General features: G+C 68.9%; 48 protein-coding genes and 1 riboswitch (2 of these 49 running past the window's edge). Of the genes, 12 read left to right on the top strand and 36 right to left on the bottom strand.

The window, feature by feature from the left end; all coding sequences use genetic code 11:
• Together LEL84_RS02955 and LEL84_RS02950 are read right to left on the bottom strand one after the other, a co-directional pair.
• Positions 1-468 carry the 5' portion of a DUF475 domain-containing protein gene (locus tag LEL84_RS02955; protein ID WP_226513286.1) on the bottom strand. The gene continues 684 nt to the left of window position 1, outside the view, so the window shows 468 of its 1,152 coding nt (coding positions 1-468); its start codon is at positions 466-468; the stop codon falls past the left edge of the window.
• Positions 465-746: a hypothetical protein gene (locus tag LEL84_RS02950; RefSeq protein WP_065632033.1), complete on the bottom strand. Its 282-nt coding sequence runs from the start codon at positions 744-746 to the stop codon at positions 465-467. The genes LEL84_RS02955 and LEL84_RS02950 overlap by 4 nt, the downstream gene beginning before the upstream one ends.
• Positions 747-1,063: 317 nt before the next feature.
• Here LEL84_RS02950 and LEL84_RS02945 point away from each other — a divergent pair, with 317 nt between their 5' ends.
• On the top strand, positions 1,064-1,408 hold the full coding sequence (locus LEL84_RS02945) for an RNA polymerase-binding protein RbpA (protein WP_058250448.1): 345 nt from the start codon (positions 1,064-1,066) through the stop codon (positions 1,406-1,408).
• Between the two features lie 76 nt (positions 1,409-1,484).
• On the opposite strand, the gene LEL84_RS02940 is transcribed toward LEL84_RS02945, so the two are convergent.
• The 6 genes from LEL84_RS02940 to cobN all read right to left on the bottom strand — a co-directional run bounded on the left by LEL84_RS02940 (position 1,485) and on the right by cobN (position 11,534).
• Positions 1,485-2,303, bottom strand: coding sequence for a polyprenol monophosphomannose synthase (locus LEL84_RS02940; protein ID WP_137810800.1), 819 nt, complete (start codon positions 2,301-2,303; stop codon positions 1,485-1,487).
• On the bottom strand, positions 2,287-3,981 hold the full coding sequence (lnt, locus tag LEL84_RS02935) for an apolipoprotein N-acyltransferase (protein WP_226513285.1): 1,695 nt from the start codon (positions 3,979-3,981) through the stop codon (positions 2,287-2,289). Before lnt ends, LEL84_RS02940 begins: the two co-directional genes overlap by 17 nt.
• Positions 3,978-5,612 carry an amidohydrolase gene (locus tag LEL84_RS02930; RefSeq protein WP_226513284.1) on the bottom strand — a complete coding sequence of 545 codons (1,635 nt, stop codon included), beginning with the start codon at positions 5,610-5,612 and terminating at the stop codon, positions 3,978-3,980. Before LEL84_RS02930 ends, lnt begins: the two co-directional genes overlap by 4 nt.
• Before the next feature lie 109 nt (positions 5,613-5,721).
• Positions 5,722-6,231: an FxsA family protein gene (locus LEL84_RS02925; protein ID WP_065632035.1), complete on the bottom strand. Its 510-nt coding sequence runs from the start codon at positions 6,229-6,231 to the stop codon at positions 5,722-5,724.
• A gap of 119 nt (positions 6,232-6,350) precedes the next feature.
• Positions 6,351-7,412, bottom strand: a complete 1,062-nt coding sequence (locus LEL84_RS02920) for an IS110 family transposase (protein ID WP_165630636.1) — start codon at positions 7,410-7,412, stop codon at positions 6,351-6,353.
• Positions 7,413-7,763: 351 nt separating this feature from the next.
• Positions 7,764-11,534: a cobaltochelatase subunit CobN gene (gene cobN, locus LEL84_RS02915; RefSeq protein ID WP_226513283.1), complete on the bottom strand. Its 3,771-nt coding sequence runs from the start codon at positions 11,532-11,534 to the stop codon at positions 7,764-7,766.
• Between the two features lie 71 nt (positions 11,535-11,605).
• Positions 11,606-11,683: riboswitch (cobalamin riboswitch) on the bottom strand.
• 60 nt (positions 11,684-11,743) lie between these two features.
• Here cobN and cobG point away from each other — a divergent pair.
• From cobG to LEL84_RS02900, 3 genes are read left to right on the top strand one after another with little or no spacing between them, the layout of a single operon-like run.
• The gene (cobG, locus tag LEL84_RS02910) at positions 11,744-12,904 is read left to right on the top strand and encodes a precorrin-3B synthase (protein WP_226513282.1); all 1,161 of its coding nucleotides are present in this window, start codon (positions 11,744-11,746) and stop codon (positions 12,902-12,904) included.
• Between the two features lie 13 nt (positions 12,905-12,917).
• Complete coding sequence (locus tag LEL84_RS02905; protein ID WP_226513281.1) at positions 12,918-13,541, top strand: precorrin-8X methylmutase; 624 nt, start codon at positions 12,918-12,920, stop codon at positions 13,539-13,541.
• Between the two features lie 11 nt (positions 13,542-13,552).
• Positions 13,553-15,151 (top strand): precorrin-2 C(20)-methyltransferase, encoded by a 1,599-nt coding sequence (locus LEL84_RS02900; RefSeq protein WP_226513280.1) that lies wholly within the window; start codon positions 13,553-13,555, stop codon positions 15,149-15,151.
• On the opposite strand, the gene LEL84_RS02895 is transcribed toward LEL84_RS02900, so the two are convergent.
• The 4 genes from LEL84_RS02895 to LEL84_RS02880 are packed head-to-tail and all read right to left on the bottom strand — an operon-like array spanning position 15,104 to position 18,742.
• Entirely contained in the window at positions 15,104-15,868 is a 765-nt protein-coding gene (locus LEL84_RS02895; RefSeq protein ID WP_226513279.1) for a cobalt-precorrin-6A reductase, read from the bottom strand. The genes LEL84_RS02900 and LEL84_RS02895 overlap by 48 nt on opposite strands.
• Positions 15,865-16,641 carry a precorrin-4 C(11)-methyltransferase gene (gene cobM, locus LEL84_RS02890; RefSeq protein ID WP_226513278.1) on the bottom strand — a complete coding sequence of 259 codons (777 nt, stop codon included), beginning with the start codon at positions 16,639-16,641 and terminating at the stop codon, positions 15,865-15,867. Before cobM ends, LEL84_RS02895 begins: the two co-directional genes overlap by 4 nt.
• On the bottom strand, positions 16,638-17,948 hold the full coding sequence (cbiE, locus tag LEL84_RS02885) for a precorrin-6y C5,15-methyltransferase (decarboxylating) subunit CbiE (protein ID WP_226513277.1): 1,311 nt from the start codon (positions 17,946-17,948) through the stop codon (positions 16,638-16,640). The genes cobM and cbiE overlap by 4 nt, the downstream gene beginning before the upstream one ends.
• Positions 17,945-18,742: an SDR family NAD(P)-dependent oxidoreductase gene (locus LEL84_RS02880; RefSeq protein WP_226513276.1), complete on the bottom strand. Its 798-nt coding sequence runs from the start codon at positions 18,740-18,742 to the stop codon at positions 17,945-17,947. Before LEL84_RS02880 ends, cbiE begins: the two co-directional genes overlap by 4 nt.
• 63 nt (positions 18,743-18,805) lie before the next feature.
• Here LEL84_RS02880 and LEL84_RS02875 point away from each other — a divergent pair, with 63 nt between their 5' ends.
• The gene (locus tag LEL84_RS02875; protein ID WP_226513275.1) at positions 18,806-19,207 is read left to right on the top strand and encodes a PPOX class F420-dependent oxidoreductase; all 402 of its coding nucleotides are present in this window, start codon (positions 18,806-18,808) and stop codon (positions 19,205-19,207) included.
• A 417-nt stretch (positions 19,208-19,624) separates the two neighbouring features.
• Here the strand turns inward: LEL84_RS02875 and LEL84_RS02870 are convergent, their stop codons facing one another.
• Together LEL84_RS02870 and LEL84_RS02865 are read right to left on the bottom strand one after the other, a co-directional pair.
• Entirely contained in the window at positions 19,625-20,710 is a 1,086-nt protein-coding gene (locus tag LEL84_RS02870) for an IS110 family transposase (RefSeq protein WP_205334391.1), read from the bottom strand.
• A 477-nt stretch (positions 20,711-21,187) separates the two neighbouring features.
• Positions 21,188-22,354 (bottom strand): M24 family metallopeptidase, encoded by a 1,167-nt coding sequence (locus LEL84_RS02865; RefSeq protein ID WP_226513274.1) that lies wholly within the window; start codon positions 22,352-22,354, stop codon positions 21,188-21,190.
• Between the two features lie 54 nt (positions 22,355-22,408).
• Between LEL84_RS02865 and LEL84_RS02860 the strand changes: the two genes are divergently transcribed.
• The gene (locus LEL84_RS02860) at positions 22,409-23,365 is read left to right on the top strand and encodes a 5'-3' exonuclease (protein ID WP_226514226.1); all 957 of its coding nucleotides are present in this window, start codon (positions 22,409-22,411) and stop codon (positions 23,363-23,365) included.
• A 71-nt stretch (positions 23,366-23,436) separates the two neighbouring features.
• Here LEL84_RS02860 and LEL84_RS02855 read toward each other — a convergent pair whose 3' ends face one another.
• From LEL84_RS02855 to dop, 11 genes are all read right to left on the bottom strand, one after another.
• The gene (locus tag LEL84_RS02855; protein ID WP_226513273.1) at positions 23,437-24,342 is read right to left on the bottom strand and encodes a DUF4333 domain-containing protein; all 906 of its coding nucleotides are present in this window, start codon (positions 24,340-24,342) and stop codon (positions 23,437-23,439) included.
• A gap of 209 nt (positions 24,343-24,551) precedes the next feature.
• Positions 24,552-27,362 (bottom strand): DEAD/DEAH box helicase, encoded by a 2,811-nt coding sequence (locus tag LEL84_RS02850; protein WP_058250437.1) that lies wholly within the window; start codon positions 27,360-27,362, stop codon positions 24,552-24,554.
• Positions 27,359-28,276, bottom strand: coding sequence for a twin-arginine translocase subunit TatC (gene tatC, locus LEL84_RS02845; protein WP_091344258.1), 918 nt, complete (start codon positions 28,274-28,276; stop codon positions 27,359-27,361). Before tatC ends, LEL84_RS02850 begins: the two co-directional genes overlap by 4 nt.
• Before the next feature lie 93 nt (positions 28,277-28,369).
• Positions 28,370-28,642 carry a Sec-independent protein translocase subunit TatA gene (tatA, locus tag LEL84_RS02840; protein WP_058250435.1) on the bottom strand — a complete coding sequence of 91 codons (273 nt, stop codon included), beginning with the start codon at positions 28,640-28,642 and terminating at the stop codon, positions 28,370-28,372.
• 83 nt (positions 28,643-28,725) lie between these two features.
• The gene (locus LEL84_RS02835) at positions 28,726-29,697 is read right to left on the bottom strand and encodes a helix-turn-helix transcriptional regulator (RefSeq protein WP_226513272.1); all 972 of its coding nucleotides are present in this window, start codon (positions 29,695-29,697) and stop codon (positions 28,726-28,728) included.
• Entirely contained in the window at positions 29,697-30,689 is a 993-nt protein-coding gene (locus LEL84_RS02830; RefSeq protein WP_226513271.1) for a helix-turn-helix transcriptional regulator, read from the bottom strand. Before LEL84_RS02830 ends, LEL84_RS02835 begins: the two co-directional genes overlap by 1 nt.
• Before the next feature lie 68 nt (positions 30,690-30,757).
• The gene (pafA, locus tag LEL84_RS02825) at positions 30,758-32,116 is read right to left on the bottom strand and encodes a Pup--protein ligase (protein ID WP_004019052.1); all 1,359 of its coding nucleotides are present in this window, start codon (positions 32,114-32,116) and stop codon (positions 30,758-30,760) included.
• A gap of 75 nt (positions 32,117-32,191) precedes the next feature.
• Positions 32,192-32,983: a proteasome subunit alpha gene (gene prcA / locus LEL84_RS02820; RefSeq protein ID WP_058250432.1), complete on the bottom strand. Its 792-nt coding sequence runs from the start codon at positions 32,981-32,983 to the stop codon at positions 32,192-32,194.
• Complete coding sequence (gene prcB, locus LEL84_RS02815; protein WP_068970063.1) at positions 32,980-33,861, bottom strand: proteasome subunit beta; 882 nt, start codon at positions 33,859-33,861, stop codon at positions 32,980-32,982. Before prcB ends, prcA begins: the two co-directional genes overlap by 4 nt.
• Positions 33,858-34,049, bottom strand: a complete 192-nt coding sequence (locus LEL84_RS02810; RefSeq protein WP_004019064.1) for a ubiquitin-like protein Pup — start codon at positions 34,047-34,049, stop codon at positions 33,858-33,860. The genes prcB and LEL84_RS02810 overlap by 4 nt, the downstream gene beginning before the upstream one ends.
• A 194-nt stretch (positions 34,050-34,243) precedes the next feature.
• Complete coding sequence (dop, locus tag LEL84_RS02805) at positions 34,244-35,743, bottom strand: depupylase/deamidase Dop (protein WP_058250430.1); 1,500 nt, start codon at positions 35,741-35,743, stop codon at positions 34,244-34,246.
• Positions 35,744-35,810: 67 nt separating this feature from the next.
• On the opposite strand from dop, the gene glgP reads away from it, so the two are divergent.
• Positions 35,811-38,405 (top strand): alpha-glucan family phosphorylase, encoded by a 2,595-nt coding sequence (glgP, locus tag LEL84_RS02800; protein WP_226513270.1) that lies wholly within the window; start codon positions 35,811-35,813, stop codon positions 38,403-38,405.
• A gap of 84 nt (positions 38,406-38,489) precedes the next feature.
• Here glgP and LEL84_RS02795 read toward each other — a convergent pair whose 3' ends face one another.
• The 3 genes from LEL84_RS02795 to LEL84_RS02785 all read right to left on the bottom strand — a co-directional run bounded on the left by LEL84_RS02795 (position 38,490) and on the right by LEL84_RS02785 (position 43,989).
• The gene (locus LEL84_RS02795) at positions 38,490-41,024 is read right to left on the bottom strand and encodes an FHA domain-containing protein (protein WP_165630848.1); all 2,535 of its coding nucleotides are present in this window, start codon (positions 41,022-41,024) and stop codon (positions 38,490-38,492) included.
• Positions 41,025-41,141: 117 nt separating this feature from the next.
• A complete protein-coding gene (gene arc, locus LEL84_RS02790) occupies positions 41,142-42,959 on the bottom strand; it encodes a proteasome ATPase (protein WP_058250428.1) in 1,818 nt (605 codons plus the stop codon).
• A 199-nt stretch (positions 42,960-43,158) separates the two neighbouring features.
• Positions 43,159-43,989, bottom strand: coding sequence for a tRNA (adenine-N1)-methyltransferase (locus tag LEL84_RS02785; protein WP_159370771.1), 831 nt, complete (start codon positions 43,987-43,989; stop codon positions 43,159-43,161).
• A gap of 203 nt (positions 43,990-44,192) precedes the next feature.
• On the opposite strand from LEL84_RS02785, the gene LEL84_RS02780 reads away from it, so the two are divergent.
• Positions 44,193-45,077, top strand: a complete 885-nt coding sequence (locus LEL84_RS02780) for a RecB family exonuclease (RefSeq protein WP_159370770.1) — start codon at positions 44,193-44,195, stop codon at positions 45,075-45,077.
• Between the two features lie 67 nt (positions 45,078-45,144).
• Complete coding sequence (locus LEL84_RS02775) at positions 45,145-45,990, top strand: thioesterase family protein (protein ID WP_159370769.1); 846 nt, start codon at positions 45,145-45,147, stop codon at positions 45,988-45,990.
• A gap of 78 nt (positions 45,991-46,068) precedes the next feature.
• Here the strand turns inward: LEL84_RS02775 and hisG are convergent, their stop codons facing one another.
• The 5 genes from hisG to LEL84_RS02750 form a co-directional block, all read right to left on the bottom strand.
• Positions 46,069-46,914, bottom strand: a complete 846-nt coding sequence (gene hisG, locus LEL84_RS02770; protein ID WP_065632205.1) for an ATP phosphoribosyltransferase — start codon at positions 46,912-46,914, stop codon at positions 46,069-46,071.
• An 89-nt stretch (positions 46,915-47,003) separates the two neighbouring features.
• Complete coding sequence (locus LEL84_RS02765) at positions 47,004-47,267, bottom strand: phosphoribosyl-ATP diphosphatase (RefSeq protein WP_014926729.1); 264 nt, start codon at positions 47,265-47,267, stop codon at positions 47,004-47,006.
• Entirely contained in the window at positions 47,264-47,935 is a 672-nt protein-coding gene (locus tag LEL84_RS02760; RefSeq protein WP_065632235.1) for an HAD family hydrolase, read from the bottom strand. The genes LEL84_RS02765 and LEL84_RS02760 overlap by 4 nt, the downstream gene beginning before the upstream one ends.
• Before the next feature lie 80 nt (positions 47,936-48,015).
• Positions 48,016-48,816, bottom strand: coding sequence for a helix-turn-helix transcriptional regulator (locus LEL84_RS02755; RefSeq protein WP_058250424.1), 801 nt, complete (start codon positions 48,814-48,816; stop codon positions 48,016-48,018).
• 65 nt (positions 48,817-48,881) lie between these two features.
• On the bottom strand, positions 48,882-49,352 hold the full coding sequence (locus LEL84_RS02750; RefSeq protein ID WP_137810644.1) for a CinA family protein: 471 nt from the start codon (positions 49,350-49,352) through the stop codon (positions 48,882-48,884).
• A gap of 118 nt (positions 49,353-49,470) precedes the next feature.
• Between LEL84_RS02750 and LEL84_RS02745 the strand changes: the two genes are divergently transcribed.
• The gene (locus tag LEL84_RS02745) at positions 49,471-50,325 is read left to right on the top strand and encodes an alpha/beta fold hydrolase (protein WP_068970058.1); all 855 of its coding nucleotides are present in this window, start codon (positions 49,471-49,473) and stop codon (positions 50,323-50,325) included.
• Here the strand turns inward: LEL84_RS02745 and LEL84_RS02740 are convergent.
• On the bottom strand, positions 50,238-51,668 hold the full coding sequence (locus LEL84_RS02740) for an MFS transporter (RefSeq protein WP_226513269.1): 1,431 nt from the start codon (positions 51,666-51,668) through the stop codon (positions 50,238-50,240). The genes LEL84_RS02745 and LEL84_RS02740 overlap by 88 nt on opposite strands.
• 137 nt (positions 51,669-51,805) lie before the next feature.
• Between LEL84_RS02740 and LEL84_RS02735 the strand changes: the two genes are divergently transcribed.
• Positions 51,806-52,729, top strand: a complete 924-nt coding sequence (locus LEL84_RS02735; protein WP_159370766.1) for a manganese-dependent inorganic pyrophosphatase — start codon at positions 51,806-51,808, stop codon at positions 52,727-52,729.
• 217 nt (positions 52,730-52,946) lie between these two features.
• A complete protein-coding gene (locus LEL84_RS02730) occupies positions 52,947-54,569 on the top strand; it encodes an HNH endonuclease signature motif containing protein (protein ID WP_226513268.1) in 1,623 nt (540 codons plus the stop codon).
• A gap of 158 nt (positions 54,570-54,727) precedes the next feature.
• Here the strand turns inward: LEL84_RS02730 and LEL84_RS02725 are convergent, their stop codons facing one another.
• Together LEL84_RS02725 and metH are read right to left on the bottom strand one after the other, a co-directional pair.
• Positions 54,728-55,495 (bottom strand): crotonase/enoyl-CoA hydratase family protein, encoded by a 768-nt coding sequence (locus LEL84_RS02725; RefSeq protein WP_226513267.1) that lies wholly within the window; start codon positions 55,493-55,495, stop codon positions 54,728-54,730.
• 38 nt (positions 55,496-55,533) lie between these two features.
• Positions 55,534-57,671, bottom strand: partial view of a methionine synthase gene (gene metH / locus LEL84_RS02720; protein WP_226513266.1) — the 3' portion only. The gene runs 1,453 nt beyond the window's last position; the window shows 2,138 of its 3,591 coding nt (coding positions 1,454-3,591); the start codon falls outside the window, past its right edge; it ends in the stop codon at positions 55,534-55,536.

Raw genomic sequence — 57,671 nt, 5'->3', positions numbered from 1 at the left:
CGTGAGCCAGGTCTGCGGGCGCTCGGTGAGCACGAAGTTGAGGAACAGGAGCAGGAGGAACATGCCGCCGAACGCCGCGATCTGCGGGTGGGCCTCGGTGAGGATCGTCTCGTAGCTGGGTTGACCGTCGGCGAAATGCGTCTGCCCTTCGGGCGGCGGGTTCATCGCCAGGTCGAGCGCCTCGACGGGGTTGAGACCTCCGGTGATCCACACGATGACCAGCGGGAACAGGAGACGCATGCCGAACACGGCGATGAGCACGCCGACGGTGAGGAACATCTTCTGCCAGAACGCGCTCATCCGTTCGAGGATCGTCGCGTTGATGACCGCGTTGTCGAACGACAGGGACACCTCGAGCACGCCGAGGATGGCGCACAGGGCGAGGCCGGTCCAGCCGAGGTAGAGGTAGGCGACGACCAGGGCCACGAGCGTGACGACGAGCGAGGGCGCGAAGATGCGCGCGGTCACCGCAGCTTCTCGGCTTCCCGCGCGAGTTCGAGCAGAGTGTCGGTGAGGTCGGCCAGCACGTCGTGTTCGGCACCTTCGGCCACCGCGGTGCCGAGGTCCTCCGCGGCGCACCGCAGCGCGAACATCCGGTCGCCGAAGTCGGCGGCCTCCGCCGAGGAGAGAATCACCGCGTCGTCGGGAATGGATGTGCCCTCCAGCAGCGTTCTCTGCTCGTAAGCACGCTGCCTGCACGATCGCTTGCAGTACTTCCGCCGACGCCCCATCTCGGAGTCCACCATCGTGCGGCCGCACCAGGCGCAGGCGTACGGCCGACGCCGACGCGATGCGCCCGTTTGTACGCCGTGCGTAGTGCCTGGTTCCACACCGAGACCGTACCGCTGTCACGACCGGCCCCGCTCGCTGCGCTCCCGGCGGCGGCCCCGCCGAGCGGGTTGGACAACACGGGTCGTCGCCGGTGGCGAACCCACGCAGGAATGCGCGTAGAATGTTCCTGTTGACGACCCGAAAGTCGTGCGCAGCGTTGCGCGCGATCCTGGAATGCAACAGAGATCTCCCGGCAGACCGGGAGATCCGACGAAGTTGAGAGGAACCCTTCATGGCAGATCGAGTACTTCGGGGTAGCCGCCTCGGCGCGGTGAGCTACGAGACCGATCGTGACCACGACCTCGCGCCGCGACGCATCGTCCAGTACCGCACCGACAACGGCGAGATCTTCGACGTGCCGTTCGCCGACGACGCGGAGGTCCCGTCGAAGTGGCCGTGCAAGAACGGCATGGAAGGCACCATCCTCGAGGGCGCCGAGCCCGAGGAGAAGAAGACCAAGCCGCCGCGTACGCACTGGGACATGCTGCTCGAGCGTCGCAGCGAGGAAGAGCTCGAAGTGCTGCTCAACGAGCGCCTCGACCTGCTCAAGCAGCGGCGCAAGGGCATCACCAACTGACACCCGCGGGCCCGACGCCCGGAACCGAACAGACCCGGCAGGACATCCTGCCGGGTCTGTCCGTCTGCTCAGCGGATCATCGCGTCCGGACGAGTCCCCAGCGCTCGAGGCGGCTCTGGACTCCCCAGCGGGCGACCATCGTGAACGCCTCGGACATCACGCCGCCGCTCATCTTGGACACCCCGATCTCACGTTCGGTGAAGGTGATCGGCACCTCCCGGACGTCGAAGCCGGCACGCACCGTGCGCCACGCCAGGTCGATCTGGAAGCAATAACCCGCGGACTCGACGGTGTCGAGCTGGATCTTCTCCAGCACGATGCGGCGATAGGCGCGGAACCCGGCGGTGATGTCGTGGACGCCCGCACCGAGAGCCAGACGGGCATAGGTGTTGGCACCGCGGGAGAGGAACTCCCGGCGCTTCGGCCAGTTCACCAGCTTGCCGCCCGGGACATAGCGGGACCCGATCACGAGATCCGCGCCGTCGTTGACGGCGTCGAACAGGCGGTGCAGCTGCTCGGGTGCGTGGCTGCCGTCGGCGTCCATCTCGACGATGACGGCGTAGTCGCGGTCGAGTCCCCACGCGAAGCCGGCGAGGTACGCCTTGCCCAGGCCGTCCTTGTCGACGCGGTGCATGACATGGACCCGGGTCGCCGCGTCGGCGCGAGCAAGGTCGTCGGCGACATCGCCCGTGCCGTCCGGGCTCGAGTCGTCGACCACGAGGACATGCGCCCCTGGCAGCACGTCCTGTAGACGTCCGATGATGAGCGGCAGGTTGTCGCGCTCGTTGTACGTCGGCACGACGACGAGTGCGCCCGTGCCGTCGGCGCCGACCACGCGTTGCGGCGCGTCGTCGGGCCGCCGCTGCCCTGCCGTGGCGTCAATCCCCGATGCCATCGAGCTCCTTCGTGTCACCGGTCGCCCGTGCGGCGACCCTGCGTGGCCTGAGTGAGAACCTAGTACGCGAGCGCAGCGCAAACAAAAGCCCGGCCACCGCCGCGATGATCGCGATCACCTCCGGCCAGGGGCCCAGGCGGGTCGCGAGGGTCATGTCCTCATGGAGTGGCAGACGCCCGGTCAGCACGTCCGCGGTGAATATGCCGGACTGCTGGCTGATGGATCCGTCCGGCTCGATGACGGCGCTCACCCCACTGGTGGCCGCGACGACCACGGACCGCCCGTGTTCGACGGCCCGGACCTGTGACATGGCCAACTGCTGGTAGGTCATCTCGGTCCGGCCGAAGGTCGCGTTGTTGGTGGGCACGAACAGCATCTGCGCGCCGTCCCGGACGGATTGCCGAGCGGCCCGATCGAAGGCGACCTCCCAGCAGGTCGCGACACCGACGGTCACCGTCCCCGAGCGACCGGGCACATCGACCACCGTGGGTCCGGTGCCGGGGCGGAGGTCTCCGGCCATGTCCGCATACGACGAGAACAGGCGGAAGAACGGCCGCCACGGGAGGTATTCGCCGAACGGCTGGACGATGTGCTTGTCGTAGCGGTCGACCGGGCCCTGCGCGCCGTCCCAGACCAGGACCGAATTGGTGGGTCGGCCATCGGGGTTGCGGATGAGCGTGCCGACCAGGATCGGCGCGTCGACGGCCTCGGAGGCCGCGGTGATCCCGGCGGCCGCGTCTGCGTTGTCCAGCGGCGAGATGTCCGAGGCGTTCTCCGGCCACAGGACGAAGTCGGGCTGCTCGGTCTGCCCGGTGTCGATCGCCCGGCCGTGGGACATCGTCGTGCGGACGTGATTGTCGAGGACAGCGCGCCGCTGGGCGTTGAAATCCAGACCCAGTCGCGGGACATTGCCCTGGATGGCACCGATCCGGGCCGAGGACGTCGCGATGTTGCGGTCGAGGCTGGCGGGGGTCGCCGCGATGGCCGCGATCGGTGCGAGCAGCGCGATGGCCACCGCGGCGGTCGCGATGCGCACCACGCCCGAGGAACGTTCGGTGGACCGTCCCGGACCGTCGGCGTGCTCGGGGTCGGAGGCGGTCGTCGTGCGCCGGTACGCCCGGGTGAGGATCACGAGCAGCCAGGCGACCGCGGAGCCGAACAGTGCGACACCTGCTGACAACCCCGGCGCGCCGAGCACCGAGGCCAGCGGCAGCAGCGGTCCGTCGACCTGACTGAATGCGGTTCTCCCCCAGGGAAACCCGCCGAACGGAAAGGCGGAACGGAGCGCTTCGACGAGCACCCACGACAGCGTGAACCACACCGGAGGCACCGGAAGCCGCATCGTCAGGGTGGCGATCGCGCCGAACAGCGCGAGATAGACGGCGAGCACCGCGGCCAGGGCGAGCCACGGGAGCGGACCGACGTAGACGCCGATCCACGGCAACAGCGGCACGAAAAACGCCAGCCCGAAGACGAAGCCGATCCACGCGCCGGTGCGCACCCGGGGCGACCCGACGAAGAGTGCGGCGAACAACAGGCCGAGGCCGAGGACCGCGAGGAACCACCAGTTGCGGGGTGGGAACGCGGCCCACATCGCGACACCCGCGGCGGCGGCGGTCCCGGTACGTGCGAGCCAGGACCGTGAGATCCGGGATCGGGAGACCCGCGGGGGACTCACCCGGCGTCCCGGTCGTACAGGGTCCGGCCGCGATGCACGGTGCGCACGCAGCGCGGCAGCGCGGCCCCCGGTGAGACGTCCGGCAGCGCGGGCACCCGCGACCGCGGATCGGTCGACCACCGCTGGACCTTCTCGTGGGATCCGGCGACGACGAGCTCGTCGACCTCCCACACCGCGTAACTCGCCGGGGCGCCGGGCGTCAGGGTCCCGGTGACACCGTCGTTGACTCCCCCGGCCCGCCAGCCGCCGCGGGTCGTCGCGGCGAACGCGCCGCGCGCCGAGATCGCATTGGTCGGCTGATGATGGTGCACGGCGGCCCGGATGGTCGACCACGGGTCGATGGCCGTCACCGGTGCGTCTGACGAGAACGACAGCGCGACACCGGTTTTGGCCAGCATCGCGAAGTCGTTGAGGGTGGCCGCACGGCTCGCCCCGAGACGTGCGTCGTACAGGTCGCCCGGACCGCCCCATTCGGCGTCGAACAACGGTTGCATGCTGGCGATGACGCCGCAGCGGGCGAGGACCTCGGCGTCGGCGGCGGTGACCATCTCGGCGTGTTCGAGCCGGTGCGCACAGCGTGCGAGCGCGGGCGTGCCGAGTTCGTCGGCGAGTTCGGCGAGTGCGCCGACGACCACACCGGTCGCGGCGTCGCCGATGACGTGGAAGCCCGCCTGGATGCCCGCGATCGTGCAGGCGCGCAGGTGATCGCGGATCTGGTCGGGGTCGAGGTAGCTGATACCGCTGGTGTGCGGATCGTCGGTGTATGGCTCCGAGAGCCACGCGGTGTGGGAGCCGATGGCACCGTCGATGAACAGGTCACCGCCCAGGGCATCGGCCCGGGTGATCGACATCAGTTCGCGGGCGTGGTCGGCGTCGGTGACGGCCTGGCCCCAATAGCGCCGGATCTCGACGGGATGGTCGAGTTCGGCGAGCGCGAGGAAGTCGTCCATGCCGCTGATGTCCGGTCCGCCGTTCTCGTGCACGGCCACCACCCCGTGGGCGGCGGCCCCGTCGAGCGCGCGGCGTTGCGCACGTTCGCGATGCGCCGCGGTGACCAGCAGGCGGGCCGCGCCGCGGACGAGGTGGTGGGCCTCGGCGACCAGCGGCTCCTCCGGGTGATAGCCGACGGCGTCGGCCAGGTCCGGGATCAGGCGTCGCAGCGCGGTGGACGCCACCGCGGAGTGCTCGTCGATCCGGGCGAGGTAGACCGGCCTGGTCCCGACGACGGCGTCGAGCTCGGTGGTCGTCGGGAAGCGACCGTCGTCGGGTTCGGCGCCCGCCCACGTCGAGTCGTCCCAGCCGAGACCCCAGATGAGGTCGCCTCCGTCATGGGCGGACTCGGCGGCCACGGCCTTCTCCACGAGCCGCAGGCAGTGCGTGCGGCTCGACGCCTCGTTCAGGGTGAGGCCGTCGAGTCCGAGCCCGGTGGACGTCAAGTGGACGTGGGAGTCGACGAACCCGGGACTGACGAAGTGCCCGTCGAGGTCGATGACCTCGGCGTCGGGATGGAGTGCGCGGCCGACGTCGTCGGTCCCGACCCAGACGACGATTCCGTCGGTCACGGCCATCGCGGTCGCGTCGGGGGCGGCCGGCGAGTACACGGCGCCGCCGAGGAGCAGTTGGGTTGCCACGATCGTTCAGTGTGCCTTGCCGTCGGAGGAGGGTGGCGAGCGGTCCGGATACGTGCGTGTCGGCGGCGCGGGCGGCGTGGTGCCGACCCGTCGGCTGATCAGGACCTGTTCAGCGGCCCTGCGGTAGGCCCCGGGTGTGCGGCGGTGCCGACGGCGACCCCGGCTCGGACGTGTCGGATTCCACGACGGAACCCTCGACGACGGTCGCGCCACGTCCGGCGCCGTAGACACCGGTGGCATACATCCCGGCCCGGTCCATCGCGGTCGCCACACGGCGGGCACCCACCGCGGCGACGGCCGGACGCATCACCCGACGGGTGGGCGGGAACAGCAGCAGGGTCCCGGCCACGGTCGACACGACGCCCGGGACGACCAAAAGGATGGTCGACACGGCGACGAGCGCGGTGTCGGCCAGCGGGGCGCGGGCGTCGACCTCGTTTCTCGACGCGCGGCGCAACTCGTCGAAGACCTTGCCGCCCTGCCAGCGCAGGACGACGAATCCGAGGACCACGGCGGCGAGGCTGATGAGCACCGCCCAGCCGAATCCGAGGGTCATGACCATCGCGACGAACGCGGCGATCTCCAGCACGGCGTAGGCCGCGAACCAGCGGAGAGCCATGGTGCTTCACCTGTCCTTCGGTGCCCTTCGGCACCCGTTGACGTCAGGGTCTGCGTGGACAACGAACGACGACGCGTTTTCGTCCCGAGGGTGGTTTTGACAAGCTCATAGCTCCTATGTCAAGCGGCGGCGGGTGTTGGGTTGTCGGCTTTGCGGGTGCGGGCGTGGTGGTCGGTGGTGAGGTGGTTGTAGACGACGCGGGCGAGGCGGCGTTTGAGGCAGCGCATCGCCTCGCGAGGGGTCTTGTTTTCGGCCTTCTTCTTCTCGTAATAGGCGTGGCCGAGGGTGTCGGGCATGCGTGCCTGGGTCAGCGCGATGCGGTGGATCGCGGCATTGATCTGGCGGTTGCCCGACCGGGTGAGTCGATGGCGTCCGGGGTTGGCCGACCACACCGGCACTGGGGCGATTCCCGCGTGGCGGGCGAACTGGGCCTCCCCGGGGAAGCGGGTGATGTCGGCGGATTCGCCGAGGAGTTTCGCGGCGCTGAGCGCGCCACAGCCGGGCATCGCCAACAGGGTGGGCACCGCGTCGGAAACCTTCTTGGTGATCTCCTTTTCGACCTCATTGATCTCCACGGTCAGGTCGTAGATGGCGGCGACTTCCTTGCCTGCCAGGCGGGCATCGACACTGCTGTGAGGCTCCAGCCAGGTTTGCAGCGCTTTCTGATGCTTCTTCGCCGTCAACCCACCCTTTTTTATGTGGTACTCGGGATCGAGTTGATGCACCCGCCACAACACCCGGTTGATCTTCGAGGTTCGTTCGCGCACAAGGCAATCCCGATAGTCCACGAGAGCTTTCATCTCGTAGGACACGGCATCGTGAGACGCCACCGGAAGGTCGGGTTCGCGTGCAGCGGCCCGAGCCACAGCCAACGCGTCGATCGGATCGGACTTGCCGCGTTCACGTCCGGTACGCCGATGTTCGGCCATCAAGTGCGGCGCTACCCGCACCACCTTCTGATCGGCGCCCAGCAGGTCGCGTTCGAGCCGGGCCGACATGTTGCGGCAGTCCTCGATGGCCCACAACACCTCGGTACCGAAACGAGCGTGAGCCCACTGCATGGCTGTGCGGTGACCGGCCGTCGTGGCCGGCACCACCGTGGATCCGAGTTGTTTGCCGACAGCGTCGACCGCGACGAAGGTGTGCGTGCGCTTGTGCACATCGGCACCGATAACGATCATGGAAGATGCCTTCCTGTCAGAGTGGAGTGGCGACAGTCGGGCCGGTCGGCGGACACATCTCAGTCGGGGCGATGCCACGCTCCTATCAAGTCACGCCGGCCGGTCCTGACACACCAGGCATCGGCACAATGAGCCAACACCAGCCCAATACAGCCAGGGGCGGTAACCAGCGGTAGAGCCAGATGCCTGATGGTCAGAACCCAACCACCACCGAAGTGGCTAGACAACCCTGACACTGAGATGCCTGATGGTCAGAACCCAACCACCACCGAAGTGGCTAGACAACCCTGACACTGAAACCAGCGGTGGGCGGCTCAACCAGCGGTGGGCGGATCAACTCTCGTCCGCTCGCTACGCGTCCTCGCCGCGGCCCTCGATGTCGCCCTCGGTCTGGAGGTAGACGGTGCGGAGGGCGTCGAGCAGCTCGGCCGGCGGTTCGCGCCACATGTCGCGTTCGACGGCCTCGAGGAGACGTTCGGCGATGCCGTGCAGCGCCCAGGGGTTGGACTGCTGCATGAACTGCTGATTCGTCTCGTCGAGGACGTAGGACTCGGTGAGCTTCTCGTACATCCAGTCGGCGACGACGTCGGTGGTCGCGTCGTACCCGAAGAGGTAGTCGACCGTGGCGGCCATCTCGAACGCACCCTTGTATCCGTGGCGCTGCATGGCCGAGATCCAGCGCGGGTTGACGACGCGGGCGCGGAACACCCGGCTGGTCTCCTCCGACAGCGTGCGGGTGCGGACGGAGTCGGGGCGGGTGCTGTCGCCGATGTAGGCCTCGGGCGAGGAACCGGTCAGCGCGCGAACGGTCGCGACCATGCCGCCGTGGTACTGGAAGTAGTCGTCGGAGTCGGCGATGTCGTGTTCGCGGGTGTCGGTGTTCTTGGCCGCCACGGCGATCCGCTTGTATGCGGCGCGCATGTCGTCGACCGCGGGCACCCCGTCGAGGTCGCGCCCGTAGGCGTAACCGCCCCACTCGGTGTAGACGCGGGCCAGGTCCTCATCGCTGCGCCAGTCCCGTGAGTCGATGAGTTGCAGGATGCCCGCGCCGTAGGTGCCGGGCTTGGAACCGAAGACACGCGTCACGGCCCGCCGCCGGTCGCCGTGCTCGGACATCGCGGCGCGCACGTGGGCGGCGACGAAGTTCTGCTCGTCGGACTCGTCGTCGGCGGCCGCGGCGAGCGCGACCGCGTCGTCGAGCATGGTGACGACGTGCGGGAAGGCATCCCGGAAGAAGCCGGAGATGCGGACCGTGACATCGATGCGGGGACGGCCGAGTTCCTCGAGGCCGATGAGCTCGAGCGAGGAGACCCGCCGCGACATCTCGTCCCACACCGGCATGACCCCGAGCAGCGCGAGCACCTCGGCGACGTCGTCACCCGAGGTGCGCATGGCGCTGGTCCCCCACACCGACAGCCCCACCGACGCCGGGTATTCGCCGTGGTCGGTCAGGTAGCGCTCGAGCAGGGAGTCGGCCATCGCGCGGCCGGTCTCCCACGCCAGCCGCGAGGGCACGGCCTTCGGGTCGACCGAGTAGAAGTTGCGTCCGGTCGGCAGCACGTTGATCAGCCCGCGCAGCGGTGACCCGCTCGGTCCGGCCGGGATGAACCCGCCGTCCAGTGCGTGCAGCACCCGCGGGACCTCGCCGGTCGTCTGACGCAGGCGCGGGACGACCTCGGTCGCCGCGAAGGTGAGCACATCCCCGACCGCGCTGGGCAGTCCCGCGGTTGCCGCGGCAACTGCTTCGGTCGACCAGTCGTCCTTCGCGCAGGCGGCGACGAGTTCGCGGGCCTGCGCCTCGACGGCGTCGACGGAACCGCGTTCGGCCGAGCCGTCTTCGACGAGTCCGAGGGCCTCGCGAAGGCCGGGGAGGGCCGACGTGCCGCCCCAGAGCTGGCGTGCGCGGAGCATGGCGAGGACCAGGTCGACCTCGGCGTCGTCGCGCGGGGGCTCGCCGAGCACGTGCAGCCCGTCACGGATCTGCACGTCCTTGATCTCGCACAGCCACCCGTCGACGTGCAGCAGCATGTCGTCGAAGACCTCTTCGTCGGGCCGTTCGGTGAGCCCGAGGTCGGAGTCCATCTTCGCCGCGGTCAGCAGTGTCCAGATCTGCTGGCGGATCGCGGGCAGCTTCGCCGGGTCAAGAGCGGAGATGTTGGCGTGCTCGTCGAGAAGCTGTTCCAGCCGGGCGATGTCGCCGTAGGACTCGGCGCGCGCCATCGGCGGGATCAGATGGTCGACGAGAACCGCATGAGCGCGGCGCTTGGCCTGCGTCCCCTCGCCCGGGTCGTTCACCAGGAACGGGTAGACGAGCGGGAGGTCGCCGAGGGCGGCGTCGGTCCCGCAGTCCGCCGACATGCCGAGGTTCTTGCCGGGCAGCCACTCGAGGTTGCCGTGTTTGCCGACGTGCACGATGGCGTCGGCGCCGAAGCCGGTGTCGTGCGCCGCGATCCACCGGTACGAGGCCAGATAGTGGTGCGACGGCGGCAGATCGGGATCGTGGTAGATCGCGACCGGGTTCTCGCCGAACCCGCGCGGCGGCTGCACCATGATCGCGATGTTGCCGAAGGTCAGTGCGGCGATGACGATGTCGCCGTCGGGGTTGTGCGTGCGGTCGACGAACAGGTCGCCCGGTGCGGGACCCCAGTGTTCGGTGACCGCCGAGCGCAGACCCTCGGGCAGGGTGTCGAACCACGACCGGTAGTCGCGCGCCGACAGGCGGATCGGGTTGGCGGCGAGGGTCTCCTCGGTGAGCCAGTCGGCATCCTGACCACCGGTTGCGATGATCTGGTGGATCAGCGCATCCGAATCATCTTCGGCGAGACCGGGGATCGCGTCCGGGCCGGCCTCCGGGCCGATGTCGTAGCCGGCGTCGCGCATCGCGGCGAGCAGGCGCAGCAGGCTGCGCGGGGTGTCGAGACCGACGGCGTTGCCGATCCGCGCGTGCTTGGTCGGGTAGGCCGACAACATGACCGCGATCCGCTTGTCGGCGGCCGGGGTCCGACGCAACCGGGCGTGCGCGGTGGCGATCCCTGCCACCCGTGCGCAGCGCTCGAGATCCGGCTGATACCACGGCAATCCGTCGTCGTCGAACTCCTTGAAGGAGAACGGCACGGTGATGATGCGGCCGTCGAACTCGGGCACCGCCACCTGGGTGGCGACGTCGAGTGGCGACAGGCCGTCGTCGCTGTCCTCCCAGTCCGCGCGGGAACCGGTGAGGCAGAGACCCTGCAGGATCGGGATGTCGAGGGCGGCCAGCCGTTCGATGTTCCACGCCTCGTCGTCACCACCCGCCGATGCGGTGGCCGGGGTGGCACCGCCGGCGGCCAGCACCGTGACCACGAGGGCGTCGGCGGTACCGAGCAGCTCGAGGAGGTCGTCGGGTGCGGTCCGCAGCGAGGCGCAGAAGATCGGCAGCGCACGGGCTCCGCGGTCCTCGATCGCATCGCACAGCGCGGCGATGTACCGCGTGTTGCCCGCCAGGTGCTGGGCGCGGTAGTAGAGGACCGCGATGGTCGGGGCGTCGGGCCCTTCGTGGCTCGTCGACCTCGACGCGCTCCTTCGTCGCTCGCTCGGCCCGGCGGCTTGCGCTCCTCGCACCTCAGGGAGCAAAGCCGAAGCCTCAGGGAGCGGAGAAACGTCAGGCAGCGCAGAAGCCCCGGGGCGCGAGGAACGTTCGAGCACACCCCACGCGGGGGTCTGCTGCGGGAGTTCGAACCCGTTGCCGGTCAGCAGGACGGTGTCGGACAGGAAGTGGTGCAGGTTCACCAGGTTGGCCACGCCGCCGGCGGCCAGATAGTCGTGGGCCTGGGCGGCGACGCCGGAGGGCACGGTGGAGTGCGCCATCAGATCGGGGTCGGGCTGCTGCTCACCGGAGCAGACGACGAGCGGCTTGCCGGTCGCCTCGACCGCGGCCAGCCCGTCCTCCCAGGCGCGTACGCCGCCCAGGATGCGCACGACGATGAGGTCGGCGTCGGCGGCGAGGCGCGGGATGTCCTCGATCAGGATGCGAGACGGATTCGCGCCGCGGTAGGACACCGACGCATTAGGCGACTCGCTGCCCTCGTCGGCAGCCGAGGCCGTGAGCAGGTCGGTGTCCGAGGTCGAGAGCAGCAGGATCATCGTGTCTCCTCGCCGGGTTGTCGCGCCCGGTGCGTGTCGGTGCCGTGGGTGGCGGGTGCAGTGCGAGGGACTGGTCTGACTTCCGGATGTCCGGCCGATGCCGACCCCCGGTCACAGTGGCGCGACCGCGCCGGAATCGCACCGGCTTCAGCCCGCTCGCGGTGCGTTCAGCCTACGGCCACCACGCCCGCCGGTCGTAGGCTGGTGGGATGAACCAGCCAGCCCGGGCCGCCACCGACCGTTGCCCAGGCGTCTTCGACACGCACCCGGCGGCCGACGGCGCGCTGGCCCGTGTCCGCCTGCCGGGCGGACGGATCCGTCCGGACCAGCTGGAGACGCTCGCCCGGGCCGCCGCCGACCACGCCGACGGGCACCTGGAACTGACGGTGCGCGGCAACCTCCAGCTGCGCGGGATCACCGACGTCGAAGCCGTCGCGCAGGCCGTCGTCGCCGCCGGGCTCGCACCGAGCAGCAGCCACGACAAGGTGCGCAACATCGAGCTCAGCCCCCTGACCGGTCGCATCGGCGGCGTCGCCGATGCGCGTCCGCTCGCCGCGGCCCTCGACGACGCCCTGCGGGCCGACCCGGCCGCGGCCACCCTGTCCGGCCGGTTCCTGTTCGGCATCGACGACGGGCGCGGTGACATCGCCGGACGACGACCCGACGCGTGCGCGGTGATCCGGGGCGGCACTCCCCTGGCCGCGGATGTGCTCATCGGCGGGACGGCCGTCGGATCGGCCACCGGTACGGAGGCGATCGTCCGCGCGCTCATCGCGGTGGCCGCGGGTCTGGGCGAGGTCTCGCCCGGCGCCTGGCGGGTCCGCGACCTCGACGACGACTCCCGGCTCCGGCTCGCAGAACTCGTCGCCCCGACGCTGGATCCCGTCATCGGGGCCGACCCGGACGCGGCACCGGTCGCCTCGGAGGAACCGATCGTCGGCTGGTTCGACCAGGACGACGGCGCGGTGCTGCTCGGCGCGGTCGTCGAACTCGGACGCTTGCCGGCCCGGCTGGCGGAATTCATCGCGGCCGTGCAGGCGCCGGTCGTGTTCACCCCCGACCGCGAGATCCTCCTGTGCGACCTCGGCGAAGGCGTGGCCGAGACCGTCGTCCGCGTGCTCGCACCGATGGGTCTGATCTTCGACGCCGCTTCGCCATGGGCCCAGGTCAGCTGCTGCGTCGGAGCCCCGGGTTGCTCGTCCGCGCATGCGCCGGTCCGGGACGACCTGGTGGCCCGGGTGCAGGACGGCGACCCCGTCGAGGAGCGTGAACACTGGGTGGGCTGCGCCCGTGGCTGCGGGTCGCCGGCCGAATCGCACCTGTCGGTGCAGGCCACGCCCGACGGCGGATACGAACGGCGGCGCCGTTAGGCTCGTTCCCACCATGACCGAGTACCTGCGTGACGGCGCCGCGATCTACCGCCAGTCCTTCGCCACGATCCGCGCCGAGTCCGACCTCTCCGCGTTCGCGCCCGACGTCGCGACCGTTGTCATCCGCATGATCCACGCGTGCGGCCAGACCGACCTGACGCACGACGTGGTCGCGACGCCCGGCGTCGTGGCCGCCGCACGCAGTGCACTCGAGGCCGGCGCCCCGATCCTCTGCGACGCCAACATGGTGGCGTCCGGGATCACGCGCAAGCGTCTCCCCGCGGACAACGAGGTGCTCTGCCACCTGTCCGAACCCACCCTCCCGGCCCTCGCCGAGAAGATGGGAACCACGAGGACCGCTGCGGCACTGGAGTTCTGGCGGCCGCGCCTGGAAGGTGCCGTGGTCGCGATCGGCAACGCGCCGACCGCACTGTTCGCGCTCCTGGACATGATCGACGACGGCGCACCGCGTCCCGCCGCCGTCGTCGGGGCACCCGTCGGTTTCGTCGGCGCGGTCGAATCCTGCGCGGCACTGGCCGAACGCGACGACCTCGAATTCATCACGGTCACGGGTCGGCGTGGTGGATCGGCGATCACCGCGGCCGCGGTCAACGCGCTCGCGACCCCGCAGGAATGATGTTGGATCACATGAACTCTGACAGCACCGCGGCCGGACAGAAGTCAGGTCCAGGCACGCTCTACGGCATCGGACTCGGCCCGGGTGACAGCGAGCTGATGACCGTCAAGGCCGCCCGCCTGATCAGCACCGCGGACGTGATCGCGTATCACTCTGCGCGACACGGCAACAGCATCGCGCGATCGGTGGCCGCACCCTACCTGCGCGACGGCCAGACCGAGGAACGTCTCATGTACCCGGTCACCACCGAGACGACCGACCACCCCGGCGGATATCAGGGCGCGCTAGACGACTTCTACGCCGAGAGTGCCGAACGTCTCGCGGTGCACCTGCGTGCGGGCCGCGATGTCGTCTTGCTCGCCGAGGGCGATCCGCTCTTCTACAGCTCCTACATGCACATGCATAAGCGCCTGGCACCGCACTTCGACGCCGAGATCGTGCCCGGCGTCACCTCGGTCAGCGCGGCGTCCGCGGCGACCGGGGTCCCGCTCGTCGAGGGCGAGGAGACGTTGACCGTCGTGCCCGGCACCGCGTCGACCTCGGAGCTGCTCTTCCGTTTCCGGTCCGCGGACGCGATCGTGGTCATGAAACTCGGTCGGACCTTCGAGCGGGTGCGCGACGCCCTCCGCGAGGCCGGGCGTCTCGACGAGGCCTTCTACGTCGAACGCGCGTCGACGACCGTCGAGCGGGTGCTGCCGGCCGCCGACGTGAATCCCGCGGAGGTGCCGTACTTCTCGATCCTCGTCGTCCCCGGACGCCGCAACAATCCGATGTTCGAACCGGAGCCCGTGCCCGGTGAACTCGTCGTCGTGGGCCTCGGACCGGGTCACGACAGCTGGACCACCCCGGAGGTCCGCGCCGAACTGGCCACGGCCACCGACCTCGTCGGTTACACCACCTATCTCAAGCGCGTCACCCCGCGGCCGGGGCAGCGAGTACACGCCAGCGACAACCGGGTCGAGACCGAGCGGGCCGAGTTCGCGCTCGACCTGGCTCGACGCGGCGCTCGCGTCGCCGTCGTCTCGTCCGGTGATCCCGGCGTGTTCGCGATGGCTGCGGCGGTTGCCGAGGTCGCCGCGCAGCCCCGGTGGCACGAAGTGCCCGTCCGCGTCGTACCCGGCGTCACGGCGGCGACCGCGGTCGCCGCTGCCGTGGGAGCGCCCCTCGGGCATGACTTCGCGATCATCTCGCTCTCCGACCGGTTGAAGCCGTGGTCGGTCATCGAACGGCGCATCCGAGCCGCACTCGGCGCCGACCTGGTGATCGCCATCTACAACCCGGGCTCGGCGAGCCGCACCTGGCAGGTCGGAGCCCTCAAACACACTCTCTCGCAGACGGTGTCGCCCGATCGCGTCGTCGTCCTCGGACGGGACGTCGGTGGTCCGGAGCAGCAACTCACCACGACCACGGTCGCGGACTTCGATCCCGCGGTCGTCGACATGCGCACGATGATCATCATCGGGTCGTCGGCGACAAAGGTCGTGTCGCGCGCGGCCGGAACGTTGGTGTTCACGCCGCGCAGTCACCACCCGGTCGACAGCGACGATCCCACCGCCGACCACTCAGCCGGACAGCTCCTCGAGCCAGTTCCGGGCGGCACCGACATCTGAGACGACCGGCGTGTCGGGTTCGGCGGGCCGGTCGACCATGATGACCGCGATCCCGAGTTCGGCCGCGGCCGCCAGCTTGGCCGAGGTCAGCGTTCCGCCGCTGTTCTTCGTGACGAGAAGGTCGATGTCGTTGTTCCGCAGCAGATCTCGCTCCGACTCGTGGTCATAGGGACCCCGTGAGCGCAGCACCTCGTGATGCGGCGGAAGCGCTCCGGTCGGGGCGTCGACGACCCGGATCAGGAACCACGCCGAGTCGATCCCCGCGAAGACACCGACGTCCTGGCGCCCGGTGGTCAGGAAGACACGTCTGCCGCGGGCGGCCACCTCCCGCGCGGCGGCGGGGAGGTCGGGCACACGGATCCACGTGTCGGTGTCGCCGGGCACCCACGGATCGCGACGCAGGCGCAGCAGCGGCACACCCGCATCGGCGGTGGCTCGCGCCGCATTGCGGGTGATCGTCGCGGCAAATGGATGGGTCGCGTCGACCACTGCCTGAATGCGGTTGCTCTGCAACCACTCCCGAAGCCCGTCGGATCCGCCGAACCCGCCGATGCGCACCGGCCCGACCGGTAGGCGGGGGTGTTTCACCCGGCCGGCGAGGGAACTGATGAACGCGATGTCGGTGTCGGCGAGGGTCGATGCGAGCGCTCGCGCCTCCCCGGTCCCGCCGAGGATCAGGACGTGCGGGACAGGATCCGGCGGGCTCTGGTCGGTCACGACGTCGAGTGGCGATCAGCGCGGAGTTTGGTCATCCGCGCATGCGAGTACAGATAGCTGTCGGTGACGTCCGACCGGCGCGGACCGAGCACGTGACCGACGAAGACGACCGCGGTCCTCCGGATGTCGGCGGCGTCGAGGGCCTCGGGCAACCGGTTGAGCGGACACCGTACGATCTGCTCGTTCTCCCGACTGGCGAAAGCGACTGTGGCGGTGGGGCAGTCATCGCCGTAGTGCGGGGTGAGCGCCGACACGATCTCCTCGGCGCGATGGGCTGCGAGATGCAGCGCGAGTGTCACCCCCGTCCGGGCCAGGGTCGCGAGGTCCTCCCCCGGCGGCATGTCCGTCGACAGGGTGGAGACCCTCGTGATCAGGAGGCTCTGGCCGACACCGGGGATGGTGAGTTCGGTGTCGAGTGCCGCCGCGGCAGCCGCGAACGCCGGGACACCGGGCACGATCTCGTGATCGATTCCGCGCGCGGTCAGCTCACGCTGCTGCTCGGACATCGCCGAGTACACGGAGAGGTCACCGGAGTGGAGGCGGGCCACGTCGTGCCCCTTGCCGACGGCCGCCGCGATGACATCGATGATGTCCGACAACGGCATCCGGGCGGTGTCGATCAGTTCGGCACCGTCGGGACACAGGTCGAGCAGTTCCGGGGGCACCAGTGACCCGGCATAGACGCAGGTCTGGCACTCCCCCAGCAGCCGCGCTCCGCGCACCGTGATGAGATCGGGCGAACCCGGGCCGGCCCCGATGAAGTAGACGGTCAACGGAGCGCCTCCGTCGTATCCGCGGCGGCAGCGTGGGGTGCCGTCTTCGCGACGGCCCACTGCACGATCGGCAGAGCCGGGCGCCAGGTGTGCATCGTGCCGAGCGGTGCCACGGTTTCGACCGACAGGCGTCGTAGGTCACCGCCGTGTCGGGCGTGCCAGCGCGTGACAAGCGTCTGGTTCTCCACGGTCACCGCGTTCACGACGAGCCGCCCCGAGTCCGGCAGCCTGGTCCAGACGAGCGAGAGGATCTCCTCGTCCAGTCCGCCACCGATGAAGACGGCATCCGGTTGCGGTGCGTCGGACAGGCCGTCGGGAGCCGGGCCCCGCACCGAGAGCCGATGCGCCACCCCGTGTCGGGTGGCGTTGCGTCGCAATCGATCAGCGCGATCGGGATCGCGTTCGAAGGCGACGACCACTCCCCGGTCGTCCGCGCGCAACCACTCGATCGTCACACTGCCCGACCCGGCCCCGATGTCCCAGAGGAGCTGCGCGCCGGCCGGTTCCAACGCGCACACGGAGAGGGCACGGATCGTCGACTTGGTGATCTGGCCGTCGTGTTCATAGGTGTCGTCCGGCCGGCCCGGGAGCCGGGACCGGCGGGGTCCGACGCAGTCGACGGCGACGATGTTGAGCGGGTCGCCGGCCCGGCGGCGCCAGGTCTCGGCCGTACCGGTGGCGATCTGTTCGGCCGGCCCGCCGAGCTGCTCGAGGACGGTCATCGTGGACGAACCGAAACCGGCGTCGACCAGGATGCCGGTGAGTGCGGCGGGTGTGGTCTCGTCGCGGCTCAAGACCAGTACGCGAGCCCCGTCGGTGACCTCGCCGAGCACCACGCCCGGCTCGGCGCGCACCGCACTGACGATCCGGGTCGTGGCGAGGTCCCAGCCCAGACGCGCACAGGCGAGGCTCGCGCTCGACACGGCCGGATACACCCGTACCCGGTCGGCACCTACGCGCGCGATGATGCTCGCACCGACGCCGTGGAACATCGGGTCGCCGCTCGCCAGGATGTGGATCGTGTCCGGGTGAACGGCGTCCGCGTCCTCGCTCTCGACCACTTCTGCGAGGTGTTCCGACATCGGCGACCGCCACGGTCGCAGTTCGGCGTCCAGTTCGGGCACCGCGCCGTCGAGGAGCGCCAGTTGCCGCGTAGCGCCGTAGATCACGCGGGCGCGGCGAAGTTCGTCGCGGACGGTCTCGCCCAGACCGGACCAACCGTCGGCGCCGATCCCGACCACCACGAACTCCGATGGGACGAGCTCGGACGGGACAGACGACGTGACTTCGGTGTCCGGAGACGTCATCGGGGAAGTCTCCGCCACACGTCACGCGGCAGCAGTCGCATCCCGAAGAACAACGGACGCAGCGTCCCGGGGATCCAGACCTCGCCGCGGCCCTTGCGGTAGGCGTGAGCTACCGCGTCGGCGACCTGCTCGGCATCCCGCGACAGCGGGGCCGGCTTCACCCCGGACGCCATCAGATCGCGGGTCATCGCGCCGATCACGAAGCCCGGGCGGGCCAGCAGCAGGCGAGCGCCGGTGCCGTGCAGCGCATCCGCGAGTCCGCTCGCGAATCCGTCGAGGCCCGCCTTGGTCGACCCGTAGACGTAGTTGGCGCGGCGCACCCGGACACCGGCGACCGAGGAGAAGACGATGATGGTTCCGGAGCCCTGCGCACGCAACACCGACGCGAGCGGCGTCAGCACGCTGATGTGGGCGTAGTAGTCGGTGTGCGCGATCTGAAGTGCATGCGCCACATCGGTTTCGGCGCGGGCCTGGTCGCCCAGGATGCCGAACGCGATGATCGCGATCCCGATCGGCCCGTGTCGCTGCGCCAACGACTCGACGAGCGCGGGGTGGCTGTCGGTGTCGTTCGCGTCGAAGGCGACGGTGTGTACCTCGGTTGCACCGGCATCGAGCAGTCGTGCGGACTCGGCCGCGAGGTCGTCGGGACGGCGGGCCGCCAGGACGACAGTCCGCCCGGGTGCGAGGCGCGCCGCGGTGGCGACGCCGATCTCGCTGCGGCCGCCGAACAGCACGAGGGCACCGGACGGGTCGGTGTCCGGACGCGCTGATGCCCCTCTGCTGCGTGACGCCATGGCTGCCAGTATCGCATCGGCCCCGCGACCGACCGTGTGCGGCGTCGCGGCTAGTTTGGTGTCATGCCTCGTACCGCCGCCGATCTCGGGCCCGATGCGCTCGCCTTCCTCGTCGAACGCCACCTCGGGACCCTCACCACGCTGCGCGCCGACGGCACCCCCCACGCCGTCGCCGTCGGGTTCACCTGGGATCCCGAGGCCGGCCTGGCTCGGGTCATCACCTCGGACGGCAATCAGAAGGTCCGCAACACCGAGCGGGGTGGCTACGCGGCCGTCACCAATGTCGACGGCCCGCGATGGCTGACCCTGGAGGGTCCCGCCACGGTGCGTCGTGAGCCCGAGCGCGTGCGCGAGGCCGAGCAGCGCTACGCCCAGCGATACCGGGAGCCCAGGCCGAACCCGCGCCGCGTCGTGATCGAGATCAGCGTGACCCGCGTGCTCGGCTCGGCGTCGCTGTTCAGCTAGTGACGCGCGTCTGAAGTCGGACGATCACCGCACCTACGCTGGCGCTTGCGAGCGTCACGAAGGGGCTTCGCAACTCGTCTCGCCAGGACCCTTCGAGGCTCGTCGCTGATATGTAGTGCTGCTCTGTCAAGTCCCATGGCGAAATTGCCTCCTTCTCAGGGGCTGTTGTGGGGTTGGCCACCCGCCGCGGTGTGTGGTGGTCGTTACTCGCGACGGTGTTGTCGGACTGATATACGCGGGTTGGTTACCGCTCAACGGTGTTCGACAGGAGATGAAAACGCTGGCCGACGGGTCTATGTAAACGTGCGTACCGTGCACCCAAAAGTGCTGGCGCACATAGCGACGCCGTGGATTCGTTCCCTGTTCACCACAGCGGGAGTCCCGCGACGGGTGGCCAAGATTGTGTGTCAGTGCTGGTTAGTCGTCGAGCACCGCCAGCGACCAGCACCAGCCGGCGAGCTCACGAGCGATCGCGGTGTTGGCCACGCAGGGATGTTTGCTGCGGCGGTCGAATTGTTGCCAGCGCTTGTGTAGCCGACGATTGCCGGCATGGCCACGGGCGCGGGCAGCCGGTGAGGCCGCCTCCCACCGGCGGCGCATGGTCTGTCCGGGTGTGGCGTAGGGGCGTCGGTGTTGCCAGGCCGCCTCGACCAGTAGCCGCCGCACGTGGGCGTTACCGGCCTTGGTGATCGATCCCTGACTGCGGGTCCCGCCGGTCGAGTATTCCGAGGGCACCAACCCGGCGTAGGAGCCGATCGTGGCGCCACTAAACCGTGACCAGTCGCCGATCTCGACCGCCAAAGCGAACGCGGTCAGCGTCGACACACCCCGCAAACACGACAGCCGGGTGACCACCGCCCGCCACGGATCGGTGGCCGCGGTCTGTTCGATCAGCTCATCGAGGCGGTCACGGCGGGCGGTCACGCTCAACACCGCGTCCAGGTCGTTGTCGAAGGCGGCTTGCAGCAGCGGCAGCTCGAAACGTTGACGCTGCAGCCACCGCTGATGAACACCGGTCCAGGGTTTCCCGCCGGAGTAGACGATCCCCTGTCGCAGCAGCAGTTTGGACAATCGATGCCGAGCGCGCATCAGGTCGCTGCGGGCGTCCTCGCGGGCGCGGACCAGATCCCGTGCGGCTTCGGTGCCCACCTCAGGAACACTGACCGCCACCACTTCGCCCAGGCGCAGCAACTTCGCCAAGTGTGCAGCGTCTCGGGCATCGGTCTTGACGCGGTCCCCGGCTGGCCGCTGCAGCTTCGAGGGCGCGGCAACCACACACCCCATCCCGGCCGCCGTGATCGCCCGCGCCAATCCGAAGCCGGTCGGACCGGCCTCATAGGCCACCCGCACCGGCGGGGCCAGGCCTTGTAGCCAGCTGACGATGGTCGCCGCATCGGGGACCAAGGTCTGCCGAATCACCTGCCCGGTGTCTTCATCGATGGCGTGAGCGACCACCGAGCGTGCGTGAACATCCAATCCGACACTTGTACCCTGAACAATCACCGGAGGCCTCCTGATCTGCAATGTGGTGCTACCGCAGAGTGTGAACTCAGCAGCAGCAACCCACGATGTGTTTGCAGCTTGAGGCCTTCGGCCCCAAGGCCCTCATACCGACTATCGCTCCTCGCACCTCAGGGGGCAGGGGTTGGGTCCCTATCGCTCCTCGCACCTCAGGGAGCAAGGGGTTGGTCGCTAACGCTCCTCGCACCTCAGTATCTGCGGCCTGGCGGCCGTCGAGGACTACGAAAGAACCCGTTGTGCTCGGCGCGAGCCCAACCACTGCTCCCTGAGGAGGCCGGAGCTTGCGGAGGCCGTCACGAAGGGTCCTGGCGAGTCGGGTTGCGAAGACCCTTCGAGGCTCGTCGCTAACGCTCCTCGCACCTCAGGGAGCAGGGGCAGGTCTTTTCGGATTAGGGAGCAGGGGGCAGGTCGTTCTCTCTGATTAGGGACCACCGACGATGCGCGCCAGCAGCGTGAGCGCTACAACCGGACCAGTTCGTGCGGGCGGTTGTTCAGCGACTCGCAGCCGTCATCGGTCACGACGACGATGTCCTCGATGCGGGCACCCCAGTGACCGGGCACGTACACCCCCGGCTCGACGCTGAACGCCATGCCGGTGCGCAACGGGATGTCGTTGCCGCCGACGATGTACGGCTCCTCGTGTACCGACAGCCCGATCCCGTGGCCCGTCCGGTGGATGAACCGATCGGCCAGGCCGCGCTCGGCGAGAAGATCACGCGCCGCCGCATCGATCGAGGACGCGCTCACCCCCGGCCGGACGGCGGCCACCGCCGCGCGTTGGGCCGCGAGCAGGGCGGCGTAGGCGTCGGCGATGTCGGCGGGCGGATCGTCGAAGCAGTAGGTGCGCGTGGAATCGGAGTTGTAGCCCGGCTCTACCGGGCCGCCGATGTCGATCACGACGATGTCGGACCGCTCGATGACCCGGTCGGAGAATTCGTGGTGGGGATCGGCTCCATTCGGTCCCGACCCGACGATGATGAAAGCCGCCTCGGTGTGTCCCTCCTCGAGGATCGCGGCGGCGATGTCGGCGGCGACCTCGCGTTCGGTGCGGCCGGGGATCAGCCAGTCCCCCATCCGCGAGTGCACCCGGTCGATCGCGGCACCCGCGCGGCGGAGCGCGTCGACCTCCGCGGCGTCTTTGATCATTCGCAGTTCGCGGAGCACGTCGGTCGCCAATTGCGGTGTGGCGCCGGTGTGTCGGGCCAGCGGGATGACGTGGAGGGCGGGCATGGAGTCGGAGACCGCGATCCGCGGCTGCGACGGCAATCCGGCCAATGCGAGAGCGTGGGCGTCGTCGCCGTCGACCCAGTCGGCCACCTCGATGTCGAGATCACCGACCGCGGAGGACGACAGCGACGGGACCTCGAGCCGCGCGATCACCAATCGGGGATCACTGGTCGCGGGGATCACGAGCGCCGTGAGCCGTTCGAAGGTCTCCGCCCGGGAACCGATGAGGTACCGCAGGTCCGGCCCGGGGGCGACGACCAGCGCGTCCAACTCCGCGGCGCGGGTGAGTTCGGCGGCGCGGCGGACCCGGTCGCGATAGACCTGCGCCTCGAAGAGTGGCCCGGCTCCGGTCCCCTCGCCCGCCGTCGCGACCCGTGCTGCCCCACTCCCAGATGCCATGCGACGAACACTACCGCCGACTCATGACAGAGTGTGGGGGTGACGGATTCGTTGATGCTGCTCGACGGCGCCAGCCTGTGGTTCCGATCGTTCTTCGCGCTGCCGGAGAAGATGACCAGCCCGGATGGGCGACCGGTCAACGCCGTACGCGGTTTCGTCGACACGATCGCCAATCTCGTGGTGCGCGAACGCCCCACACGCTTGGTGGTGTGCCTCGATCTCGACTGGCGCCCCGAGTTCCGCACCGACCTGATCCCCACCTACAAGGCCCATCGCGTCGCGGTCCCCGACGGTGGGACCGACGTCGAGGGCCGGGACATCGACGTCGAAGAGGTACCCGACACCCTCACCCCGCAGGTCGACATGATCATGGCCGTTCTCGCGGCAGCGGGCATCGCCACCTCGGGCGCCGTCGGTTGTGAGGCCGACGACGTGATCGGCACGCTCGCCTACGACGAGGCGAACGATCCGGTGATCGTGGTCAGCGGTGACCGGGACCTGCTGCAGGTGGTCGCCGACGATCCCGTCCCGGTGCGCATCCTGTACGTCGGCCGCGGTCTGGCGAAGGCCGAGATGATGGGCCCGGTGGAGGTCGCCGAGAAATACGGCGTGCCGGTCGAGCGCGCGGGTATCGGCTACGCGGAGATGTCGATGTTGCGCGGAGATCCCTCGGACGGTCTGCCGGGCGTGGCCGGTATCGGCGAGAAGACCGCGGCGAAACTGATCACCGAGTACGGCAGCCTCGACGCACTGGAGGCGGCTGCCGCCGACCCGTCGTCATCGGTTCCGACACGGAGCCGCAAGGCACTGCTCGCCTCGGTCGAGTACCTCCAGGCGGCGCGGACCGTCGTCTCCGTGCGCACCGACGCCGAGACGATCGACAGCGGTTCGGACATCCTCCCGGCCGAGCCCGCCGACCCCGCGGCCCTCGCGGAGCTCGTCGAGGAGCTGGGTATCGGAGCGTCGGTGGGGAGGCTGGCCAAGGCTCTCGGCTGGCCCCAGGCCGGCTGAGGCCACATGTCGCAGCCGGGCTGAGGCCGGATGTCACAGTCGGTTGAGGCTGGAGCTCACAGCCGGTCGAGTCAGCTGGGGCGCGAGACCTCGTAGCGGCCGTCATCGTCGATGAACGTGACGGTGACCTGCTGCTGCTGCCCGCCGACGGTGACCGAGCACGTGAACGATGCTCCGGTCTCCACCCGCTGCCCCGACGGGCACTGGACGTCGGAGACGTCGCTGGCCTGGTAGTCCTCGGTGAGGATCTTCTGCACGCCGTCCTGCGCCGCCTGCTGATCGAGGTTCTTCGGTGCCCATCCGGGGAAGAGGAATGCGGTGATCAGCACGATCGCGGCGATGAGGAGCAGCGCGCCGCCGCCGACGAACATCAGCGTCCGGGCGGTCTTGTTCGACTTCCCGGTCGCCATCCCGCTGAACTGGTCGCCGCCCCCGTACTGGTTCTGTCCGTATTGGTTCTGGGCGTACTGGTTCTGGGCGTACGGATCCTGGCCGGGGGGCTGCTGGCCGTACTGTCCGGGTGCCCCGTACTGACCGGGCCCATACTGACCCGGTCCCCCGTACTGACCGGCTCCGTATTGCTCGGCGCCATACTGACCGTAGGGCTGACCGGCCGGTTGTCCGTACTGCCCCGGTTGTCCGCCGGGATGACCGACCTGAGTCGGCTGGGATTGGGACGGGGCCGACTGGGGCGGCTGGCCCGTCGGCCCACCCGGCTGCTGGTACGGGTTCTGCTGGTAGGGATTCTGTTGGTACGGATTCTGTTGGTACGGATTCTGTTGCGGCTGACCATAACCCGGGTTCTGTGACCCGGGGTTGGCGGAGCCCGGGTTGGGGGCCATCGTGGTCGGGTCGGCCTGCGGGGCGCCCGTCGGAGTGGCGCCGGGGAGGTTCACGATCTCGGTCTTGCCGTCGGGACCGGACTGATCACCGGAGGGATTCGGCTGGGACGGGTTGGGGTTGTACGGGTCGGTCATGAGTCCCTCCCACTCGGCCGTTCACCCGGACGGGTGCCGGCGAACTGTGACGTCGCGGCAGTATCGGGGCAGGACACGCCGACACCGAATGCGGGATGAACGTTACCTCAGCGGCCTGGGACTATCAGCGAACATCGCGTGTGGCCCGGCCTCGCGTCGTCCGGTGAACCGACACCGGCGCACACTCGTCGGCGGAGGTCGACGGCGGTTCAGCCGAGCTCGGCGGCGACCACGCCGCGGCGGATGGCCTTGACCGCTGCGCGCGCCGTCCCACCGAGGCGCGTGTCGGAGCCCACCCCGAGTCGGATCTGTTCGAGCAGGTCCACGACCTGCCGGTTCCACCGCACGAAGTCGCCCGGAGAGAGCAGCTGTCCGCGTTCGCCCGCCAGCAACAGGGCCTCGCCGAGCGAACGACCCGACGCCCACGTGGCCACGGCGACCGAGAAACCGGTGTCGGGTTCGCGTGTCGGACTGACCCGATGACGCTGCTCGACCGCCGTGACCCGCGACCAGATCTCGACGGTCGCAGCCATCGCCGCACGCATCGAGCTGCTGCCGGGCAGGGCGTCGACCCCGCTGTAACTGTCGCGCCGGCTCTCGTAGACGAGTGCGGCGACGACCGCGGCGAGGTCGGGGGGTGACAACTCGTCCCAGACCCCGGCTCGGATGCACTCGGTCACGACCAGGTCGCTCTCGCTGTAGATACGGCCGAGCAGCTTGCCCGAATCGGTCACCATCATCGTGTGCCCGGTGGACTCGGTCGACTCGGCGACGCGCTCGAGATATCCCAGCTCGCTGAGGACGCCGACGATGTGATCGAAGGTGACCCCGAGGGTGGACGTCCGCTCCCCGATGCTGCGCTCGGCGTTGACGATGTCGCGCACCAGCCGGTTGCGGCGTTCGGCGAGCCGGAACAGCTCGTCACCGTTGGACAGCTGATGTGCCGGGTGCGCGCGCAGGGTTCGCCGAAGGTTCGCGAGTTCGGTGTCGTCGGCGGCGTCGGCGCGCTTCTTCTGACGTCCGCGCGGCATCTCGATGCCGGTCGATCGCAACGCCGACGCCAGGTCGCGGCGACCGCGCCCGGTGCGTCGGTCGGCGTTCTTCGGCATCCGCATGTTGCCCAGCACCTCGGGCGGGTTGACGAAGTCGCGGGTACCGACGCGTCCGCACCAGGCGTCCTCGGTCAGTACGAGCGGCTTCGGATCCTGCGCCTGCGTGGCCGGTTCGATGATGACAGCCAGACCGCGGTGCCGGCCGACGGGTACGCCGATGACATGACCGCGTTTGAGTGCGGCCAGGTCGGCGGTGATGGCGTCGTGTGTATTGACCCGCTTGCGGTACTTCAGATCTCGTTCACGGCGGCGGATGTCCTCGCGCAAAGTGATGTAACCCAGGAAGCCCGCGTACGGACCGTCGTCCGAATCCGATTCGGCGCCACCGGGTTCCAGTCCCCGCGCCTGCGCTGCGCGGGCCAGTTCGCCGTCGAGCTTGCGCAACGCCCGTTGCGCCTCGTCCAGCTTTCGCGCCTGACCGACGACCGATCGATCGGCCTGGAACTGGGCGAACGACCGATGCAGCAGCTCACGCGCGCCGTCCAGGCCCAATCGACCGAGCAGGTTGACCGCCATGTTGTATTCCGGGGAGAACGAACTCCGCAGCGGGAACGTCCGCGCGCCGGCGAGGCCGGCGACCTCCTCCGGAACCACCTCGGGTGTCCACACCACGACGGCGTGACCCTCGACGTCGATCCCGCGACGGCCGGCGCGACCGGTCAGCTGCGTGAACTCGCCGGGCGTCAGGTCGACGTGCGATTCGCCGTTGTACTTCACGAGACGCTCGAGAACCACCGAGCGAGCGGGCATGTTGATGCCGAGCGCGAGCGTCTCGGTGGCGAACACCATCCGGACCAGGCCGCGCACGAAAAGTTCCTCGACCGTGTGCCGGAAGGTCGGGAGCATGCCCGCATGGTGCGAGGCGAGTCCGCGTCGCAGCCCCTCACGCCATTCGTGCACCCCGAGCACGTCGAGGTCGGCCGGCGCCAATTCGGTGAGATGGCGGTCGACGATCGCGTCGACCTCGCCGATCTCTGCGGGAGTCAGAAGCGAGATCCCGGATCGCAGACACTGCGCCAGGGCGGCATCGCACCCGACACGGGAGAAGATGAAACCGATCGCCGGGAGCAACCCCTCGCGGTCGAGTCGCGTGACGAGGTTCGGCCGGGAGAGCGCGGGCCCGCGTCCGTCGCGCCGACGGGGCGCGCCGCCACGTCCTCGGCCACGGCCGCGCGACGACTCCCGCTCGTCGTCGGCCATCAGGATCCGGTGCCGGATCTGGCGTTTGAGCTCCGGATTGACGCGCGGACGCGTGCCGGCCTTGCGGGCCGGACCGGTGTCGGCCGGATCGAACAGGTCGAACAGTCGCTGCCCGACGAGCATGTGCTGGGACAGCGGCACCGGACGGTGTTCGTCGACGATCACCGAGGTGTCACCGCGAACCGTCTGGATCCAGTCGCCGAACTCCTCGGCGTTGCTCACCGTCGCCGACAGACTGACGACCCGCACCGACGGTTCGAGGTGCAGGATCACCTCTTCCCACACCGCCCCGCGGAACCGGTCCGCCAGGAAGTGGACCTCGTCCATGACCACATGGGACAGACCGTCCAGTGCCCGTGATTCGGCGTAGATCATGTTGCGGACGACCTCGGTCGTCATGACGACGACCGGGGCATCGGGATTGATCGAACTGTCGCCGGTGAGTAGCCCGACCGACTCGTGCCCGTGGACGGCAACGAGATCGTTGTACTTCTGGTTGCTGAGCGCCTTGATCGGCGTGGTGTAGAAGCACTTCGAGCCACCGGCCAGGGCCAGATGGACGGCGAACTCGCCGACGATGGTCTTACCCGCGCCGGTCGGTGCGCACACCAGCACACCGTGGCCGCCCTCGAGCGCCTCACACGCGCGGCGCTGGAAGTCGTCGAGGCGGAAAGCGAGTCTCGACGTGAACGAGTCGAGTTGGGTCACAGGACGTCGTCGAAGGTCTCGCGTGCCCGCGTCGACGTACGGGTGGCGTTGGCGACCGCGTTCGCCGGCGCCGGGATCGGCGATGCCGGGGCGATCGGTTTCGTCGGCGGCAGTGGGCTGGCCTCGTCATCGGAGAGGCCCGCCCATGCGGGCGCCTTCTTCGCCTTGCGCCGGTCGAAGATCCGCGCGAACTGGATCGCGAACTCGAGCAGCACGGTGAGCGCGAGGGCCAGTGCGAGCATCGTGAACGGATCCTGGCCCGGTGTCGCGATGGCGGCGAAGACGAAGACCGCGAAGATGAGCCCGCGGCGCCAGCTCTTCAACCGGGCGTAGGTCAGCACGCCGACGACGTTCAGCGCGATGATCAGGAGCGGGAGTTCGAAGCTGACGCCGAAGATCACCAGGACATTGAGCATGAAGCCGAAGTACTGGTCACCGGCGAGCGCCGTGACCTGGACCTCGTTGCCGACCGTCAGCAGGAAGTCGAAGGCCTTGGCGACGACCAGATAGGCGAGCACCGCGCCGCTGACGAACAGGGTCGTCGCCATCGCGACGAACATGATGCCGTAGCGACGTTCGTGGGCGTGCAGACCCGGAGTGATGAACTGCCAGATCTGGTAGATCCACACCGGGCAGGCGAGGACCACACCCGCGGTCAGCGCGACCTTCAACCGGAGCATGAACTGGTCGAACGGACCGGTCGCCAGGAGGCGACACGAATCATCCGGTGTCAGCGTCGCGCGCGACGACGCAGGCAGATCGCAGTACGGCCCGCGCAGGACGTCGCCGAGCGACGGGATGCCCAGGAAGCCGTGGCTGTACCAGACGAACCCGAAGATGGTGGTGGCGATGATGGCCAGCAGCGAGATGACCATACGAGTGCGCAACTCGTACAGGTGCTCGACCAACGACATGGTGCCGTCGGGATTGAGTTTTCGCTTGCGTTGCCGCGGGTCGAGGCGTCGGGGAATCGGGAGAGTGCGCACTGGCGATGCTCCGACGCGCCCCTAAGCCGATTTCTTGGCGTCGGCGTCGCGCTGCGTGGCCGGCTGGGTCGAGTCACCAGCGGGCAGCTCGCGTCGTGCCGGATCGGTCGCTGCCGCGTCGGTGGTGGCCTGCGCATCCTTGTCGTCGTCCTTCTGCATCTCCTTGACCTCGCTCTTGAAGATGCGCAGCGACTGTCCCAGACCACGGGCGGCGTCCGGCAGCTTCTTCGAGCCGAACAGGATCAGCAGCACGATGGCGACGATCGCCCAGTGCCACCATGACGTGAAGCCCATGAGATCACCCTTCAGTTCGGAGCAGACAGTGTCCAATGCTACCCGACACACGCCGAGCCGGACGGGCCCAGTCGTGGCCGGTCTCAGCGATAACGCCCGCGGGCGGCCTCCGCGGTGTCGGCGACCGCGGCCGCAATCGCCGGGTCGTCGACAACTCGCACGGCGCCGGCGAATCCGAGCAGGAACCGGGTGAGCCATTCCGGCGAGCCGTAGACCAGCCGGGCGCGGACGGGGAGACCTGGATCGGGCCGGTCCTCGACGATCTCGAGGGGTTCGAGCGGGTAGTAGTCGAGAATCCACAGGTGATCGGCGTCGATCTCGATCTCGACGGCCGGAAGGTCGGGGTCCTCGGCGACGAGCACCGACTGATTCGACGCCGCCGCCTCGGCCGGCGGACGGCTCGGCTCGTCGAGGGCGGTCGCGGTGTCGACGCGGTCGAACCGGAACAACCGCACGCCTTCGGCCATCCGGCACCAGGCCTCGAGATAGGTGTGTTGGTCCATGACCTGCAGGCGGATGGGGTCGACCACGCGGTCGGTGACGCTGTCGCGTCCGGCCGAGTAGTAGCGCAGCCGCAATGCCCGCGCTTTCTTGGTGGCCTCACGGATCGTCGTGTACGTGGGGTTCTCCCCCGACGGGTCGGCGGGCGTGTCGGATGCGCCCGCGACCCCCGGCACCGTCGCACCCACCGCCTGCTCGATCTTGGCGATGGCCCGCCTGGCCGCCGCGACGTCGACGACGCCCGGGGTCTCGACCAGAGCCCGCAGTGCGACGAGGAGCGTGCTCGCCTCCACGGTCGTCAGCCGCAGTGGGCGGTCCATGCCCGCGGTGAACCCGACCGTCACGTACCCCTCGCTGAACTCGAGCTCGATCAGGTCGTCGGGGTAATAGCCCGGTAGCCCGCAGACGAAGAGCAGCTCGAGGTCCTTCGTGAGCTGCGCTTGCGTGACCCCGAGTTCGTCGGCGGCCTGAGCAACCGAGATGCCCCGGCGGGCCTGGAAATACGGGACCATCGCCAGCAGTCGGTTGAGTCTCGACGGCGCTGCCGCGGCCATCAGACGCTCACCCCCATCAGACGGTCGAGGCTCGCGATGACGAGCTCGCGCAGCTCGGGTGGATCGAGGACGACCGCATCGCGGCCCACACCCAGCACCATCCGTGCCACCGCGGTCAGCGAGTGGATGTCGAGGGTCACGATGTCGCCGGGTTCGCCGTCGAAGTCGGCGGGTTCAGTCGTCGTCGCGGCCCTGCGGAGGCCGAATGCCCGGTCGGCCGCGACCCAGATCCGCGCGACCCGTCCGTCCGAACCGGCAGCGGAATCGACCGCCGCGGAGACGATCTGCTGGAGATCGGTGCCGGCCGGGACCACGACCGCGTCGGCGGCACCGACCGCGGTGACCGCCGTGATCCGCGACAGCCGGAAGGTCCGGGTGGCGTCGCGGTCACGGTCGTGGCCGACGACGTACCAGCGGCCCCGGTGTGACACGACCCCCCACGGTTCGACGCGTCGGGTGGTCGGGGCGGCCGCGGCAGACGATCGATGTTGGAACTCGACGGCACGGCGGTCCTGGACCGCGGCGAGCAGGCCGGCGATGACCTCTTCGGAGCCGAGCGATCGTGATGACCCGCCCGAGGTGATCCCCAGATCGTCCTCGGAGCGGACATCGAGCCCGGCGGCCCGGAGCTTGAGGATCGCCGTCTGCGACAGCGTCGAGACCTCGGGGGTGTCCCACAGCGCGGCGGCCATGGCGATCGCCGCGGCCTCGTCGGACTCCAGCGAAACCTCCGGCAACTCGTACGAGTCGCGGTCGATGCGGTATCCCTCGGCGCCGGCCGCCATCGGCGAACGGCCGGTCACGAGGGGGATCCCGAGATCTCGTAGCTCGTTCTTGTCCCGCTCGAACATCCGGTTGAACGCCTCGTCGGACTGCCCGTCGTCCGAATAGCCCGCGACGTTGCGGCGGATGTAGTCGGCGGTGACGTACTGTCGCGTCCACAGCAGGCAGATCACGAGGTTGAGCAGACGCTCGACTTTGGGGGTTGCCACCGAGTCAGGTTAGAACGTGGCCGTTCACCGCGTGCGGAGGCACGCTGGGTTCGCCGGTGACCCGGCGCTCACATCGAGGCGATGAGGCGATCGACGCGCTCGTCGACACTGCGGAACGGGTCCTTGCACAGCACCGTCCGCTGGGCCTGGTCGTTGAGCTTGAGGTGAACCCAGTCGACGGTGAAGTCACGCCCGGCTTTCTGCGCGGCCGAGATGAAGTCGCCCCGGAGCTTGGCGCGGGTGGTCTGCGGCGGCTCGTTGACCGCGGTCTTGATGGCCTCGTCGGTGGTCGCCCGGGCGACCAGCCCCTTGCGCATCAGGACGTCGAACACGCCGCGGCCGCGTTTGATGTCGTGGAACGCCAGGTCGAGCTGCGCGATCTTCGGATCCGAGAGCTCCATCGAGTACCGATCCTGGTAGCGCTGGAACAGCTTGCGCTTGATGACCCAGTCGACCTCGGTGTCGACCTTGGCGAAGTCGTCGCTCTCCACGGCGTCGAGCATCCGTCCCCACAGGTCCACGACCATGTCCATCTCGGGGTCTGGTCGGCGGTTGGTGAGGTGCTCGACGGCGCGTGCGTGATACTCGCGCTGGATGTCGAGGGCGCTGGCCTGCCGACCGCCGGCGAGGCGCACCGGGCGTCGCCCCGTCGGGTCATGGCTGACCTCGCGGATAGCGCGGATCGGATTGTCGAGCGCGAAGTCCCGGAACGCGACACCGGCCTCGATCATCTCCAGGACGAGAGCCGCCGAACCGACCTTGAGAAGTGTGGTCATCTCCGACATGTTCGAGTCGCCGACGATGACGTGCAGCCTGCGGTACTTCTCGGCGTCGGCGTGCGGCTCGTCGCGCGTGTTGATGATCGGGCGCGACCGGGTGGTCGCCGAGGAGACGCCCTCCCAGATGTGCTCGGCGCGCTGGGACAGGCAGAAGGTCGCGGCCTTGGGGGTCTGCAGAACCTTGCCCGCACCACAGATCAGCTGGCGCGTCACGAGGAACGGCAACAAGACGTCGGAGATGCGGGAGAACTCCCCCGCCCGCACGACGAGATAATTCTCGTGGCATCCATAGGAGTTGCCGGCCGAGTCGGTGTTGTTCTTGAACAGATAGATGTCGCCGCCGATGCCCTCGTCGGCCAGGCGTTGTTCGGCATCGACGAGCAGGTCCTCGAGAACCAGTTCGCCCGCGCGGTCGTGGTTGATCAGCTGGATGAGGCTGTCGCACTCCGCGGTGGCGTATTCGGGATGCGATCCGACGTCGAGATAGAGGCGAGCGCCGTTCTGCAGGAAGACGTTCGAGGACCGGCCCCACGACACGACCCGGCGGAATAGGTACCGCGCGACCTCGTCCGGACTCAGGCGGCGGTGGCCGTGGAAGGTGCACGTGACACCGAACTCGGTCTCGATGCCCATGATTCGTCGCTGCACTTGACCAACCCTACTCGCGCGGACCGCGGCGGACCGGTCGACACGCACCGGCCGCCGCGCGCCGCGGCGTTCTCGTCACTGTTCGGAGGATGGCGTCTCACCAGGGGCTTCGTCCACCTCGGACGGTGTATCCGAGGACTGGGCCGCCGCAGCCTGCGGGAGGAGCCCTTCGACCGTGGACGTCGTGAGGCGCCGGAACGCGCGCCGCGGACGGTTGTGGTCGAGGACGGCGACCTCGAGGTCGCCCGCGGCGAGCACCCGACGTTCGGTCGGGGTCCCGCCACCGTTGTCGGCCGGCGCCGTCAGGGCGGTGACCGCGACGCCGATCGCCCGGCCGAGCTCCATGTCGGGCTCGTAGCTGTCTTTGAGGGCCGCCGCGATCGGTTCGGTCGCCCCGCCCATCACCAGGAAGCGGGTCTCGTCGGTGATCGACCCGTCGTAGGAGATCCGGTACAGCTGCGACCGTTTCGGCTTGCCCGGACGGGCGACCTCGGCGACGCAGAGCTCGACCTCGAACGGCTTCGCCTGCTCGGTGAAGACGCTGCCCAGTGCGTTGGCGTAGGTGTTGGCCAGCGACAGCCCGGACACGTCGGCACGGTCGTAGCTGTAGCCGCGCATGTCCGCGATCTGGATGCCGGCCTTGCGCAGGCTCTCGAACTCGTTGTACTTGCCCACCGCCGCGAAACCGATCCGGTCGTAGATCTCGCTGGTCTTGCGGAGCGTGTTGGACGGGTTCTCCGCGACGAACAGCACACCGTCGGCGAACGTGAGGATCACGACGCTGCGTCCCCGGGCGATGCCCTTGCGAGCGAGCTCCGAGCGATCGCGCATGATCTGCTCGGCACTGGCGTAGTACGGGAAGGTCATCGGGCACCCCCCTCGTGCTCGGCGCTGCGGCGTTCGACGACGGCACGTGCCGCCGCCTCGATGTCGGTCGCGTCCACCTCCCGGGCCCCGTCGGCGCCGACGATGGCGGCCATCGGGAAGATCTTGCGGACCAGATCGGGCCCGCCGGTCGCCGAGTCGTCGTCGGCGGCGTCGTACAACGATTCGACGGCGATCGCGAGCGCCTCGTCGGCGGTCAGATCGGGTCGGTAGAGCTTCTTGAGCGAGGACTTGGCGAACACCGACCCCGAGCCGATGGCGGTGTAGCCACCGAACTCCTCGTGCCGGTCACCCGCGACGTCGAAGCTGAAAATGCGTCCGCGTTCGTTCGGATCGTCGTGGTCGATGTCGTAGCCGACGAGCAGCGGAATGGCCGCCAGACCCTGCAGGGCCGCGCCGAGATTGCCCCGCACCATCGAGGCCAGCCGGCTGACCTTGCCGTCGAGGGTCAGCGGGACGCCTTCGATCTTCTCGTAGTGCTCGAGTTCGACGGTGAACAGCCGGACCATCTCGATCGCGATCCCGGCGGTGCCGGCGATCCCGGCCGCCGAGTACTCGTCGGTGATGTAGACCTTCTTGACGTCGCGCGTGGCGATGAGGTTGCCCATGGTGGCCCGGCGGTCCCCGGCGAGGACGACCCCACCCGGGTATGACACGGCCACGATCGTCGTGCCGTGCGGGATGTCACCGGCGCCGTCGGCGCCGCCGGCGAACGACCCCACCCGGTCGACCTGGGCCTGCGGGAGTTGTTCCGGCGCATGCGTCCGGAGGAATTCGGTGAACGACGAGATGTCGGCGCCGGCGAACGAGCCGGGGCGGAACTGGGACAGCGGGGGCAGTGAACCGAACCTGTCGCTCACTGGCCGCCCTTCTGGACGTAGGCGCGCACGAAGTCCTCGGCGTTCTCCTCCAGCACGTCGTCGATCTCGTCGAGCAGGTCGTCGGTGTCCTCGGCCAGCTTCTCGCGACGTTCCTGTCCGGCGCCGGAATCGGGGCCCACGCCCTCGTCGTCGCCGCCGCCACCACGCTTGGTCTGTTCCTGCGCCATCTGCTGCCTCCTTGAAACCGATCGCCCCTTGGCGGGCTACCGCGGTCGAGGGAGTCGGGATCGGGTGTCGCTGTCGCGGCGCTGATCCGGTGTCTCGACCCTGCGGAATCGTGTGCTCCCACACTACCTGTGGGGACGACAACTGTGGCGGAACGAAGCACATGCCGTCGGAGACGGCGAGGCGCCGCGGCCGCTCAGGTGGTGAGCTGATCCACCAGTTCGGCGGCCGAGTCCACCGAGTCGAGGAGCTTGCCGACGTGCGCCGCGGTGCCGCGTAGCGGTTCGAGGGTGGGGATACGGACCAGCGAGTCCCCGCCCAGATCGAAGATGACCGAGTCCCAGCTCGCCGCCGCGACGTCGGCGCCGAACCGGCGCAGACACTCGCCGCGGAAGTAGGCGCGCGTGTTCCGCGGCGGCTCGCTGATCGCGGCGAGCACGTCGTTCTCGTCGGTCAGCCGCTTCATCGACCCGCGCGCGACGAGCCGGTTGTACAGCCCCTTGTCGAGCCGGACGTCGGAGTACTGCAGGTCGATGAGCTGCAGACGCGGCGCCGACCACGACAGGTTCTCGCGCTGGCGGAAGCCCTCCAGGATGCGCAGCTTCGCGGGCCAGTCGAGGATGTCGGCGCACTCCATCGGGTCGCGCTCGAGGCGGTCGAGCACGTCCGCCCACGTCTGCAGGACGTGTGCAGCGCGCTGGTCGTCGGAGTGCTCCTGGTCGTGGAACTTCTGACAACGCTCCAGATACTCCCGCTGCAGAGCGAGGCCGGTGAGCTCGCGACCGTCGGTGAGTGCGACCGTGGCCGTCAGCGACGGGTCGTGACTGATCGTGTGGACGGCCTGCACCGGCCGCGCGAGCTCGATGTCGGAGAAGTCGACCCCGGCCTCGATGAGGTCGAGGACGAGCGCGGTGGTCCCGACCTTCAGGTAGGTCGAGGTCTCGGCGAGGTTGGCGTCGCCGATGATGACGTGGAGTCGCCGGTATCGCTCGGGGTCGGCGTGCGGCTCGTCGCGGGTGTTGATGATGCCCCGCTTGAGCGTGGTCTCCAGCCCGACCTCGACCTCGATGTAGTCCGACCGCTGCGACAGCTGATAACCCGCCTCGTCGCCGGACTGGCCTATACCCACGCGTCCCGAACCGGTGATCACCTGCCGGGACGCGAAGAAGGTCGTGAGCCCGGCGATGACGGCGGTGAACGGGGTCTCCCGCGCCATCAGGTAGTTCTCGTGGGTGCCGTAGGAGGCGCCCTTGCCGTCGATGTTGTTCTTGTACAGCTGCAGTTTCGGAGCGCCCGGGACGCTCGCCACGTGACGAGCCGCGGCCTCCATCACGCGCTCCCCGGCCTTGTCCCAGATGACCGCGTCCATCGGGTCGGTGACCTCGGGTGCGGAGTACTCGGGGTGGGCGTGGTCGACGTACAGCCGCGCCCCGTTGGTGAGGATCATGTTGGCCGCGCCGATCTCGTCGGCGTCGATGATCGGTGCGGGTCCGGCCCCGCGGCCGAGGTCGAAACCTCGGGCGTCGCGAAGCGGTGACTCCACCTCGTAGTCCCAGCGTGTCCGCTTCGCGCGCGGTACACCGGCGGCCGCGGCGTAGGCGAGAACCGCCTGGGTGGACGTCATGATCGGGTTCGCGGTCGGGTCGCCGGGCGCGGAGATTCCGTACTCGACCTCGGTCCCGATGATTCGCTGCATCCTTCGAGGGTAGATGTTCACTTGCCACCGGTCGCAACCACCGCACGTGCTGAGTACGGTCGACGCCGTGAAAGCATTCCGCCGGTTCACCGTTCGAGTGCCGCTGCCCGACCGGATCGCCGACCTCGCGCCGTTGTCGCACAACCTGCGCTGGGCCTGGCACACCCCCACCCAGGAGCTGTTCGCCACCATCGACCCGCGCCTGTGGTCGTCAACCGGCGATCCGGTCCGGGTTCTCGCCGACACCGACCCCACCCGTCTGGTCGAGCTGGCCGACGACGAGGGTTTCGTGGCACGGGTCGCCGAGGCACACGCCGACCTCGAGCAGTATCTCGATGCACCGCAGTGGTTCCAGAGGTATGCGGCCGAGTCATCGGGACAGGACGGTTCGGCGCATGACCGGGTGGTGCCCCCGGGAATCGCGTACTTCTCGATGGAGTTCGGCGTCTCCGAGGTCCTGCCGATCTACTCCGGCGGCCTCGGCATCCTCGCCGGTGACCACCTCAAGGCGGCCTCCGACCTCGGGCTGCCGCTGATCGGCGTCGGATTGCTGTACCGCTCCGGTTACTTCCGCCAAGGCCTCGATCACGACGGCTGGCAGATCGAGCGGTATCCCGTGAACGATCCCGCCGACCTGCCCCTCACGCTCCTCGCCCCGGGCGACGGCGCGGAGCCGGTGATCGTCGAGGTCGCGATGCCCGGCGGGGCGACCCTGTCGGCCCAGGTGTGGGTGGCGTCGGTGGGCCGAATCCCGTTGCTGCTCCTCGACTCCGACATCGATCGCAACGATGACGAGCCCGAAGGCGCCGCCCTGCGCGCGGTGACCGACCGGCTCTACGGCGGGGATCAGGAACACCGGATCGCACAGGAGATCCTGCTCGGCATCGGCGGTGTCCGCGCGCTCCGCGAGTACGTCCGGATCACCGGCAGGCCCGAGCCGACGGTGTTCCACATGAACGAGGGACACGCGGGCTTCCTCGGCGTGGAACGCATCCGCGAGCTGGTGGCCGGCGGGCTCGACTTCGACACCGCGGAAGCGGTGGTCCGCGCCTCGAACGTGTTCACCACCCACACCCCGGTGCCGGCCGGGATCGACCGTTTCCCCGCCGACCTCGTCGCCCGTTACCTCGACGCCGACTCCGACGGCAAATCCCGCCTGCTGCCCGGGCTGGCCGCGGCGACGGTGGCCGAACTCGGCGACGAGGCGGACCCCGGCGTCTTCAACATGGCGCACATGGGATTTCGGCTCGGGCAACGCAGCAACGGGGTGTCGCAGCTGCACGGTGCGGTGAGTCGGGAGGTGTTCGCCGACCTGTGGCCGGGTTTCGACGCCGCCGATGTGCCCATCGGCGCGATCACGAACGGCGTGCACGGACCGACCTGGGTGGCCCCGGCGTGGCGCGACTTCGCCGACGGGGACGAGGACTCCGCGCCCGAGGTGTACGCGGACCTGTCCGACGAGACGATCTGGCGAACACACGAGAAGCTGCGCGCGGAACTCGTCGACGAGGTGCGGCGGCGAGCACTCGCCAGCGGCCTCGACCGCGGCTTCACCCACGCCGAGCTGGCATGGACCGCCGACCTGTTCGACCCCCACGTGCTGACCATCGGATTCGCACGGCGAGCGGCGACCTACAAGCGCCTGACGCTGATGCTCCGCGATCCCGAACGCATGCGCACCATCCTCACCGATCCCGATCGGCCGGTGCAGCTGGTCATCGCGGGCAAGGCCCACCCGGCCGACGAGGGAGGCAAGTCCCTGATCCAGCAGGTCGTCCGGTTCACCGAGGAGACGGAACTGCGCGATCGCATCGTGTTCCTCCCCGACTACGACATCTCGATGGCGCGTTTCATCTACGCCGGTTGCGATGTGTGGCTGAACAATCCGGTCCGTCCCATGGAGGCCTGCGGGACCTCGGGGATGAAATCGGCGCTCAACGGCGGACTCAATCTGTCGATCCTGGACGGCTGGTGGGACGAGATGGCCGACGGCGACAACGGGTGGGCGATCCCGTCCGCGGAGGGGATCACCGACGAACATCGTCGCGACGATCTGGAGGCGCAGGCGCTGTACACGCTCCTCGAGGAGACGGTGATCCCCCTCTTCTATCGCCGGGCGGACGACGGTGTACCCCGCCGATGGGTGGAGATGATGCGCCACACCCTCACTCGGCTCGGCCCGCAGGTACTCGCCTCGCGCATGGTCCGCGACTACACGACCGACCTCTACTGCCCGGCCGCCCGCGCCTACGAGTCCGCATGCGCCGACTCCTACGCGGGCGCACGCGACCTCGCCGTCTATCGGCGCACACTGGAGACCGGATGGTCGTCGGTTCTGGTGGCCGGTGTGGAGGACGAGCGTCGCGAGGACGGACTCTGGATCACCGCCCATGTGGCATTGGGAGACCTCGCGCCCGAGTCGGTCGCGGTGCAGGTCGTACTCGGCCGGGTCGGCGACGACGGCGAGATCCTGGCACCGACGTTCACCGACATGACCCCCGGTCCCGACCGCGATGCGTCTGGCCGAGTGGTGTTCACCGCACTGGTGCCGCCGTCGACCTCCGGTCATCTCGGCTATACCGTCCGGGTCCTGCCCCGCCATCCGCAGTTGTCGTCGGAGTCCGAACTCGGGTTCGTACGCTTTCCGGCGACGACCGGTTGAGGCGGCCGGACTTCCGAGATGAGTTGGCGACCCCCAACTGGCCAGGCCGGCTCAACCAGCGGGGGAAGCCGGCTATGAGCCTCGTCAGCGCTTCTTCAATCGCAGCCGCGAATAGGTGAAGGCGAGCAGCAGCGCGCTGATCACCGCGAGCACCCCGTAGGCGAGTGCGGTGTGCGCGACCGATGTCTCCCACAGCGTGATGCGCTGCGGCGCGGCCACATTGATGTTGTAGAGGTCCACGCTGCCGGCCGCGGCGACATACCCCCAGAACGACGGGAAGATCCACGACAGCTGTTCGAGTCCGATGCCGTCGAGTTTGAACAGGCCGCCGCAGAACACCAACTGGACCATCACGACGATGACCAGCGGCGGCATGACCTGCTCGTTGGATTTGACCGCCGACGAGATCGCGAGACCGACGAGCGTGCTCACGCAGGCGAGGACGGCCACCGCGACGAGCAACGCCAGCGGCGGCGGGAGGATCGGACCGCCGAAGTCGGGCAGCCCCCGACCGGCGAAGGTGATGCCGACCATGATGATCGTCTGCAGCACCGCGGCGACGAAGAACACCACGATCTTGGCGAAAAGGTATGCGCCGGGCCGCAACCCGACGGCGCGCTCGCGTTCGAAGATGTCGCGCTCCCCGACGAGATCGCGCACGGTCAGCGCGGCCCCCATGAACGCGGCCCCGACGACGAGCACGACGAGGATCTGGATCGCCTCCGCGCCGTCCTTCGGTGGCGGCGCGTTCGGGATCACCTCGAGGCGGGCGAACCCGCTCGAACCCGGGATCACCAAGGTGAGCAGGCCGAGCACGACGGGTAGCAGCACGAGGAAGACGAGATAGCCGACGTCGGCGAAGATGAGCCGTACCTGGCGTCGGGCGATGGTCGACGACTGGCGGGTGAAGCTCGTGTGCGGCACCGGTATCGGTGGCCCGGGAGGACGCTGGGGCGGCGGCGGATTCGGCGCTCGGCGGTGCCGGTCAAGGTACCGCATGTGTGCGGTGTCCGGCTGATCGGCGACGTACGCGAAGATCTCTGCCCAGTCGGAGGTGCCCATCTCCCCCTCGACCTGTCCGGGCGGGCCGCAGAAGGACGTCTTGCCGCCGGGCGCCAGCAGCAGCACCTGGTCGCACATGGACAGATAGGTCAGCGAGTGCGTGACCACGAGGACCACACGCCCGGCGTCGGCGAGCCGGCGGAGGGTGGCCATCACCTGCCGGTCGAGTGCGGGGTCGAGACCGGAGGTCGGTTCGTCGAGGATGAGCAGTGACGGACCCGTCAGCAACTCCATCGCGACCGATGCGCGCTTCTGCTGGCCGCCGGACAGCTTCTCCACGCGGGTGTCGACATGCTCGGTCAGCTGCAGCTCGCTGAGCACCCCGTCGATGACCCGGTCCCGATCGGCCTCCGAGAGGTCGGGTGGCAGGCGCAGTTCCGCGGCGTAGCGCAAGGCCTGCCGGAGCGTGAGCTTGTGGTGCAGGACGTCCTTCTGCGGCACCATGCCGATGCGGGTGCGCAGAGCGTCGTATTCGGCGTGGACGTTGCGGCTCTCGAAGGTGACCAGGCCGCTCGTCGGTGAGTTGAGTCCGGCCGCGATCTTCGACACCGTCGACTTACCCGCGCCCGAGGGGCCGATCACCGCGGTCAGCGTGCCCGGACTGGCGCTGAAGTCCACGTCGGCGAGCAGACGCTTCCCGCCGTCCACGACGAGACTCACACCGTGGACGTGGAGGCCGTCGGCGACCGCGGCGCTCTCCTGCCCGCGCATCAGCGTGCCGCCGGACACCACGAAGTCGCTGTTGCCGATGGTGACGACGTCGCCGTCGGTCAGTTGCGCGCTCGACACCCGCCGGCCGTTGACGAAGGTTCCGTTGACGCTGCCGAGGTCCTCGATCACGAGGGCAGCCCCGCGGCTGGACACCTGTGCGTGGTGCCGAGACGCCAGGACGTCGCTGACGACGATGTCGTTGTCGGGCGTGCGTCCGATTCGCTGGACTCCGCGGAGCGAGATCGACTCGCGCTCGGGCGGTGTCGACGCGCCGGGCAGGCGGTAGACCGCCGACACGTTCTGTTGCAGCGCCTGCAGATGCGGCGCGCTCAGGACTTCCTGCGGCATCGGGTCCACTCGGTACTGTCGCCCGCCCGGTGCGTGGGCGGGCATCTGGCCGGAGGCCGGGACGGCCGCGCCCGGGAACCACGCCGAGCGAGGACCTGACGGCGGGTGGCCCGACTGCATCGGACGCGAGACCGGCGGGCCCGGCCGGGACGGCGCGCTGCGCCCGGGACCACTCGAGGGCGGCCGGCCGCCGGATGCGGGCACGTCGACCACGAGGTCGACGACCGGACCCGTGTTCACGTCGCCGAGGCGTACCTGGGTCGTACCGGGCACCATGAACTCGGCCATCCGCCGGCCGTTGACGAAGAAGCCGTTGGTGCTGCCGATGTCGACGAGACACCAGGCCGTACCGCGCCACTCGATGGCGAGATGCCGACGCGACACCATCGGATGGTTGATCACGATGTCGTTGTCGGGCTCACGCCCCAGGGTGATGCGCTGAGCGCCGCCCAGTGGATGCGGCGCCCCACCGTCGACGATCACTCGTCCACGCGCCATCGATGTGCTGTTCATCGCCGACAACTCTAGTGCTTGACGGCGCTGTTCACGCGATTCTGTCGAGCAGACAGCCGACCCCGTGGGAGTCGGCTGTCTGCTCGGTCGAGACCACTGTCGCTACAGGTACTGACCCGTGTTCGTCTCGGTGTCGATGGCCCGGCTCGCGCCCGCACTCTTGCCCGTGACCAGCGTGCGGATGTACACGATCCGCTCGCCCTTCTTGCCCGAGATCCGGGCCCAGTCGTCGGGGTTGGTCGTGTTGGGCAGGTCCTCGTTCTCCGCGAACTCGTCGAGGATGGAGTCGAAGAGATGCTGGACGCGCAGACCCGGTGCACCCGTGTCCAGTTGCGACTTGATCGCGTACTTCTTGGCCCGGTCGACGACGTTCTGGATCATCGCGCCGGAGTTGAAGTCCTTGAAGTACATGATCTCTTTGTCGCCGTTGGCGTAGGTGACCTCGAGGAACCGGTTGTCCTCGCTCTCGGCGTACATCCGCTCGACGACCTTCTCGATCATCGCGTTGACGCAGGCCGTGCGATCGCCCCCGAACTCGCCGATGTCGTCGGCGTGGATGGGCAGCTCCTCGGTGAGGTACTTGGAGAAGATGTCGATCGCGGACTCGGCGTCGGGACGCTCGATCTTGATCTTCACGTCGAGGCGCCCCGGGCGCAGGATCGCGGGGTCGATCATGTCCTCGCGATTCGACGCACCGATCACGATGACGTTCTCGAGGCCCTCGACGCCGTCGATCTCACTGAGCAGCTGCGGGACGACGGTGGTCTCCACGTCCGAGGAGACGCCCGACCCGCGCGTGCGGAAGATCGAGTCCATCTCGTCGAAGAAGACGATGACCGGCGTGCCCTCCGAAGCCTTCTCGCGCGCCCGCTGGAAGATCAGCCGGATGTGCCGCTCGGTCTCACCGACGAACTTGTTGAGCAGCTCGGGGCCCTTGATGTTCAGGAAGTACGACTTCGCCTCCTTGGCGTCGTCGCCGCGCACCTGCGCGATCTTCTTCGCCAGGGAGTTGGCCACGGCCTTGGCGATGAGCGTCTTGCCACAGCCGGGCGGACCGTAGAGCAGCACGCCCTTCGGGGGACGCAGCTGGTAGTCGCGGAACAGGTCCTTGTGCAGGAACGGGAGTTCGACGGCGTCGCGGATCTGCTCGATCTGGCGGCCCAGGCCACCGATGTCCTCGTAACCGACGTCCGGGACCTCCTCCAGGACGAGATCCTCGACCTCGGCCTTGGGCACCCGCTCGAACGCGAACCCGGCCTTGGTGTCGATGAGCAGCGAGTCGCCGGGACGCAGCTTGCGACGCAAACCGTCCTCACCGTCGACCTCGCCGAGCAGCGGTTCGGCCAGCCAGACCACCCGCTCCTCGTCGGCGTGACCGACGACCAGGGCGCGTTTGCCGTCACCGAGCACCTCGCGCAGCGTGCTGATCTCGCCGACGGTGTCGAATTCACAGGCCTCGACGATGGTCAGGGCCTCGTTCAGACGCAGGGTCTGACCCTTGGTCAGCAGGTCGGTGTCGATGTTGGGCGAACAGGTGAGGCGCATCTTGCGGCCCGAGGTGAACACATCGACGGTGGCGTCGGGGTGCACGTCCAGCAGGACGCCGTACCCGCTCGGCGGCTGACCCAGACGGTCGACCTCCTCGCGGAGAGCGACGAGTTGCTGTCGGGCTTCTTTGAGGGTGTCGAGCAGCTTCGCGTTGCGTGCGGTGAGGCTGTCCACCCGCTCTTGTAGATCCCCGGCCGGCCGGCCGGCTGCGCCGCGCGCAGACGAGTCCGGGCCGCTCCGCGACAGCGGCGACTCGGTGCCGCTCCGCGGCGGGGGCGGAGTGTAGGCGGGGACGAAGCCCTCGTCGGATGCACTGGCGCCCTCGGGAACCGCGCGGTCCCCCAGTGCGTCGTGGCGGTCAGATTCGGTCATTGCTGACTCCTCTCGCCGGCAATCACCCGATCCCTCGATCGGAATGCTCGCGCCGTATCCCTACGCTACCGGCCGAGACGGCGAATCGCCGTCCACCGCGCAATCGCCGGTGTTGACGGTGTTAAATGTGCGTCTTCGCAACGTATTCGCGATGTTTCACCGCACAGCTCGGCGACGGGCCGTTGCTCCGCGACCGGGCTCAGCCCTTGCTCGGACGGCGCTGCGGACGCAGTGTGGTGGTGCCGTCGGCAAGGCGCCGGGCCGTGATCAGAAAAGCCGTGTGGCCTTGCATTTTGTGCTCGGGACGCACCGCGAGGCCCACCGCGCTCCACTCGCGGAGGAGCGTCTCCCAGGCCCGGGGCTCGGTCCAGCACTCCTGCTCGCGCAGGGCCTCCATCACCCGGGACAACTGGGTGACGGTCGCCACGTAGACCGTCAAGACCCCGCCTGGTTTCAACACGGTCCGCACGACGTCGAGCGGTTCCCAGGGCGCGAGCATGTCCAGGATGACGCGATCGAACCGTTCGTTCCGATCCACGTTCGCCAGATCGTCGACGGTGAGGTGCCAGTTGTCCGGCCGTCCCCCGAAGAAGGTCTCGACGTTGCGGATCGCGTGCTCGGCGTGGTCATCCCGGATCTCGAAGGAGACGACCTCTCCGTCGGCACCGACCGCGCGCAGCAGCGAACACGTCAGCGCGCCGGAGCCGGCACCGGCTTCGAGGACGCGGGCGCCCGGGAAGATGTCGCCCTCGAGGACGATCTGGGCGGCGTCCTTGGGATAGATGACCTGGGCCCCGCGCGGCATCGAGAGCACGTAGTCGACGAGCAGCGGGCGCAGCGCCAGATACTGGGTACCGCTGGTCGCGGAGACGATGCTGCCCTCGGGCGAACCGATGAGGTCGTCATGGGAGATGGCACCGCGGTGGGTGTGGAACTGCTTTCCCTCGTCGAGCAGCACCGTGAACTTGCGCCCCTTGGCATCGGTCAGCTGAACCCGGTCGCCGACGACGAACGGTCCGGTGGTGGGCACTGGTGCTTCCTCTCGTGAACGATCCGAACCCGCGCGACTCGGCGCAGGGGTTCGTGGGCCGTGTGGACGTTACCCGACGAGGTGGCCCGGTCCTGCCTCGTGTCGCTGCGGGGAGGGCGCCGCCCGGGTGGCCGGCTAGCGGACCCGAGTGTCGGGACCTCGGACTGTCGGGCCCGGCGCCTACCCTGCGAAGGGTGAGCACGATGACCGGAGTCGGAGACGCCTCCCCCAGCACGACCCCGACAGGGACCCCGGACGGCCCCGACGCGGATGCGCGAGGGATCGTCGGGCGCCCGCTGGCGCTGTCGCCGTCCCGCGCCGCGGACTTCAAGCAGTGCCCGCTGCTCTACCGCTACCGTGCGATCGACCGCTTCCCGGAGACCCCCACCACCGCGCAGACCAGGGGCACCGTCGTCCATGCCGCGCTGGAGAATCTGTTCGACCTCCCGGCCGAGCTCCGCACGCAGGACTCGGCCGAGTTGCTGGTCGAAGGCGCCTGGGCCGCGATGTGCGAGGGCGACCCCGAGCTTGCGAAGGTCATCGGCGAAGGCGGCCAGGCCGCGTTCCTCGCCGATGCGCACAAGCTGATCGCCACCTACTACACGATGGAGAACCCGACCGCCTTCGACGCCGACGCGGTGGAGGAACACGTCGAGATCGACGCCGACGACATGCTCATGCGGGGGTTCATCGACCGCATCGACGTCGCGCCGACCGGCGAGATACGCGTCGTCGACTACAAGACCGGGCGGTCGCCGGGTGAGGCGTACGAGGCCAAGGCGTTGTTCCAGATGAAGTTCTACGCGCTCGCGATCCTGCGCACCCGCGGAGTCGTTCCCGCCCGGTTGCAGCTGATGTACCTCTCCGACGGGCAACAGCTGATCTATCGCCCGGACCGTGACGAGCTGCTCCGCTTCGAGCGCACCCTGCGCGCGATCTGGCAGGCGATCCGCACGGCCGTGGCCTCGGGCGACTTCCGGCCGAAGAAGTCGTGGTCGTGCAAGTTCTGTGAGCACCGCGCCCGGTGTCCGGAGTTCGGGGGCGTCATCCCGCCGTACCCCGGTCCCCCGGCGGGTTTCGCGGCCTGAGCAGCCCCGACGTCCGCGGGACGCCCCCGCCCCGACCCATTATGTCGGCAGTCATAGAGTGACTCGGGTGGAGAACTCGTACTACGAACCCATCGATGCCCCGTCGGATGCTGCCCGTGACGAGGGCGACTTCGAGTACTTCCGCCCGACCGAGGCGACGCTGAGCGTGTGGTCGCCGACGATGCAGCACGGTGGTCCCCCGTCGGCCCTCCTGATGCGGTCGTTGCTGCGGTGCCAGCCCGACCCGGCGCAGCACTTCACACGCGTGACCACCGAGATCCTCGGCCCGGTCGGGCTGGGCGTCAACCGGGTCGTCGCCCGGGTCGTGCGGCCGGGCCGCCAGATCAGCCTCGTCGAGACCGAACTGCAGGTGCAGCAGGCCGACGGGACGTTCCGCGCCGCCGCCCGCTCGGTGGGGTGGCGGCTCCGCGTCGCCGACACCGCCGAGATCGCGAACGGTCCCGATCCCCTGACGCCCGGACCGGACGAGTCGAAGGCGGTGATCGGCTTCTCCGACGACAACGGCGAGGCGGTCGACTGGGGCACCCTCGGGTTCATCGGCACCATCGAGTCGGTCCGGGCCGAGGGGCGCAACGGCTCGACTCCCGCGGTGTGGCTGCGGCCGGCGATCCCGCTCGTCGCCGACGAGAAGACCGAGGACCTGGAGTCGATGTTCACCGTCATCGACGTCGCCAACGGGTTGGGCACCCGACTCCGCCCGAATCGGTGGACGTGGATGAACACCGACACCACCGTGCACCTGACGCGCGTCCCGAGCGGACCGTGGGTCGGCATCGACGCCCACATGATCGCCGGTCCGGACGGGTTCGGCAGCACCTTCGCCGACCTCTACGACGCCTCCGGCCACATCGGCCGGTCGGCCCAGACGGTGATGCTCAGCGCGGTGCAATAGCCACAAACCCACCACTAATCGGCAAACCCACCAGCTCGCAGCTGGTGGGTTTGCCGAAAATGGGTGGATCTGCCTCCGCTAGAACCGGCAGGACCGGATGTCCGTCGCCAGGATGGCCTTGGCGCCGAGCTCGGACAGCTCGTCCATGAGGTTCTGGTGGTCCTTGCGGGGCACCATTGCGCGGACCGCGACCCAGTCCGGGTCGGCCATGGGCGCCACGGTCGGCGACTCGAGGCCCGGCGTGAGCGCCGACGCCTGATCGAGAAGCGAACGGGGGCAGTCGTAGTCGATCATCACGTACTGCTGTCCGAACACCACGCCCTGCACTCGGGCGACGAACTGCCGTTCGGCCTTGGTGAGGTCGGCGTCGCGTCGGGAGATCAGGACCGCCTCGGAGTCGCACAGCGATTCACCGAACGCCACCAGGCCGTGCTGACGCAACGTGCGACCGGAACCGACGACGTCGGCGATCGCGTCGGCGACACCGAGCTGGATCGAGATCTCGACCGCACCGTCGAGCCGGATGATGTCGGCGGTGATGCCATGACCGGCCAGGTCCTCGCGCACGAGGTTCGGGTACGACGTGGCGATGCGTTTGCCCGCGAGATCGGCCACTGCCCACTGCTGGTCGGCCGGAGCCGCGTAACGGAAGGTCGACGAGCCGAAGCCCATGGCCAGCTGTTCGCCGACCTCGGCACCGGAGTCGCGGGCGAGGTCACGTCCGGTGATGCCCAGGTCGAGCCGGCCGGAGGCGACGTAGATCGCGATGTCCTTGGGACGCAGGAAGAAGAACTCGACGTCGTTGTTGTTGTCGAGGACCGTGAGGTCCTTGGCGTCGGTCCGGCGGCGATAGCCGGCCTCGGAGAGGATGGCCGACGCGGATTCGGAGAGCGCACCCTTGTTGGGTACGGCCACTCTCAGCATCTCGTTGTCCTTTTCGTGGAGTGCGCCTGCGGGCGCGGGGATGGAGCAGAACTGTGTCGTGTGGACTGAGTCCGGACCGGGTCAACCGGTCACAGATGTCGGTACACGTCCTGCAGCGTCAGTCCCCGTTTGATCATCATCACCTGCAGCCAGTAGACGAGCTGCGAGATCTCCTCGCCGAGCGACTCGTCGGATTCGTGTTCGGCGGCGAGCCAGACCTCACCAGCCTCTTCGATGATCTTCTTGCCCAGGGTGTGGACACCGGAGTCGAGGGCGGCGACGGTACCCGAACCCTCGGGACGGCTCTGCGCCTTGTCGCTGAGTTCGGCGAACAGCTCCTCGAAAGTCTTCACGATTCCTCATTTTTGCATGTCGAGATGCGCGCGAGACCGCCGGTCCATGCACCGGCGACATCGTCGAGGTCCAGCCCGACCAGACTGGTCCGGAAGACGCGCAGCCGACCCGGCTCGACCGGTGCCGCGGACTCGACGACGAGCGTCGGACATCCGGCCGCCGATGCCGCCTGGGCGCCGGTCGGCGAGTCCTCGACGGCCAGACAGTCGGCCGACGGGACACCGAGTAGTTCCGCCGCGCGCAGGTAGGGATCGGGCGCGGGTTTGCCCACCGCCACCTCGTCGCCGCAGACCGTCGTGGTGAAGCGTCCACGCCCGATGGTCTCCAGGGCCACCTCGGTCAACTCCCGCACCGTGTTCGTCACCAGCACCATGGGGATCCCGGCCCCGGCCACCAGGTCGAGTGCTTCGGGTGCGCCGGGACGCCACGGCAGGTCGTCGGCGAACAGTTCGGCGACCCGATCGAGGGTCCAGCGTCCGTCGGCATCGGGATCGCGCTCCGCGGCGGACAGACCGGCCGCGTCATGCACCTTCGCCAATGCGTCCGGCAGCGAGTTCCCGAGAGTGGATTCGCGGAGTTCCGGTGACATGACGATGCCGTGCCGGGCGGCCAGTTCCGCCATCGCGACGTCCCAGATCGGTTCGGAGTCGAGCAGCGTGCCGTCCATGTCCCACAGCACGGCAGCGGGGAGTCGCGCACCCGAGGGTGAGGTGGGGCCGGCGGTGGAGACGGTGGGGGCGGTGTCGGTCACCCCTGCATCATCGCAACCCACCGCTCGGTGGGCTCGTCGGCGGGGTAGAACAGCTCGATGGTCAGCTCCTCGAGGGTGACATCGCGTGGGGAGCCGAACGTCGTGAGGGTGCTGAAAAACGACAGCACCTGGTCGCCGAGGGCGAGCCGGAACGGCACCAGCAACTGCGGTTGTCCCCCGACTCCGGCACGGTCGCGGGCGAGACGTCCGTCGAGTGCGGCGACGGTCGGATATCCCGAGACCTCCCGTTCGAGGTCGGCGAGGCGCGGATCGCCGGTGATCCGCGCCATCCGCCGGAGCAACTCGAGCAGGTAGGTCGCCCACTCGTCGAAGTTGTGCGTGGCCCGCGCGAATCCGTCCGGATGCAGCGACACCCGGAACAGGTTGACCGGTCCGGTCTGCAGTTCGGGCGGCAACAACTCGAGAAGGGTGAGCGCGGTGTCGTTGGCCAGCACGACGTTCCAGGTCCGGTCGAGCGCCATGCCCATGTTCGGGTTGTGGGCGTCGAGCAATCGCTGGACCGACGACCGGACGTGGGCCATCGTGTCCGAGTCGAGCGGTTCCTCGCTGTAGCGGGGTGCGTGCCCGGCAGCGAGGAGCAGCGAATTTCGTTCCCGCAGTGGAACATCGAGCCGCTCGGAGAGCGCCTCGAGCAGCGCCGGACTCGGGCGTGACCGGCCGGTCTCGACGAAGCTGAGGTGACGCGGCGAGACACCGACCTCGTACGCGAGATCCAGCTGGCTCAACGAGCGGCGAGAGCGCCACTGCCGCAGCATGCTTCCCACCTCGACGGTCATGGGAGTCATGGTAGGTCCCGGGCGGAAGCGCGGCGACTACCTCACGGGTAACGGTCGCCCGGCGATCAGGACCGTAGGCAGGACTCGATCAACTCCAACGAGTGTCCGATCGTCTGGGCGAGGACCTCTTCGGGTTCGCCGTCGAACACTTCCCGGGAGGCGCTGACGCGGCCACGGTGATCCAGTCCGAACCACACCGTTCCCGGTGCCGCCTCGTCGGGTTCGGGACCGGCCTCACCGGTCACCGCGACGACGAGGTCGGCGTCGAACAACCGGGCGGTCGACGCCACCATCGCGCGCGCCGCGGTCTCGCTCACGACCGGCCCCTCGGGCACGTCGAGCAGGTCGTACTTGACGTCCTTGTGGTAGGCCACGACCCCGCCGCGGAACCACGTACCCGCGTTCGGCGCCTTGCTCAGTTCGGTTGCCAGGTTCCCGCCGGTCAGCGATTCGGCGACCGCGATCCGGACGCCTGCTTCCATCGCGGCGTCCGCCACGCGCTTGCAGGTCTCCGAGAAGTCACTCACATCCGACATCTGTCGCTCCCTCCGTGTCCGCGTCGACCATCCCTGGTTGGTATCCACAGGGCCGCGCCGTGAAACGACTACCTGGTAGGTAGTGGTGCCGGCGGCGCGGGTGCGAGACGTTGGGGACATGACCCGCATCGAGAACGACCCCGTTCGCACACGGCACACGACGGTGTTGATCTCGCCGGCGATGGGAGTGCCGGCGCGTGTGTACCGGCGCTTGACGGAGGCCCTGAGCAGAGCCGGATTCGACGTCGTGATCGTCCCTCGGCGAGGGATCGAGGAGGGAAGCGAGCCACCGTCTCGACGTTCCGACTGGTCCTATGCCGACGAGGCGGACGACCTGGCCGACGCCGTGACCGCCGCCCGGACCGAAACCCCGGAGACGAGGGTCCTGGTGCTCGGTCACAGCCTGGGTGCACAGCTGGCAGCGATCGTGACGTCACGGACCGATCGTGCTCCCGACGGGATCGTGGCGATCGGCGCCTCGGTCCCCCACTTCCGACACTACGGCGCACGCGGAATCCCGCTCGCCGCACTGGCCGCGTCGGTGACGCCGGTCGCGGCGGTGCTCGGCCGGTGGCCACGACGCGGCTTCGGCGGTCCGACGCCGCGCACGCTGATGCGGGAATGGGCGCGCATGGTGCTGACCGGGTGGGCGCCGTTCGCACTCGACTCCCGAATCGCGGTGCGAGCGTTGTCGATCCGGTTGCACGACGACGAGGTGGTGTCCGGCCGCGCCGCGGACGCCTACGACGCGGCGTTCGACAAGGACGCGATGTCGACACTGTGTTACCGGGCCTCCGACGGTCCGGCCGGGGGCGTCGCGACGCACCTCGGATGGACGCGGACGCCTGACGGGATCGTCGAGCTGATCGCGCGATGGTGGGAATCTCACGCCGTCCAGGAGCCCGATCGGGACTCGACGCGGTCGCGTGTGCGCACGGCGGTTCGTTCCGCCCAGGCGCCGGTGGCGAGATAGGCCAGCACGGCGATCGCCATGCCGCACAGTGACACCGCCATCCAGAACGGTCGTGCGGTGGCGCTCAGGTCGTCGGCCACCGTTCCCACCCGTCCAGAGAACGCGATGGCACCGGACACCGCCACGCCCAGCGCCGTCCCGACCTGGCGCCCGGTGGAGGCCATCGCGGAGGCGAGTCCCGCCTGGGTCCGCGGCATGCCCGACACCGCGGCATTCGTGATGGGCGCGTTGACCAGTCCGAAGCCGATGCCGAACACGAGGTAGGCCGAGTCGAGGTAGGTGAACGGGGTATCCGGTCCGACGCCGAGGAGAAGCACTCCGCCCGCGGCCATCCCGATCCCGCCCGCGAACAGTGGCGGCCGGGACCCCCGCGCGGCGACGAGGCGTCCCGAGACCGGCGCGCAGCACGCGGCGGCCAGAGCCATCGGGATCAGCCTCAGACCCGCGCCGAGCGGACTCAGTCCGCGTACCTCTTGCAGGTACAGGGTGTTGAGGAACAGGAACCCGCCGGTCGCCGCGAACGCGATGACTGCGCACACGACCGCGACGGTGAACGGCACACTGCCGAAGAACCGCGGGTCCAGGAGCGGCTCGTCGCGGCGCAACTCGTACCAGACGAGAACCACAGACGAGCACGCAGCGACCGCAAAACAGCCGACGATGACGCCGGACCCCCAGCCCAGCACATGCCCTTCGATGATCCCGAACGTCACGGTTCCCAACAGCACGAGGATCAACAGCTGACCCACCACATCGGCCCGTCGAGGCTGTGGCGCCCTCGACTCGGGGACGTACCGCCGGCTGAGAACGAGGGCGAGCACGCACACCGGGACATTGAGCACGAAGATCGCCTGCCAGCCCAGGCCGGAGACCAGCGCACCACCGACGACCGGGCCGAAGGCCAGACTCGCCCCGAATGCACTTCCCCACAACCCGATCGCCCGCGCACGCGCCTTCGGCTCGGTGAACACAGTGGTCACGATCGACAGGGCCACCGGGTTCAGCATCGAGCCACCGACCGCCTGGACGGCCCGGGCCGTGATGAGCACCTCCGGTGTCGGCGACACCGCGCAGAGCACCGACCCGGTTCCGAAAATCGCGAGGCCGACCCCGAAGATGCGTCTGCGACCAAGCCGGTCGCCGGTGGTGCCGCCGAGGATGAGCAGGCTCGCGACGACCAGCGTGTACGAGTCGACCACCCACTGGAGCTGAGACGGCGTGGCGTCGAGATCGGCACCGATCGACGGCAGCGCCACGTTGACCGCGGAGATGTCGAGGCCGACGAGGAACATGCTCAGACAGCAGACGACCAGGATGACGCATCGACGCCCGGTCGTGGACATGGAGCCAATGTAGAACGCCGACCCCGGGGCAGGCGCCGACCCGGTGAGGATCATGCCCACCGGGAACGAGACCGCGAGGCGCCGGGATCGTCGTAGTCTGGGCCCACGCGCACCGCCGAGGAGAAAGCCGAGGTCCCATGTCGAAGATCCTGGTGTTCGGACACCGCAACCCCGACACCGATGCCATCGGGGCTGCGATCGGCCTCGCCCACCTCGAAGCCGCGCTGGGCAGCGATGTCGAGGCCGTCGCCCTGGGCCGGCCGAGTCTCGAAACCGCCTTCGCCTTGGACCATTTCGGACTCGACGCACCGCGCGTCATCGAAACGGCCGCGCCGGCGGAGGTCATGCTCGTCGACCACAACGAGCGCCAGCAGAGCGTCGCCGACATCACCGACGTGACCGTCCTGAAAGTCATCGACCACCATCGGATCGCCAATTTCGAGACGGCTGCGCCGCTGTACATGCGCGTCGAACCGGTCGGATGCACCTGCACGATCCTCACCCGGATGTATGCGGAGAACGGGGTCGAGATCCCGCGCCCAGAGGCGGGCATCATGCTGTCGGCGATCATCTCCGACACCCTGTTGTTCAACTCCCCCACCTGCACCGACGCTGACCGTGCCGCCGCCGCGGAGCTCGCCGCGATCGCGGGCGTCGACGTCGACGAGTACGGCGACGCGCTTCTACGGGCCGGGACCGCGCTCGGCGACGAGCCGGTGTCGGCGATCATCGGACGGGACTCCAAGAGCTTCGAAATGGGGCCGAAGACGGTGCGGGTCTCGCAGATCACCACGGTCGACTCCGCCGAGGTGCTCGCACGCCGCGACGAGTTCCTGACGGCGATGGCCGCCGAGAAGGAGGCAGCCGGCTACGACCTCTACCTCCTGCTCATCACCGATGTGATCAAGGCCGACTCGGATCTGCTGGTGGTCGGCGAACCCGCCTCGGCGGTCGAACAGGCACTCGGGGTCACCGTGGCGGACGGCCATGCCTTCGGCAAAGGCGTCGTCTCGCGCAAGAAGCAGATCGTCCCGCAGTTGACCGAAGTGCTGGACGTCTGAGCGGTCTCTGGCCTCCCCGCGCACATCCGCTGTCGAGAGAGGACTCGTAACAACATAATTCGAGGACAACGCAAACAGGCGCCCCCCATCTACCACACAGCACCGACAAGTTGTCCCGACGAATACCGTTGCACAACAGAAACTTTCGGGTTGCGAGATGCCGGCTGTGGTGTAAACTCGAACGTACATTCGCAGCTACGGTACTTGGGGGGTGGCCATGTCTGACGGATCAGCGACGCCGCAGCCGCGTGCCGTCGAGTTGATTGCCGACCTCCACCGCATCGTGGACGAGTTGCAGACGGTCAACCTGGGGCCGTGCACCGATGCCGAGTTGGCCGAAGTGGCAGCCGATACCGAGAAAGCGATCGCACGGTTGACTGTTGCCGGTGACCGGCAGATCGATCAGGTCGAGGCCCGCGACCTGCCCCGCAAAGCCGGGTGCCGAACACTCATGCAGTACATGACCCACCGGCTACGAGTGTCGAACCCGATGCGACGCCGTAAGCAAATGGACGCCACCGCGACCCGCACCAGCCTCGGCGGCGACATACTGGAACCCGAAAACCCGACCCTGGCTGAGGCTTTCGCCGCAGGAGCGGTCGGTTCCGCGCACGTGCAGGCCGCCCTCGATGTCCTCGACCAGATTCCCCACGGAATCGACCACGACGTGAAAGTCGCGGCCGAGCGACAGATGGCCGAGATCGCCACCGACCACACACCCGCCGACATCACCCAACTCGGTGCCCGGCTGCTGGCACACCTCGATCCCGACGGCACATTGGCTGATGACACCGACCAGAAACGACGCCGCAACCTGTGGATCGGTCGGCAACGCGCCGATGGCACCGCCAAGATCTCGGGCACCCTCACCCCCGAACTCGCCGCCCGGTTGACGATGATGTTCGCGGTCTGGGGTAAACCCGGACTCAACAACCCCGACGACCCCCACTCACCGTCCGGACCCGCCGGGACCGCTGACCCCGACGCCCTGACCACCGCAGCCGACCGTGACAGCCGTACTCCCGCGCAGATCAATCACGACGCGCTCGACGCCGCCCTGGCCGCAGGTTTCGCCGACGGGACCCTTGGAAAGTCGCACCGCGGATTGCCCGTGCAACTGATCGTCAAAGCCGACCTCAACGACCTCATCCGCGAAGCCGGACTCGCGACCACCGCCACCGGCACCGTGCTGCCCATCCCGGACCTGATCGCGATGGCCGGTGAGGTCCAACCGTGGTTGGCGATCTTCAAAAACGCCACCGCCGTCCCGCTGCACTTCGGGCGCGGGAAACGACTCGCCACCCGCGAACAACGCCTCGTCTCCTTCGCCCGCCCCGACGGCGAGGTGTGCTCGACGCCCGGGTGTGATCAGCCCGCCACCCACGTCGAGCTTCATCACGCCCAGAAGGACTGGGCCAAGGGTGGTCTCACCGACATCGACGACCTCGCCCCAGCCTGTCCCCGTCATAACCGCATGGTCGGTGACCAACCCGGGCAGTACACCACCCGCATCGCCCGGTCCGGACCCGACGAAGGCCGCTGCCTCTGGCGACTCAACGCCGAACCCGGCGCACCACCCAACCCCGAACGCCTCAACCGCCGACCCGACATACCCCGGCGATTCACACAACACCTGAACACCGTGCGCGAACAGATCCACGGACCACCAACGCGGTCCGGTGATCACGCGCGCCCGAACAACCGGCACCACGACGACGCGCGTCGCTCATGGTCGAGAACCAGCCACGTCATCGACGTGAGACCAACCCGACCCGGCCAACGACAGCTCCAACCCTCCCTCGTCGAAGCATTCCTAGCCGAGCTCCTCGCACGCAACTGACTGCGCTGCTACGCAAGAGGACCCGTCGTAGCTCGCCGACCTCGACGTGCTCCTTCGTCGCTTGCTCGGCCCGGCGGCTATCGCTCCTCATACCTCAGTGTCTGCGGCGGCTGGTGAGTAGCTTGGCGCGTCGAGACGTTCCGCATTCTTCGGATCGTCTAGCTGCCCACGCCCTCCCCGTGCCGGCCCGCACCGCCGGCGAATCTGCTTGCGCCGGCCAGGGTGTCGGTGGCGAGCGAGACCATGCCGTGTCGGAGTTCGTTGGCGATGGCCGCGTCCGTGTCCAGGCCGTCCTGCTCGAGGACCGACAGCCGGTCCTGGCGCATGCACGTCTGCGGGAACGCGGCGATCTCCGTGGCCAGCGCGATCGCGGCCGGTAGCGCGGTCCCGGACGGGACGACGCGATTGGCGAGCCCGATCGACAGGGCCTCACTGGCGGGTACCGCCCGGCCGGTCAGCACGAGATCCATGGCCCGGCTCTCACCGATCAGGCGCGGAAGTCGAACGGTCCCACCGTCGATCAGCGGGACACCCCAGCGACGGCAGAACACCCCGAAGACGGCGTCGTCGTCGACCACACGCAGGTCCGCCCACAGCGCCAGCTCCAGTCCGCCGGCCACGGCGTGCCCGGAGATCGCCGCGATGACCGGCTTGGACAACGTCATCCGCGTCGGGCCCATCGGACCGTCACCGTCGGGTGCCACCCGATTCGGGTCACCGTCCGAGATGGCCTTGAGATCGGCTCCGGCGCAAAAGGTCCCGCCTTCGCCGTAGAGCACCGCGACCGACACCGAGTCGTCGGCGTCGAACCGCCGGAAGGCATCCGCCAGCGCATCGGCCGTCGCCCGGTCGACGGCGTTGCGCCGATCCGGCCGGTCGATCCCGATGATCCGCACCGGCCCCTCGGACCGCTCCAGAACCGTCATCGCCTGTCCCCCGTCCCTCGATCCGGTGGCGAAGTACGTCAGGTGTTGAAGTACTTCGCCTCCGGATGGTGCAACACGAACGCGTCGGTCGACTGCTCGGGATGCAACTGCAACTCCTCGGACAATTCGACGCCGATCCGCCCTGGCTCGAGCAACTCCATCATCTTCGCGCGGTCCTCGAGGTCGGGGCAGGCGCCGTAACCGAACGAGAAACGCGCGCCACGGTATTCGAGGTCGAAGAAGCCCTGGGCGTTCTCCGGGTCCTCGCTGGCCATCGTGCGGTCGCCGAACGCGAGTTCGCTGCGCACCCGCTGGTGCCAGTATTCGGCGAGCGCCTCGGTCAGCTGCACGCCGATGCCGTGTACCTCGAGGTAGTCGCGGTAGGCGTTGTCGGCGAACAGCTTGTTGGCGAAGTCGGCGATCGGCTGTCCCATGGTGACGAGCTGGAACGGCAGCACGTCGACCTTTCCGGCGGCCGTCGCGTCGGGGCGGGACCGGATGAAGTCCGCGATGCACAGGAACCGCGACCGCTGCTGACGCGGGAACGTGAAGCTGAACCGCACCGGCGCATCGGGTTCCGGCTCGGTGAGCACGTGGACGGTGTCGCCGTCGCTGACCGCCGGGTAGTACCCGTAGACCACCGCGGCGTGCTGCAGGATGTTCTCGGTCGACAGGCGATCGATCCAGTACCGCAGTCGCGGACGGCCCTCGGTCTCGACGAGGTCCTCATACGACGGCCCGTCACCACCGCGGGCGCCCCGAAGACCCCACTGACCCAGGAACAGCGCGCGCTCGTCGAGGAGCTGCATGTAGTCCGCGATCGGGACGCCCTTGACGATCCGCGACCCCCAGAACGGCGGGGTCGGGATCTCGTTGTCGGCGGCCACATCCGAGCGGGCCGGCACCTCGACGGGTTCCTCGGCGGCCTTGCGCTTGGCCGCGATGCGCTTCGATCGCTCATGGCGGGCCTTGCGTTCGGCGGCCTTCTCCGCCGCGGCCTTCGCCTCGTCGCTGTCCGGGTCGGGTCCCCCGCCGCGTTTGGTCGCCATGATGTCGTCCATCAGGCGCAGACCCTCGAAAGCGTCACGCGCATAGTGCACGTCGCCCTCGTAGGTCTCGGAGAGATCGTTCTCGACGTAGGAGCGGGTGAGTGCGGCGCCGCCGAGGAGGACCGGGTACTCGTCGGCGAGCCCGCGGGAGTTGATCTCCTCGAGGTTCTCCTTCATCACCACGGTCGACTTGACCAGCAGCCCGGACATCCCGATGACGTCCGCCCGCTTGTCCGCGGCGACGTCGAGGATGGTCGCGATCGGCTGTTTGATGCCGATGTTGACGACCTCGTACCCGTTGTTGGACAGGATGATGTCGACGAGGTTCTTGCCGATGTCGTGCACGTCGCCCTTGACGGTGGCGAGGACGATGCGTCCCTTGCCGTCCTCGCCGGTGGCCTCCATGTGCGGCTCGAGATGCGCCACCGCGGTCTTCATCACCTCGGCGGACTGCAGCACGAACGGCAGCTGCATCTGGCCCGAACCGAAGAGTTCGCCGACGGTCTTCATCCCGGCCAGCAGCGTGTCGTTGATGATCGTCAGCGGCGGGACCTGGGTCATCGCCTCGTCGAGGTCGTCGGTCAGACCGTTGCGCTCACCGTCGACGATCCGGCGCTCCAGGCGCTCGAACAGCGGCAGCTTCGCCAGTTCCTGGGCCCGCGACTCACGCGCCGAGGCGGCCGAGACACCCTCGAACAGCTCCATGAGCTTCTGCAGCGGGTCGTAACCCTCACGTCGACGGTCGTAGACGAGGTCGAGGGCGACCTCGCGGTGCTCCTCCGGGATCCGGGCCATCGGCAGGATCTTCGACGCGTGCACGATCGCGGTGTCGAGGCCGGCCTGTACGCACTCGTGCAGGAAGACCGAGTTGAGCACCTGTCGCGCAGCGGGATTGAGCCCGAAGGAGATGTTCGAGATGCCCAGCGTGAAGTGCACGTCGGGGTGGGCCTCGTGCAGCCGGCGGATGGCCTCGATGGTCTCGATGCCGTCGCGTCGGACTTCTTCCTGACCCGTCGAGATCGGGAAGGTCAGCGTGTCGAGGATGATGTCCTCTTCGGCGAGTCCCCAGTTGCCGGTGATGTCGGCGATCAGCCGCTCGGCCACCCGGACCTTCCAGTCCGCGGTAC

Source organism: Gordonia sp. WA4-43, from assembly GCF_020520305.1.
GTDB classification, from domain to species: domain Bacteria; phylum Actinomycetota; class Actinomycetes; order Mycobacteriales; family Mycobacteriaceae; genus Gordonia; species Gordonia hongkongensis.
The sequence above is the reverse complement of the archived record's forward strand: the minus strand, read 5'-3'. Positions and strand labels throughout refer to the sequence as shown.

Excerpts from the sequence above, each read along its gene's own strand:
- LEL84_RS02835 (WP_226513272.1), bottom strand. The coding sequence starts at position 29,697 with ATGGCCGCGGCAGCGCCGTCGAGACTCAACCGACTGCTGGCGATGGTC.
- LEL84_RS02745 (WP_068970058.1), top strand. The coding sequence starts at position 49,471 with ATGACCCGCATCGAGAACGACCCCGTTCGCACACGGCACACGACGGTG.
- LEL84_RS02725 (WP_226513267.1), bottom strand. The coding sequence starts at position 55,495 with ATGACGGTTCTGGAGCGGTCCGAGGGGCCGGTGCGGATCATCGGGATC.
- LEL84_RS02875 (WP_226513275.1), top strand. The coding sequence starts at position 18,806 with ATGCCTCGTACCGCCGCCGATCTCGGGCCCGATGCGCTCGCCTTCCTC.
- cobN (WP_226513283.1), bottom strand. The coding sequence starts at position 11,534 with ATGATCCTGCTGCTCTCGACCTCGGACACCGACCTGCTCACGGCCTCG.
- dop (WP_058250430.1), bottom strand. The coding sequence starts at position 35,743 with ATGCAGCGAATCATCGGGACCGAGGTCGAGTACGGAATCTCCGCGCCC.
- LEL84_RS02950 (WP_065632033.1), bottom strand. The coding sequence starts at position 746 with ATGGTGGACTCCGAGATGGGGCGTCGGCGGAAGTACTGCAAGCGATCG.
- cbiE (WP_226513277.1), bottom strand. The coding sequence starts at position 17,948 with ATGACGTCTCCGGACACCGAAGTCACGTCGTCTGTCCCGTCCGAGCTC.
- cobG (WP_226513282.1), top strand. The coding sequence starts at position 11,744 with ATGAACCAGCCAGCCCGGGCCGCCACCGACCGTTGCCCAGGCGTCTTC.
- LEL84_RS02755 (WP_058250424.1), bottom strand. The coding sequence starts at position 48,816 with ATGACCGTCGAGGTGGGAAGCATGCTGCGGCAGTGGCGCTCTCGCCGC.
- LEL84_RS02810 (WP_004019064.1), bottom strand. The coding sequence starts at position 34,049 with ATGGCGCAGGAACAGACCAAGCGTGGTGGCGGCGGCGACGACGAGGGC.
- LEL84_RS02905 (WP_226513281.1), top strand. The coding sequence starts at position 12,918 with ATGACCGAGTACCTGCGTGACGGCGCCGCGATCTACCGCCAGTCCTTC.
- tatA (WP_058250435.1), bottom strand. The coding sequence starts at position 28,642 with ATGGGCTTCACGTCATGGTGGCACTGGGCGATCGTCGCCATCGTGCTG.
- hisG (WP_065632205.1), bottom strand. The coding sequence starts at position 46,914 with ATGCTGAGAGTGGCCGTACCCAACAAGGGTGCGCTCTCCGAATCCGCG.
- LEL84_RS02795 (WP_165630848.1), bottom strand. The coding sequence starts at position 41,024 with ATGGCGCGTGGACGAGTGATCGTCGACGGTGGGGCGCCGCATCCACTG.
- LEL84_RS02925 (WP_065632035.1), bottom strand. The coding sequence starts at position 6,231 with ATGGCTCTCCGCTGGTTCGCGGCCTACGCCGTGCTGGAGATCGCCGCG.
- LEL84_RS02735 (WP_159370766.1), top strand. The coding sequence starts at position 51,806 with ATGTCGAAGATCCTGGTGTTCGGACACCGCAACCCCGACACCGATGCC.
- LEL84_RS02920 (WP_165630636.1), bottom strand. The coding sequence starts at position 7,412 with ATGATCGTTATCGGTGCCGATGTGCACAAGCGCACGCACACCTTCGTC.
- LEL84_RS02855 (WP_226513273.1), bottom strand. The coding sequence starts at position 24,342 with ATGACCGACCCGTACAACCCCAACCCGTCCCAGCCGAATCCCTCCGGT.
- LEL84_RS02760 (WP_065632235.1), bottom strand. The coding sequence starts at position 47,935 with ATGGACGGCACGCTGCTCGACTCCGAACCGATCTGGGACGTCGCGATG.
- LEL84_RS02780 (WP_159370770.1), top strand. The coding sequence starts at position 44,193 with ATGACCGGAGTCGGAGACGCCTCCCCCAGCACGACCCCGACAGGGACC.
- LEL84_RS02880 (WP_226513276.1), bottom strand. The coding sequence starts at position 18,742 with ATGGCGTCACGCAGCAGAGGGGCATCAGCGCGTCCGGACACCGACCCG.
- prcA (WP_058250432.1), bottom strand. The coding sequence starts at position 32,983 with ATGACCTTCCCGTACTACGCCAGTGCCGAGCAGATCATGCGCGATCGC.
- LEL84_RS02730 (WP_226513268.1), top strand. The coding sequence starts at position 52,947 with ATGTCTGACGGATCAGCGACGCCGCAGCCGCGTGCCGTCGAGTTGATT.
- LEL84_RS02865 (WP_226513274.1), bottom strand. The coding sequence starts at position 22,354 with ATGGCATCTGGGAGTGGGGCAGCACGGGTCGCGACGGCGGGCGAGGGG.
- tatC (WP_091344258.1), bottom strand. The coding sequence starts at position 28,276 with ATGTCGTTGGTCGAGCACCTGTACGAGTTGCGCACTCGTATGGTCATC.
- LEL84_RS02740 (WP_226513269.1), bottom strand. The coding sequence starts at position 51,668 with ATGTCCACGACCGGGCGTCGATGCGTCATCCTGGTCGTCTGCTGTCTG.
- arc (WP_058250428.1), bottom strand. The coding sequence starts at position 42,959 with ATGACCGAATCTGACCGCCACGACGCACTGGGGGACCGCGCGGTTCCC.
- LEL84_RS02945 (WP_058250448.1), top strand. The coding sequence starts at position 1,064 with ATGGCAGATCGAGTACTTCGGGGTAGCCGCCTCGGCGCGGTGAGCTAC.
- LEL84_RS02750 (WP_137810644.1), bottom strand. The coding sequence starts at position 49,352 with ATGTCGGATGTGAGTGACTTCTCGGAGACCTGCAAGCGCGTGGCGGAC.
- LEL84_RS02860 (WP_226514226.1), top strand. The coding sequence starts at position 22,409 with ATGCTGCTCGACGGCGCCAGCCTGTGGTTCCGATCGTTCTTCGCGCTG.
- LEL84_RS02900 (WP_226513280.1), top strand. The coding sequence starts at position 13,553 with ATGAACTCTGACAGCACCGCGGCCGGACAGAAGTCAGGTCCAGGCACG.
- LEL84_RS02940 (WP_137810800.1), bottom strand. The coding sequence starts at position 2,303 with ATGGCATCGGGGATTGACGCCACGGCAGGGCAGCGGCGGCCCGACGAC.